The 57,671-nt window shown below is 33.5% G+C and carries 61 protein-coding genes and 1 tRNA gene (2 of these 62 running past the window's edge); 30 read left to right on the top strand and 32 right to left on the bottom strand.

The features are described from left to right. The 3 genes from BUB95_RS08865 to rlmF form a co-directional block, all read left to right on the top strand. A protein-coding gene (locus BUB95_RS08865) for a hypothetical protein (RefSeq protein WP_073085628.1) crosses the window boundary here: on the top strand, window positions 1–68 show its 3' portion. The gene continues 487 nt to the left of window position 1, outside the view; 68 of the gene's 555 nt are visible here — the last part of the coding sequence; its start codon lies beyond the left edge, outside the window; its stop codon occupies window positions 66–68. 64 nt (window positions 69–132) lie between these two features. Then, on the top strand, window positions 133–717 hold the full coding sequence (locus tag BUB95_RS08860; protein WP_073085626.1) for a Crp/Fnr family transcriptional regulator: 585 nt from the start codon (window positions 133–135) through the stop codon (window positions 715–717). 236 nt (window positions 718–953) lie between these two features. Then, window positions 954–1,862, top strand: coding sequence for a 23S rRNA (adenine(1618)-N(6))-methyltransferase RlmF (gene rlmF, locus BUB95_RS08855; RefSeq protein ID WP_073085624.1), 909 nt, complete (start codon window positions 954–956; stop codon window positions 1,860–1,862). Here the strand turns inward: rlmF and BUB95_RS08850 are convergent. From BUB95_RS08850 to BUB95_RS08840, 3 genes are all read right to left on the bottom strand, one after another. Next, window positions 1,854–2,759, bottom strand: coding sequence for a TIGR01777 family oxidoreductase (locus BUB95_RS08850; protein ID WP_073085622.1), 906 nt, complete (start codon window positions 2,757–2,759; stop codon window positions 1,854–1,856). The two genes, rlmF and BUB95_RS08850, sit on opposite strands and share 9 nt — an antisense overlap. Before the next feature lie 63 nt (window positions 2,760–2,822). After that, entirely contained in the window at window positions 2,823–3,545 is a 723-nt protein-coding gene (mnmD, locus tag BUB95_RS08845) for a tRNA (5-methylaminomethyl-2-thiouridine)(34)-methyltransferase MnmC2 (RefSeq protein ID WP_073085620.1), read from the bottom strand. Then, window positions 3,545–4,060, bottom strand: a complete 516-nt coding sequence (locus tag BUB95_RS08840) for a DUF4920 domain-containing protein (protein ID WP_073085618.1) — start codon at window positions 4,058–4,060, stop codon at window positions 3,545–3,547. Before BUB95_RS08840 ends, mnmD begins: the two co-directional genes overlap by 1 nt. A gap of 119 nt (window positions 4,061–4,179) precedes the next feature. Between BUB95_RS08840 and BUB95_RS08835 the strand changes: the two genes are divergently transcribed. Next, window positions 4,180–5,250, top strand: coding sequence for a branched-chain amino acid aminotransferase (locus tag BUB95_RS08835; protein ID WP_073085616.1), 1,071 nt, complete (start codon window positions 4,180–4,182; stop codon window positions 5,248–5,250). A 35-nt stretch (window positions 5,251–5,285) separates the two neighbouring features. Here the strand turns inward: BUB95_RS08835 and BUB95_RS08830 are convergent, their stop codons facing one another. Both BUB95_RS08830 and BUB95_RS08820 read right to left on the bottom strand, forming a co-directional pair. Further along, window positions 5,286–5,672, bottom strand: coding sequence for a pyrophosphohydrolase domain-containing protein (locus BUB95_RS08830; RefSeq protein ID WP_073085614.1), 387 nt, complete (start codon window positions 5,670–5,672; stop codon window positions 5,286–5,288). A 293-nt stretch (window positions 5,673–5,965) separates the two neighbouring features. Further along, a complete protein-coding gene (locus tag BUB95_RS08820; RefSeq protein ID WP_073085610.1) occupies window positions 5,966–7,987 on the bottom strand; it encodes a dipeptidyl-peptidase 3 family protein in 2,022 nt (673 codons plus the stop codon). Between the two features lie 92 nt (window positions 7,988–8,079). Here BUB95_RS08820 and BUB95_RS08815 point away from each other — a divergent pair, with 92 nt between their 5' ends. Both BUB95_RS08815 and crcB read left to right on the top strand, forming a co-directional pair. After that, window positions 8,080–9,099: an SRPBCC family protein gene (locus tag BUB95_RS08815; RefSeq protein WP_073085608.1), complete on the top strand. Its 1,020-nt coding sequence runs from the start codon at window positions 8,080–8,082 to the stop codon at window positions 9,097–9,099. Then, window positions 9,100–9,465 (top strand): fluoride efflux transporter CrcB, encoded by a 366-nt coding sequence (gene crcB / locus BUB95_RS08810; protein WP_073085606.1) that lies wholly within the window; start codon window positions 9,100–9,102, stop codon window positions 9,463–9,465. It abuts the gene before it with no gap. Window positions 9,466–9,541: 76 nt separating this feature from the next. Here crcB and BUB95_RS08805 read toward each other — a convergent pair whose 3' ends face one another. Together BUB95_RS08805 and BUB95_RS08800 are read right to left on the bottom strand one after the other, a co-directional pair. After that, window positions 9,542–9,862 (bottom strand): hypothetical protein, encoded by a 321-nt coding sequence (locus tag BUB95_RS08805; RefSeq protein ID WP_073085604.1) that lies wholly within the window; start codon window positions 9,860–9,862, stop codon window positions 9,542–9,544. A gap of 29 nt (window positions 9,863–9,891) precedes the next feature. Continuing rightward, complete coding sequence (locus BUB95_RS08800) at window positions 9,892–10,491, bottom strand: DUF1684 domain-containing protein (RefSeq protein ID WP_073085602.1); 600 nt, start codon at window positions 10,489–10,491, stop codon at window positions 9,892–9,894. Between the two features lie 238 nt (window positions 10,492–10,729). Here BUB95_RS08800 and BUB95_RS08795 point away from each other — a divergent pair, with 238 nt between their 5' ends. Further along, entirely contained in the window at window positions 10,730–11,941 is a 1,212-nt protein-coding gene (locus BUB95_RS08795; RefSeq protein WP_073085600.1) for an MDR family MFS transporter, read from the top strand. 1 nt (window position 11,942) lies between these two features. Further along, window positions 11,943–12,689 carry a DJ-1/PfpI family protein gene (locus BUB95_RS08790; RefSeq protein ID WP_073085598.1) on the top strand — a complete coding sequence of 249 codons (747 nt, stop codon included), beginning with the start codon at window positions 11,943–11,945 and terminating at the stop codon, window positions 12,687–12,689. Between the two features lies 1 nt (window position 12,690). Here the strand turns inward: BUB95_RS08790 and BUB95_RS08785 are convergent, their stop codons facing one another. Beyond that, window positions 12,691–13,134 (bottom strand): Lrp/AsnC family transcriptional regulator, encoded by a 444-nt coding sequence (locus BUB95_RS08785; protein WP_073085596.1) that lies wholly within the window; start codon window positions 13,132–13,134, stop codon window positions 12,691–12,693. Between the two features lie 115 nt (window positions 13,135–13,249). Here BUB95_RS08785 and BUB95_RS08780 point away from each other — a divergent pair, with 115 nt between their 5' ends. After that, complete coding sequence (locus BUB95_RS08780; protein WP_234969253.1) at window positions 13,250–13,645, top strand: hypothetical protein; 396 nt, start codon at window positions 13,250–13,252, stop codon at window positions 13,643–13,645. Here the strand turns inward: BUB95_RS08780 and BUB95_RS08775 are convergent, their stop codons facing one another. Together BUB95_RS08775 and BUB95_RS08770 are read right to left on the bottom strand one after the other, a co-directional pair. After that, complete coding sequence (locus BUB95_RS08775; RefSeq protein WP_073085592.1) at window positions 13,646–14,263, bottom strand: DEAD/DEAH box helicase; 618 nt, start codon at window positions 14,261–14,263, stop codon at window positions 13,646–13,648. A 145-nt stretch (window positions 14,264–14,408) separates the two neighbouring features. Next, on the bottom strand, window positions 14,409–17,849 hold the full coding sequence (locus tag BUB95_RS08770) for a methylmalonyl-CoA mutase family protein (protein WP_073085590.1): 3,441 nt from the start codon (window positions 17,847–17,849) through the stop codon (window positions 14,409–14,411). Between the two features lie 292 nt (window positions 17,850–18,141). On the opposite strand from BUB95_RS08770, the gene BUB95_RS08765 reads away from it, so the two are divergent. Next, on the top strand, window positions 18,142–19,239 hold the full coding sequence (locus tag BUB95_RS08765) for an OmpA family protein (protein ID WP_073085588.1): 1,098 nt from the start codon (window positions 18,142–18,144) through the stop codon (window positions 19,237–19,239). Between the two features lie 34 nt (window positions 19,240–19,273). Here the strand turns inward: BUB95_RS08765 and BUB95_RS08760 are convergent, their stop codons facing one another. After that, a complete protein-coding gene (locus BUB95_RS08760; RefSeq protein ID WP_159432645.1) occupies window positions 19,274–20,404 on the bottom strand; it encodes a TlpA family protein disulfide reductase in 1,131 nt (376 codons plus the stop codon). A gap of 162 nt (window positions 20,405–20,566) precedes the next feature. Here BUB95_RS08760 and BUB95_RS08755 point away from each other — a divergent pair, with 162 nt between their 5' ends. Together BUB95_RS08755 and BUB95_RS08750 are read left to right on the top strand one after the other, a co-directional pair. Next, window positions 20,567–21,268, top strand: a complete 702-nt coding sequence (locus BUB95_RS08755; RefSeq protein ID WP_073085584.1) for a DUF4197 domain-containing protein — start codon at window positions 20,567–20,569, stop codon at window positions 21,266–21,268. Window positions 21,269–21,351: 83 nt separating this feature from the next. Beyond that, window positions 21,352–21,546, top strand: a complete 195-nt coding sequence (locus BUB95_RS08750) for a Lacal_2735 family protein (protein WP_073085582.1) — start codon at window positions 21,352–21,354, stop codon at window positions 21,544–21,546. Between the two features lie 3 nt (window positions 21,547–21,549). Here BUB95_RS08750 and BUB95_RS08745 read toward each other — a convergent pair whose 3' ends face one another. From BUB95_RS08745 to prfA, 4 genes are all read right to left on the bottom strand, one after another. Next, window positions 21,550–22,065, bottom strand: coding sequence for a hypothetical protein (locus tag BUB95_RS08745; RefSeq protein WP_073085580.1), 516 nt, complete (start codon window positions 22,063–22,065; stop codon window positions 21,550–21,552). Between the two features lie 170 nt (window positions 22,066–22,235). Further along, window positions 22,236–23,012 (bottom strand): ABC transporter substrate-binding protein, encoded by a 777-nt coding sequence (locus BUB95_RS08740; protein ID WP_073085578.1) that lies wholly within the window; start codon window positions 23,010–23,012, stop codon window positions 22,236–22,238. Window positions 23,013–23,020: 8 nt separating this feature from the next. Next, entirely contained in the window at window positions 23,021–23,836 is an 816-nt protein-coding gene (gene pyrF, locus BUB95_RS08735) for an orotidine-5'-phosphate decarboxylase (RefSeq protein WP_073085576.1), read from the bottom strand. A gap of 34 nt (window positions 23,837–23,870) precedes the next feature. Further along, window positions 23,871–24,947 carry a peptide chain release factor 1 gene (prfA, locus tag BUB95_RS08730; RefSeq protein ID WP_073085573.1) on the bottom strand — a complete coding sequence of 359 codons (1,077 nt, stop codon included), beginning with the start codon at window positions 24,945–24,947 and terminating at the stop codon, window positions 23,871–23,873. Window positions 24,948–25,357: 410 nt separating this feature from the next. Here prfA and BUB95_RS08720 point away from each other — a divergent pair, with 410 nt between their 5' ends. After that, window positions 25,358–26,023, top strand: coding sequence for an ATP-binding cassette domain-containing protein (locus BUB95_RS08720; RefSeq protein WP_073085569.1), 666 nt, complete (start codon window positions 25,358–25,360; stop codon window positions 26,021–26,023). A 6-nt stretch (window positions 26,024–26,029) separates the two neighbouring features. On the opposite strand, the gene BUB95_RS08715 is transcribed toward BUB95_RS08720, so the two are convergent. From BUB95_RS08715 to BUB95_RS08685, 7 genes are all read right to left on the bottom strand, one after another. Continuing rightward, window positions 26,030–27,208, bottom strand: coding sequence for an AIR synthase related protein (locus BUB95_RS08715; protein WP_073085567.1), 1,179 nt, complete (start codon window positions 27,206–27,208; stop codon window positions 26,030–26,032). A 106-nt stretch (window positions 27,209–27,314) separates the two neighbouring features. Continuing rightward, complete coding sequence (locus tag BUB95_RS08710; RefSeq protein ID WP_073087352.1) at window positions 27,315–28,814, bottom strand: carboxypeptidase regulatory-like domain-containing protein; 1,500 nt, start codon at window positions 28,812–28,814, stop codon at window positions 27,315–27,317. Window positions 28,815–28,824: 10 nt separating this feature from the next. Then, window positions 28,825–30,402: a CsgG/HfaB family protein gene (locus BUB95_RS08705; protein ID WP_083573357.1), complete on the bottom strand. Its 1,578-nt coding sequence runs from the start codon at window positions 30,400–30,402 to the stop codon at window positions 28,825–28,827. Window positions 30,403–30,425: 23 nt separating this feature from the next. Then, a complete protein-coding gene (locus BUB95_RS08700; protein WP_073085563.1) occupies window positions 30,426–30,848 on the bottom strand; it encodes a curli assembly protein CsgF in 423 nt (140 codons plus the stop codon). An 18-nt stretch (window positions 30,849–30,866) separates the two neighbouring features. Continuing rightward, the gene (locus tag BUB95_RS08695) at window positions 30,867–31,616 is read right to left on the bottom strand and encodes a CsgE family curli-type amyloid fiber assembly protein (protein ID WP_083573356.1); all 750 of its coding nucleotides are present in this window, start codon (window positions 31,614–31,616) and stop codon (window positions 30,867–30,869) included. An 18-nt stretch (window positions 31,617–31,634) separates the two neighbouring features. Next, on the bottom strand, window positions 31,635–32,174 hold the full coding sequence (locus BUB95_RS08690; RefSeq protein ID WP_073085559.1) for a hypothetical protein: 540 nt from the start codon (window positions 32,172–32,174) through the stop codon (window positions 31,635–31,637). 131 nt (window positions 32,175–32,305) lie between these two features. Beyond that, complete coding sequence (locus BUB95_RS08685; RefSeq protein ID WP_073085558.1) at window positions 32,306–33,541, bottom strand: hypothetical protein; 1,236 nt, start codon at window positions 33,539–33,541, stop codon at window positions 32,306–32,308. A 668-nt stretch (window positions 33,542–34,209) separates the two neighbouring features. On the opposite strand from BUB95_RS08685, the gene BUB95_RS08680 reads away from it, so the two are divergent. Further along, the gene (locus BUB95_RS08680) at window positions 34,210–35,223 is read left to right on the top strand and encodes a glutamine synthetase beta-grasp domain-containing protein (RefSeq protein WP_073085556.1); all 1,014 of its coding nucleotides are present in this window, start codon (window positions 34,210–34,212) and stop codon (window positions 35,221–35,223) included. A 69-nt stretch (window positions 35,224–35,292) separates the two neighbouring features. On the opposite strand, the gene BUB95_RS08675 is transcribed toward BUB95_RS08680, so the two are convergent. Next, window positions 35,293–36,240 carry a calcium/sodium antiporter gene (locus tag BUB95_RS08675; protein WP_073085554.1) on the bottom strand — a complete coding sequence of 316 codons (948 nt, stop codon included), beginning with the start codon at window positions 36,238–36,240 and terminating at the stop codon, window positions 35,293–35,295. Between the two features lie 167 nt (window positions 36,241–36,407). On the opposite strand from BUB95_RS08675, the gene BUB95_RS08670 reads away from it, so the two are divergent. From BUB95_RS08670 to BUB95_RS08660, 3 genes are all read left to right on the top strand, one after another. Beyond that, complete coding sequence (locus BUB95_RS08670) at window positions 36,408–37,232, top strand: hypothetical protein (protein ID WP_073085552.1); 825 nt, start codon at window positions 36,408–36,410, stop codon at window positions 37,230–37,232. Between the two features lie 154 nt (window positions 37,233–37,386). Next, window positions 37,387–37,746, top strand: coding sequence for a BlaI/MecI/CopY family transcriptional regulator (locus BUB95_RS08665; protein ID WP_073085550.1), 360 nt, complete (start codon window positions 37,387–37,389; stop codon window positions 37,744–37,746). A 1-nt stretch (window position 37,747) separates the two neighbouring features. After that, complete coding sequence (locus tag BUB95_RS08660; protein WP_073085548.1) at window positions 37,748–40,006, top strand: M56 family metallopeptidase; 2,259 nt, start codon at window positions 37,748–37,750, stop codon at window positions 40,004–40,006. Between the two features lie 52 nt (window positions 40,007–40,058). Here BUB95_RS08660 and BUB95_RS08655 read toward each other — a convergent pair whose 3' ends face one another. Beyond that, window positions 40,059–42,089, bottom strand: a complete 2,031-nt coding sequence (locus tag BUB95_RS08655) for an endonuclease (protein WP_073087350.1) — start codon at window positions 42,087–42,089, stop codon at window positions 40,059–40,061. 569 nt (window positions 42,090–42,658) lie between these two features. Between BUB95_RS08655 and BUB95_RS08645 the strand changes: the two genes are divergently transcribed. Then, window positions 42,659–42,811: an SsrA-binding protein gene (locus BUB95_RS08645; protein WP_073085544.1), complete on the top strand. Its 153-nt coding sequence runs from the start codon at window positions 42,659–42,661 to the stop codon at window positions 42,809–42,811. A gap of 155 nt (window positions 42,812–42,966) precedes the next feature. Here BUB95_RS08645 and BUB95_RS08640 read toward each other — a convergent pair. Next, window positions 42,967–43,040, bottom strand: a tRNA-Arg gene (locus BUB95_RS08640). Between the two features lie 86 nt (window positions 43,041–43,126). On the opposite strand from BUB95_RS08640, the gene BUB95_RS08635 reads away from it, so the two are divergent. The 7 genes from BUB95_RS08635 (at window position 43,127) to BUB95_RS08605 (ending at window position 47,567) form a co-directional block, all read left to right on the top strand. Beyond that, on the top strand, window positions 43,127–43,762 hold the full coding sequence (locus BUB95_RS08635) for a Crp/Fnr family transcriptional regulator (protein ID WP_073085542.1): 636 nt from the start codon (window positions 43,127–43,129) through the stop codon (window positions 43,760–43,762). A gap of 58 nt (window positions 43,763–43,820) precedes the next feature. Next, window positions 43,821–44,378 carry a YeeE/YedE family protein gene (locus tag BUB95_RS08630; protein WP_073085541.1) on the top strand — a complete coding sequence of 186 codons (558 nt, stop codon included), beginning with the start codon at window positions 43,821–43,823 and terminating at the stop codon, window positions 44,376–44,378. 2 nt (window positions 44,379–44,380) lie between these two features. After that, window positions 44,381–44,797, top strand: coding sequence for a DUF6691 family protein (locus BUB95_RS08625; protein WP_073085539.1), 417 nt, complete (start codon window positions 44,381–44,383; stop codon window positions 44,795–44,797). Beyond that, window positions 44,797–45,597 carry a sulfite exporter TauE/SafE family protein gene (locus BUB95_RS08620; protein WP_073085537.1) on the top strand — a complete coding sequence of 267 codons (801 nt, stop codon included), beginning with the start codon at window positions 44,797–44,799 and terminating at the stop codon, window positions 45,595–45,597. Before BUB95_RS08625 ends, BUB95_RS08620 begins: the two co-directional genes overlap by 1 nt. A gap of 69 nt (window positions 45,598–45,666) precedes the next feature. Continuing rightward, on the top strand, window positions 45,667–47,073 hold the full coding sequence (locus BUB95_RS08615; protein ID WP_073085536.1) for an MBL fold metallo-hydrolase: 1,407 nt from the start codon (window positions 45,667–45,669) through the stop codon (window positions 47,071–47,073). 24 nt (window positions 47,074–47,097) lie between these two features. Beyond that, window positions 47,098–47,295, top strand: a complete 198-nt coding sequence (locus BUB95_RS08610) for a YgaP family membrane protein (protein ID WP_317048459.1) — start codon at window positions 47,098–47,100, stop codon at window positions 47,293–47,295. After that, the gene (locus tag BUB95_RS08605) at window positions 47,295–47,567 is read left to right on the top strand and encodes a heavy-metal-associated domain-containing protein (protein WP_073085532.1); all 273 of its coding nucleotides are present in this window, start codon (window positions 47,295–47,297) and stop codon (window positions 47,565–47,567) included. The genes BUB95_RS08610 and BUB95_RS08605 overlap by 1 nt, the downstream gene beginning before the upstream one ends. Window positions 47,568–47,617: 50 nt before the next feature. Here BUB95_RS08605 and BUB95_RS08600 read toward each other — a convergent pair whose 3' ends face one another. The 7 genes from BUB95_RS08600 to BUB95_RS08570 form a co-directional block, all read right to left on the bottom strand. Continuing rightward, window positions 47,618–47,893, bottom strand: a complete 276-nt coding sequence (locus BUB95_RS08600) for an ATP-dependent Clp protease adaptor ClpS (protein ID WP_073085531.1) — start codon at window positions 47,891–47,893, stop codon at window positions 47,618–47,620. A gap of 158 nt (window positions 47,894–48,051) precedes the next feature. Further along, window positions 48,052–49,095 carry a M57 family metalloprotease gene (locus BUB95_RS08595; RefSeq protein ID WP_073085529.1) on the bottom strand — a complete coding sequence of 348 codons (1,044 nt, stop codon included), beginning with the start codon at window positions 49,093–49,095 and terminating at the stop codon, window positions 48,052–48,054. A gap of 247 nt (window positions 49,096–49,342) precedes the next feature. After that, window positions 49,343–50,179: a 50S ribosomal protein L11 methyltransferase gene (prmA, locus tag BUB95_RS08590; protein ID WP_073085527.1), complete on the bottom strand. Its 837-nt coding sequence runs from the start codon at window positions 50,177–50,179 to the stop codon at window positions 49,343–49,345. A gap of 3 nt (window positions 50,180–50,182) precedes the next feature. Next, window positions 50,183–50,932 carry a triose-phosphate isomerase gene (gene tpiA, locus BUB95_RS08585; protein ID WP_073085525.1) on the bottom strand — a complete coding sequence of 250 codons (750 nt, stop codon included), beginning with the start codon at window positions 50,930–50,932 and terminating at the stop codon, window positions 50,183–50,185. Between the two features lie 83 nt (window positions 50,933–51,015). Further along, window positions 51,016–52,092, bottom strand: a complete 1,077-nt coding sequence (locus BUB95_RS08580) for an ABC transporter permease (protein WP_073085523.1) — start codon at window positions 52,090–52,092, stop codon at window positions 51,016–51,018. Window position 52,093: 1 nt separating this feature from the next. Next, window positions 52,094–53,419: a BT_3928 family protein gene (locus tag BUB95_RS08575; protein ID WP_073085521.1), complete on the bottom strand. Its 1,326-nt coding sequence runs from the start codon at window positions 53,417–53,419 to the stop codon at window positions 52,094–52,096. A gap of 5 nt (window positions 53,420–53,424) precedes the next feature. Further along, window positions 53,425–53,967 (bottom strand): DUF1599 domain-containing protein, encoded by a 543-nt coding sequence (locus BUB95_RS08570; RefSeq protein WP_073085519.1) that lies wholly within the window; start codon window positions 53,965–53,967, stop codon window positions 53,425–53,427. A gap of 96 nt (window positions 53,968–54,063) precedes the next feature. Between BUB95_RS08570 and folP the strand changes: the two genes are divergently transcribed. The 5 genes from folP to BUB95_RS08545 form a co-directional block, all read left to right on the top strand. Continuing rightward, a complete protein-coding gene (gene folP, locus BUB95_RS08565) occupies window positions 54,064–54,891 on the top strand; it encodes a dihydropteroate synthase (protein WP_073085517.1) in 828 nt (275 codons plus the stop codon). Then, window positions 54,891–55,568 (top strand): hypothetical protein, encoded by a 678-nt coding sequence (locus tag BUB95_RS08560; protein ID WP_073085515.1) that lies wholly within the window; start codon window positions 54,891–54,893, stop codon window positions 55,566–55,568. The genes folP and BUB95_RS08560 overlap by 1 nt, the downstream gene beginning before the upstream one ends. A 35-nt stretch (window positions 55,569–55,603) precedes the next feature. After that, window positions 55,604–56,386, top strand: coding sequence for a diadenylate cyclase CdaA (cdaA, locus tag BUB95_RS08555; protein WP_073085513.1), 783 nt, complete (start codon window positions 55,604–55,606; stop codon window positions 56,384–56,386). An 89-nt stretch (window positions 56,387–56,475) separates the two neighbouring features. After that, on the top strand, window positions 56,476–57,180 hold the full coding sequence (locus BUB95_RS08550) for a DUF3667 domain-containing protein (RefSeq protein WP_073085511.1): 705 nt from the start codon (window positions 56,476–56,478) through the stop codon (window positions 57,178–57,180). A gap of 11 nt (window positions 57,181–57,191) precedes the next feature. After that, a protein-coding gene (locus BUB95_RS08545; protein WP_073085509.1) for a DUF3667 domain-containing protein crosses the window boundary here: on the top strand, window positions 57,192–57,671 show its 5' portion. Its footprint extends 345 nt past the window's final position; only the first 480 of its 825 coding nucleotides appear in the window; its start codon is at window positions 57,192–57,194; its stop codon lies off the right edge, out of view.

Below are 57,671 nucleotides of genomic sequence, written 5' to 3'. Positions count from 1 at the left end.
AAACATCAAAAATCCGTCGACAGAAATTATGTTTAGATTTAGGACTAAATAGAAATATGTGTAATTAGATTTATAAAAAATATTTTCACTAAACAATAGATTTTTAGTAACTTATGTATCTAAAATTCTATTTTGAAAGCTAACAATTCAATAATACAATTACTTTTAAAAGGTCTATCTCTTTCAAAATCTGAAATAGAAATTACAGAACCATTGTTTCAAAAGGTATTTTACGAGAAAGGAGCTTTGCTACTAAGAACTAATGATATAGTAAACTATCAATATTACACATTAGAGGGCTGTTTAAGATCTTTTTATTTGGATAAATATGGCAAAGAACATACGTTACAATTTGCAATTAGAGATTGGTGGATAAGCGATTACACTGGTTTTTTTTCAGATTCTAAAGCCATACTAAATATTGAAGTTATTGAAGATGCTATACTCTATAGAATTAGTAAAGAAAATAAAGAAAGACTATATTCTAAAATTCCAAAAATAGAATCCTTTTTTAGAAAAAAATTAGAAAATGCTTTTGCTGCATTTCAAAAAAGAATTTTAGCAAATATTTCTCAAACAGCCACAGAGCGTTATTTAAACTTCATTAATACTTATCCAGATATTGAAAAAAGTGTAAAGAATTATCATATAGCGTCATATCTAGGCATAACTACTGAAAGCTTAAGTAGAATTAGAAAAGAAATTTCTATGTCGTAGACTTTATTATCATACATCAATTTTCTAAAGTGCTAATTATCATAATTTTGCATTAATATGGAAAATATCCCCCATTTTCCAATTGATTAATAGCTTAAAAAGCGTAACTTTTAATTAGTTACGCTTTTTTAATACGTATTACCTAGAACCGAATACTATCTTTTGGCTATCATGATATAACATTTGATATAAATGAATTGTATTAAATTTACATTAATACTGATAACTTGTACCACTTGTCTAAAAAACATAAACCTGAACAAACAAGATCGAAACTTCATCCAAGGAGTAAACATAGAGAACGTTACGATTTTGACAAATTAATTGAAGTAGCCCCAAGTCTTAATCCGTTTGTTGCAAAGAATAAATATGGTGATTTATCTGTAGATTTCTTCAATCCAAAAGCTGTAAAATCACTTAATGCAGCCTTATTAAAACTATACTACAATATTGAATATTGGAACATCCCAGAACAATACTTATGCCCGCCTATTCCTGGGCGTGTAGATTACATTCACTACATCGCAGATTTACTTGAAGATTCATCTTACAACTCAAGCATCAAAGGCTTGGATATTGGTACTGGTGCTAATTGTATTTATCCACTTTTAGGAAATAAAATTTATGGTTGGCAGTTTATAGCATCAGATATTGATGAAACAGCAGTTAGTTTTGCGAAAGACATCGTCACAAAAAATAGCTTAGAGAATCATATTGCTATTAAATTTCAATCTAATAGTGCAAAAAAGTTAGAAGGCATTCTAAATCCAAATGAGCAGATTACCTTCACGATGTGTAATCCACCTTTCCATGCGTCGGAAGAAGACGCTAAGAAAGCGGCAAGGCGAAAGCTCAGAAACCTAAAAGGAAAACAACAAGAACTAAAACTTAACTTTGGTGGTCAGCATAACGAATTATGGTGCAAAGGTGGTGAAGCACGTTTTATAAAAGACCTCATTTTTGAAAGCAAGCATTTTGGTGAGCAATGTCTTTGGTTTACAACTCTAGTCTCTAAAGCATCTAACCTAAAAAGTATTTACAAGCATCTAAAAACTGTAAGCGCAAAAGCGATTAAAACAATAGATATGGGTCAGGGACAAAAAACAAGTAGAATCGTGGCTTGGACATTTCAAGATTTAACCTAATAAATCTTCCAAAGCTGGACATAGATTAGCGTATTTAAACTGAAATCCTTCTTGCTCTATTTTTTGAGAACTAACACGTTGACTTTCAAACAAAATAATGTGCATTTCTCCTAAAACTAATTTCATTGCAAACTTTGGAATGTTTGGTAAAATCAACGGACGTTTTAAGACTTTTGCAGACAACTTCGTTAATTCTGCATTAGTTACAGAATTTGGTGCCACAGCATTGTAAACACCTGTAAGACCTTCTTTAACAGCGTATAGAAAAAGACTAGCTAAATCTTCTACATGAATCCAACTCTGCCATTGCTCACCACTACCAAAAGCAGCTCCAGCACCTAACTTAATAGGTTTTATAATTTCCGGTAATGCACCTCCATCATTAGATAATACAAGCCCTATCCTTAGCTTACACACATCTATATTAGAATCTTTAAATGCATCTACAGCAGCTTCCCATTGTTCTACAACTTCACCTAAAAACGTATCAGAAATCTTATTAAAATCTTCTTCGTAATAATTGGTTATTGATGACGGATAAACCCCAATAGCACTCGCAGATACAATTTGTTTTACAGGATAATTATTATCGTCAATTGTTTTTTTGAGCAGTGCTGCAGTTTTTGTTCTACTTTCTAAAACTTCTTTTTTGTAAGAATCCGTCCATCTTTTAGAAATTGAGGCACCAACCAAGTTAATAACTGCATCAACACCTTCAAAGCATTTGGTATCGATTTCGCCCTTTTGTGGATTCCAGTAAAAGCCTTTGTAATTATCCTGAGTTTCTAACTTTGATTTTGAAGTGGTTAAATAATTTACGGCAATGCCATCTTCTTGGCAAAGCTTTACAATTTCTTTACCTACCAAACCTGTAGCTCCTGTAATTAAAACCCTCACAATTATTAATTTTAGGCAAAGATACGAGTGCTAAAACTGCAAGAAATGGGATTTAGTTAAGTTTTAACGTTTAATTGCTCTGAGCATATGGCGTTTGTTTGGAGGTCCTTCAAGTCGCTCTACTTCAAAACCCACAGATTGCATAGCACGCCTAACACTTCCTTTAGCAGAATAGGTCACTAATACACTACTGGGTTTCATGGCGTGATACATTAATCTGAAAATATCTTCGGTCCATAAATCTGGTTGAACACGAGCTCCGAAAGCATCAAAATAAACGATATCAAATTTTGAAATAGCAGAAATGTCTTTAAAAAACTTTTCTTCTTTTTTAAGTTGAAAATATTTTGAAACAGTGATGACTTCATCCCACGGAGACGTATGAAGCAGCTCAAATTTGGTTTGATGTTGAGTTGAAATTAAATCGACATAATTCAAAACTTCAATTTCTTCTTGCTTAACTGGGTAGGCTTCTACGCCGACATAACTTATAGTCTTCTTTAATTTTTCGGCTTCAATTAACGTTAAAAATGCATTAAGACCTGTGCCGAAACCTATTTCGAGGATTGAAATTTCTTGATTATTATTATCAAATAAAGAATTATGATGAGATGCTGAATCAAGTTCAGCATGACCGAATTGATTAAAAAAATGAAGCAAACCATGTTTGATAAACACATGATTTGCTTCATTTATAGCACCGTGAACGGAGTGATACTGTTCATTCCAATCCTCAATTTGAATGGTCTTAGAGCCATCTCCTGTGGTGATAATTTTTCGTTTCACTATTGTTTAAGTAAAACGCCATCTGCTTCAAAAGATAGGGTCACTTCTGGCTCTGTAATTTTTGCAATTTCTTCAGGAGTTTCACCAGCGTCTTCAGCATAATGCTTTAAATCTTCTACAGATGTTTCTTTTACAAATGCTTTTCCGTTAATTACAACTTCTCCTGTAGCATCTAGAGGCATAAAAAATCCGTAGTCTTTAAAAGTTACACGGACAATCTTCCCATTGCCCATATCTAACTTCATCCAACATCCTTTTTTAGAACATACTTCAGTAATATTACCTCTAACTTTAGCATTTAAAGTATCACCCACCTTCATAGCATCGTAATACTGCAGCATGCGCTCCGATGTTAAAGCATCTGCATCAGTAATTTTTTCTCCATAGCTGTTGTAAGCTATTTCTTCAGACATTTCTTTAACCTCTATCTCTTGAATTTCTTCTGCTTTTTTAGTATCGTTCTTACATGAAACCACTAACACAGTGATTAGTAGTAGACTTAAAATATTCTTCATTTTTATAGTGTTTTAGTTGTTAATAATTGGTTTAACAAATTTATTAAATTTTAAGGTAATCTTTGGTTTTACAACGAGAATGATTGCGTACTTTTGCAACATCAAATCAATAACAATATATGGCTATAATTCCAACTTACGAAATCGATTTAGTAAAAGCTAAAACTTCTAAAATCAATGATGTAGATTTTAACAATCTCACATTTGGACGAGTTTTTACAGATCATATGTTTGTTTGCGATTTTAAGGATGGTGAATGGCAGAAACCACAGATAATGCCATATCAAGCTATGACTATCGACCCTTCTGCTCGTGTGTTTCATTACGGACAAGCTGTTTTTGAGGGTATGAAAGCCTATAAAGATGAAGATGGAAAGGTATTTTTGTTTAGACCTGACCAAAATTTTGAGCGTATTAATAAGTCTTCTGCTCGTATGGCAATCCCTGAATTTCCTAAGGATTATTTTTTTAAAGGTCTAGAAACCTTACTAAAATTAGACTCTGAATGGATTAAACCTGGCGTTGGTAACTCTTTATATTTAAGACCATTTGTAATTGCTACTGAGCCAGCTATATCGGCTTCTCCTGCAAATGAATATCGTTTTATGATTATCTGCTCGCCAGCAAAAGCTTACTACAATGAGCCTGTACGCGTATTATTTGCAGAGAAGTTTAGTCGTTCTGCCGATGGTGGTGTTGGCTTCGCTAAGGCTGCTGGAAATTACGGCGCTCAATTTTACCCAACGAGTTTAGCACAGAAAAAAGGATTTCAGCAAATTATTTGGACAGACGCTAGTACTCACGATTACCTTGAGGAAGCTGGCACAATGAATATCTTCTTTAGAATTGGAGACAAATTAATTACTGCTCCAAATAATGATAGAATTTTAGATGGAGTTACACGAAAAAGCGTGATACAACTTGCAGAAGATTTAGGTATTGAATGTGAAGTAAGACGCGTAAGTGTAAAAGAAATAAAAGATGCCGCTAAAAATGGAAGTTTAAAAGAAATTTTTGGTGCTGGTACAGCTGCTGTTATTAGCCCCGTATCTGCTTTTGAACACGCTGGTGATGTATTTGAGATTCCTGAAGAAGAGAACTCTTATGCCACCTTATTTAAATCAACATTGCTTAATATACAACATAATCTAGCCGAGGACAAACACGACTGGCGATATGAGGTTAAATAATACAATCAAAAAAAGCAGCCTTGGGCTGCTTTTTTTTATGATTCTAATATAGTCGCAATGTTAGGCTTAAAATAATTTGGTCCTTTAAGGACTTTACCATCTTCCCGATAGATTGGTTCTCCATCTTCTCCTAGTTTACTCATATTACTGCGTTGTATCTCAGCAAAAACCTCTTCTATTTTATGCTGCATTCCATGCTCAATTATTGTTCCGCATAAAATATAAAGCATATCTCCCAAGGCATCTGCAACCTCAACTAAATCATTGTTATTAGCAGCTTCTAAATATTCTTCATTTTCTTCACGCATCAATTTATAACGGAGTTGATTTTTTTCCATACCCAGATGAGCTTTTGGTGTTTCTCTGTATCCAATTTTGAAAGCGGTGTGAAATGCTTTTACAGCATCTATTTTATCTTGCATCTGTCTTTAGTTTTTTAATCTTGTTATCCTTAAATTTGCATTAAAAATAAGAAGATGTTTACGACTGGTCAATTAGTTTTTGGAATATTATTTTTTATCGCTTTTGCTACGGTAATCGTGTTCCAATACCGTAAAGATTTAAAACTTCATAAAAAATACTATAAAGGCACTATTTGGATACTTCTTGCCTTTATCGGTTTTATAGCTATGATTGCTGCGGTAAAGTTTCTGTTCATGTAATAAAAAAGGAGACTTGATTGAGCCTCCTTCTTTAATTTCTATAAAACTATTGTTTAATTTTTTGTAGGTAAAAAACTGTAGTTTTTACTGTATTCTAACATTTGCTCAGGAAATCCTTCTGGTTGAGTAACTTTAATAGCAGTAATTTCACCATTATCATCCATCTCAGGTACTAAAACTGGATTTACGAAACCACTGTAAGGTGCAGATGTAAATTGCTTGTTACGTTCTAAAACTTCTTTATGAATAGCCTGGTCTACTTTAACACCATAACCCTCAACTAAAGCTTCTACAGCAGCGTAATCTCCTTCAGATTTTATTCGTTGTGTTTCGCGTAATAACTGTCCAAAAAGCTCGTGTAATTTATCGTAATCATTGATATTGAAATACGTTTTTCCGTCACGAGTTACTTTCTCAATGACATTATCTGCTTTCCCTTTTTCATAAGCCCAGGCACTTACCCATTGGCGGTTACGCATGTGTGCTTCTTCAACATCATCACCTAAATTTAATCGGATTAATTGCGTCATCAAACCATTACGGATGTATCCATCGTAAGCTGCTTTTCCAACTTTTTGCCAATCGTCTACTAAACCTAATTCTTGTAACTTAGGATTATACAAATAATAAAGACCTACTAAATCTGCACGACCTTCTTCTAAAGTAGATGCGTAATTCTTCAGCGTTTCTTTTGTTTCACCTACACCCGGATTTAATTGTCCTGAGGCATGTCCAATCACTTCATGTAAAGCGGTGTGTAATTTGTCTGCTAGTTGTCCGTATTCTTCTTCTAACTTTAATTCTTCTTCATCGTGAACAAACTCTTTCAATCTGCCTGTACTTCCTGCATTATTGTAAGCATTAATAATATTTCCTAGAGAAACAGACTTACTTCCTACTTCTTTTCTTATCCAGTTGGCATTTGGTAAATTGACTCCAATTGGAGTGCTAGGTGATGCGTCACCAGCTTCGCCAGCAACGGTTACCACTTTATATGTAACACCAACAACACTGTCTTTTTTATGCTCGTCCATTAAAGGAGAATTATCTTCGAACCACTGTGCATTTTCAGACAATACTGCCATTTTTTGAGACATATCAAAATCGTTGATTTGTACAATGTTCTCATAACTTCCGCGGTAACCTAATGGATCGTTATACACTTCAATAAAGCTATTAATGTAATCGACGTTACCTTCTGTAGCCGCTGTCCAAGCCACATTGTAGTCGTCCCAAGTTTGTAAATCGCCCGTTTTGTAATAGTCGATTAATAAACCAAGAGCATTTCCTTGAGCTTCATTTTCGGCAACGGACTTTGCTTTTTCTAACCATTTTACAATCTCATCGATAGCGCTTCCGTAAAGCCCACCAGATTTGTAAACGCGCTCTTTTAATTCGCCATCTTCTTTTACTAGTTGTGAGTTAAGTCCGAAAGACAACGGTCTATCTGGATTAGGTGATTTCTTAGCGGCGTAAAACTTCTCGACATCTTCGTTTGTTACATTAGGTCCGTAAAAATTTACAGCAGATAACGCCACATTATCTACACCTTTTGCCTGGTTTACCTTTTTTAAATCTTCATCATTAAATATAGCGGCATAAGCCATACCATCTAGTTTGGTACCCGTAGCTTTTAATAACTCATTGAAGTATGCTTCATCAAAACCAGGTTTTAATTTATCGTTGGAATAATGATGATGAATACCATTACTAAACCATACGCGCTTTAAATAGACCTCAAACGCTTTCCAATTATCCGATGTTTTATCTCCTGCGTAATTTGTATAAATATTCTCAAGTGCTTTTCTAATGGCTAGGTTATGTCTGTAGTTTTGGTCCCACATTATATCTCTTCCAGCCAAACCTGCTTGTGTTAAGTAATATACCAGCTTCTGCTCCTTTAAAGTTAGATTTTCCCATCCAGGAATTTTATAACGTAAAATTTTAATGTCTGCAAATTGCTCAACGTTATAGCTAAATTCTTTTGCTTCTGGAGTCGCTTCATTTTTATCATCTCCACAAGAAAAGAAAAGTGAAGCTACTAAAGCAATACCCAATATTGATTTTAATTTCATTTTTGATTTAATTTTAGTTGTACACAAATGTAACACTAAAAAGACATACCTTAAAATTGCTATCTTTGATTAATAACTAAAATCAATCCCCTATGAAAGCTTTAAAATACATCATTTTCCTGCTCCTTATCATTGTTATTGGGCTTGCTATCTATATCGCAGTTCAACCTAACTCTTACGAAGTAGAACGAAGCAAAACAATTAAGGCTCCTATATCTGTTGTTTACAATAATGTTATTGATTTTAAAAATTGGGAAGCATGGAATTCATGGAAAGAAGAACATCCCGAAATCGAAATTTCTTTACCTCAAAAAACTAGCGGTGTTGGAGGCTCATATTCTTGGACACAAGACGGCGATATTGGCACTATGAAAACTATTGCTGCAGCTACTAATGATTCTATTGTACAAGAAATGCAATTTTCAGATTTTCCAAAATCTGATGTTGTATGGCATTTTACTGCCAACGATGATGGAAGTACAACTGTAAACTGGAGAATATCCGGAAAAGATTTACCGTTTGGTTTTAAAGCATTTGCAACCCTAATGGGAGGTATGGAAAAACAAATTGGCCCACATTATGAAAGAGGTCTAGAGTTACTAGATGAACAAATTCAGAAAGATATGAAGCGTTATTCTGTCACTTTAGATGGTGTAACTCAGCATAGTGGTGGATTTTATCTTTACAACACCACATCTTGTAAAATGTCTAATTTTAAAGAAAAAATGCAAGAGATGCTTCCTAAAGTAGGTGGCTATGCTATTAGTAATAACATTAGGTTTGCTGGTGCTCCTTTTGTACTCTATCATAAGTGGGATGAAGCAAACGACGCCGTAATGTTTTCATGTGGTGTGCCAACAAGCTCTAAAATAACCACAAACGAACCAGAAATTCTTACGGGAAAGCTAGAATCGTTTAAAGCTGTAAAAGTGACTTTAAAAGGGGATTACGAAAATTTAAAAGAAGCTTGGGAAAAAGGTATGGCTTATATAGCTGAAAACAATCTAGAACTTATTGAAGAAGGTCCTATGTTAGAATCGTATTTAACTGACCCCACAAGTCAACCAAACCCTGCAGATTGGGTCACAGAAATCTTTTTAGCTGTAAAATAAATGAAGCAATTACTATTGGTTTTTGTAGGTGGCGGATTTGGAAGTGCTTTACGCTTCTTGGTTGGAAAATGGCTTAACAGTTCTGAAAACGGTATACCCTATGGTACATTTGCCGCAAATATTATAGGCAGTTTACTTATTGGAATTATACTAGGTCTTGCTGCAAAAAATGAAGGTTTATCAGAGTCTCAAACCTTACTTTTAGCTACAGGTTTTTGCGGTGGCTTTACTACGTTCTCAACTTTTGCTTACGAGAACCATGTATTTCTAAAATCAGGAGATTTTACATCATTTGCACTCTACACAATTGGCAGTTTTGTTGTTGGTTTCTTAGCTGTATTTGGAGGTATGTTTTTGGTGAAGTAGAAACCCATCTAAATCTTCCAAAAGGGAAGACTTTATTATATTTTTTAGTAAAGCAGACATATTACGTTAGTAAGCTTCACCTTCTGTAAGAGCCAAATTTCACTAAACTCCAAAGTATAAAAAGTCCTATAAGTCCTATTGATGCGTAGCCAAAGAAAACACTTACAAGCAACAAAAGACTAATAACTAAAACTACCGATTTAAAAGTCCGATTCGTTTTAGTTAAATTCCTAGATTCTTTATTAGCTAATAATTGATTTATGTAAACTTCGTCAGATTTTTTTAAGTAGTATTTGATTTCTGAAGCATCAAATCCATTTACATTCATTTCTTTTATCATCTCATCTTTAGATAATCCCTTTGCTCTTAATGATACGCTAAAATCGAGTTTATTCACTTTCTATGGAATATTAAAACAAAATAAATCTACTTCTTAAAAGCCTTAACTCCAGCTTCCACTCTTGTATTTAGGTAATTTGCTCTAGGTACAATTGGACAAGAATACTTTTCGTTGTAAGCGCAATACGGATTGTACGCCTCATTAAAATCAATGGTAATTGAATCACCTTTTGGAATAGATAACCCTATGTATCTTCCGCCTGCGTAAGTGGTTTCGCCATTAGTATTATCTAAAAAAGGGAGAAATAAATAGTCTTTGTACTTTTCAGAATTCATATTTTCTTCACCTTGATAGATATTCAATTTATATTCTTTTCCCTTTAAAATGAAAGTCGCTATACCGTAAACTCGTTCTTTAGATAGACGACTTGTTGTTGTTTTCATATTAAACCATTCTGAATCTGGAGTACGCTTTAATGAAGCTTTGACAACATAACTCGAATCGAAAGGGAAGAAATCTAAACCTTCAAACGTTTTTAAATCCTTAGCTTTTAAAGGCGATTTACTAGCATCTTTAAAGTCTGAGTTCATCTTTACTTGCCATGGTGTATCGCCAATTGTAGCAGGTTTTTTTTGAGCACAGCCTGTAAAAGAAACAAATGCTAAGACCAGAAGAATATATCTCATTTATTAATTATTTTAAATCCCAAAAATACAACTTAAACATTTTTTTTATAGCTTTGAGAGCAAATCAACGCAAAACTAAATGAAATTTTCAATTGTAACATGTAATCAAAAGCAGACTTCTAAATATAGAAGGCGGACTTTTTGTGTGTTATAATGTTGATATATTTAACTAACCAAAACCCATTAAAAGTCCGACAACAAACAGTGTCGGACTTTTTATTTATAGGATTATTATAAAATGAAAAAACTTTACACCAATTATATCAACACCTTCAAAGGTTTATCTACTGAAGTTTGGTGGCTCGCGCTTATAACCTTTATAAACAGGTCTGGTACGATGATAATTCCATTTTTATCCTTATATCTCAGAGAAGATATGGAAATAAGCCAAACCAATGTTGGCTGGGTAATGACTTGCTTTGGACTTGGCTCAGTGGCTGGCGCGTGGCTTGGCGGAAAGCTCACAGACAAAATTGGTTATTATAAAGTTATGGTAAGAAGTCTTCTTTCCACAGGTTTTCTATTTATTGGATTACAATTTTTAGACACGTTTGCTCAAATATGTATTGGTATATTTTTGGTAATGACTGTTGCAGATACCTTTAGACCAGCTATGTACGTCGCCATGAGCGTGTATAGCAAACCCGAAAATAAAACACGTTCTGTTACATTAATCCGACTTGCGATTAATTTAGGGTTTTCGGCTGGACCTGCCATTGGCGGACTCATTATTGCAACTATTGGTTACAGTGGTCTGTTTTGGGTAGATGGCATAACGTGTATTCTGGCAACACTTCTTTTAGTGAGCGTTCTTAATCCAAGAAAAGCAAAAGCGGTTGACACTGACGTTAATGAAAATCCTATTTCTGTAAATAAGGACAAACCGTATTGGATTTTCTTTGCGGCTATGGTGCTTTTTGCATTCATTTTTATGCAGTACTTTTCAACTATGCCTCTTTATTACAAGGACATCCATTTATTATCAGAGCCTGAAATTGGATACCTTTTAGGTCTAAATGGACTTATCATTTTCTTAATCGAAATGCCCATTATTGCGTGGTTAGAAAACTCTAATTATACAAAAATTGGTCTCACATTATTTGGATTAGCACTTACCATTTTAAGTCTTTTTGTGCTTAATATTACACCATGGCTCGGTATACTCGTAATCGGTATTGTGCTAATGACTATTGGCGAAATGATTGGTTTCCCAATGTCTAATGCTTTTGCCATGCATCGTTCTAAACGCGGAAAACAAGGCGAATATCTCGCCATGTATGTTATGGCGTTTTCTATTGCAAGCATATTTTCGCATAATGCGGGTTTACAAATGTCAGCCTATTTAGGTTATGAATTTACTTGGTACTTTATGTGCGCGCTTGGAGTTGTAGGCGTTTTACTTTTGGTATATTTAAAACGAATTTTGAAGAAGAACAACGAACTTTATTAATATGAAAAAACTGCTCATAGTCGCCTTAGCTTTTTTTTTAAGCTTAAGCTGTAATGACAAAAAAGAAACAGAACATTCTGAAACAGATAATACTTTTGTAGAAAAACAATTTCCAAAGTTAGAACCAAACAGATATAACGTGGCGTTTCTTATTATGGATGGTACTTATAATACAGAATTAACGGCGCCTTACGACATTTTTCAGCATACGATTTTCAGAGAAAATATCAAAGCTATGAATGTGTTTACGGTTGCGAATACAGACGACCCAATTACGACTTTTGAAGGCATGCGAATTATTCCTGATTACAATTATATTTCTGACAAATTACCAAAGATTGATATTCTTGTTGTGCCAAGCGCCGAGCATCATTTAGACTCAGATTTAGACGATAAAGCGATGATTAACTTTGTGAAAAAAGTTGATAAAGATGCTGAATTTGTAACCTCGCATTGTGATGGCGCTTTTGTTTTAGCTGAAGCTGGCCTATTGGACGAGAAAGTCTCTACAACATTCCCAAGTGATATAGATAAAATGCGTGAGCGTTATTCAAATTTAGATGTTAGAAAGGATATTCTTTTTGTACATGACGGCAAGTATATTACCTCGGTAGGAGGCGCAAAATCTTTTGAAGCTGCGCTTTACCTCTGCGAATATTTATACGGAAAAGAAATCGCTCAGAGTTTAGCTGGTGGTTTAGTCATCGATTGGAATTTAGATAATGTTCCTCACATTGTGGTGGAATAATTTATTTCAAAGGTTTTACCGCGTTATGATTTACCACATGAGATAATACAATCTGTGTTTTGGTTTCTCCATAAACAATCAGCTGGTCAATAAATTTTTCTAAGTGCGATTGGTTTTTTAAAACCACTTCCATCACAATGTTTTCGTTTCCTGTAATACGGTAACAATTAATAACCTCATCATACGTTTTTACCTTCTCTAAAAACGGTTTTAACATGCCCATAAAAGCACGAAGTGTAATAATGGCTTTAAGTTGATATCCCGCAGCAAAAGGTGAAATCAGCGTTTTATATGACTGAATAATTTCGGCATCTTCCATTTTTTTTATACGTTCAGCTACGGCTGGAGAACTCACGCCTATACGCCTTCCTATTTCGACATTTGTCATCCGAGCGTTCTCTTGTAAACACTTCAAAATCTGCCAATTAAGTGAATCTATTTTCATTTAAACTTTTTTACAAAAATTAACACATAAATTAAAGTAAAAATACATAATTACTTTAAATACTAAAGCATAAACTAAGTTTAAGTAATTAAATTCGTGTAAAATTGCTATTTAGGTGAACTATTCTATACCATCACATCTTTCAAATATTCCGCTTTATCAGAAAGCTATGGATATTTTCATTTTATCTCGAAGTATTTCTACATACTTAAGTGATGATTTGTGTATTTTAAATATTGATGGTACGGAGAATAACGATATCTATTTTACTGGAGATATAATTCAGCAATCTTCAAATTTAGCTCCAGAAATTCTTAATGCTGAGCGCGAACGTTTTTCAGATAAAAAGCACAAGCACATTGAGAGTTTAGACCGTTTAACTTACCGTTTGTATAAAAACTGTAAGCGCTTAGAAAATACTAAAAGTAACGGCCGCGATTATTTACCAATTCTTAGAAAAGAACTTAAAAAATTTAGAAAACTACAGCGTCATTGGATGCTGACCCTCTGATTAATCTTTAAGTTTTAAAACTCTAGCATTACTCATATATCCATTTTGGTAATTGGCAATCTTAGAATTAAACTCGTCTGCTATAATTATAGACTGAAACTTATCCATACTTTCCGTCAACCTTAAAATATGATTATAAGAATTATGGCGTCCTAAATAATCAGCATCATCTAATGCAAAAAGTTGAATTTGCCCTAGATGTATTGCATTCTGAAAATAGAGCTTAGTCATAAAAGATGGTGTACCAATAACGATATCTTGTCCGTAATATATGGCAACTTTTTGTTTTTCGAAATCGTAACGCTCGCTTGTAGCGTAAACACGTAAATCTGTATTGGCAGTATATTTTAAAAACTCCTCTTCTAGTTTAAGAACTTTATCTTGATTTTCAACAATGATTAATGCTCTTGGCGAATCTTCAAAGGCTTTTGCTTTTAATTTATTTATCGTATGAATGATAAGTGCTGTAGTCTTTCCGCTTCCTTTCTTGCCGATTATATAGGCATCAGCGCCACTTTTTATAGTCGGCAACGCTTCTTTTTGAAATGGCAAGGGTGCTTCAAAATTTAATTGCTCAAGCGTTTCCTTTAATAGTGGATTTAGTTTTTTGAATGACATAGTTAGTTATTTCACCCTTCGACAAGCTCAGGGTAAGCGATTCACACGGCTCTAAATTCTCTTTAAATCTCTTCTAAAAAGACCCTTCGACTAGCTCAGGGTAAGCGATTCGCACAAATTTTGCAAACAAAATTTGGCTCTCTGCTTACATATTTCGTCTATATTGACCGCCAACCTCAAATAAAGCTGAAGTAATCTGCCCTAAAGAACAAACTTTACATACTTCCATTAGGGCTTCAAAAATATTTTGATTGTTCACTGCTTTGTGCTGTAAGTCTTTCAATAATTCTGAAGTGTCTTGCGCTTCATGTAAATTCTTTAAGGTCTGAATTTGAAACTCCTTCTCTTCTTCCGTAGCTCTTATAACCTCAGCAGGTTGTACTGTTGGAGAACCTTTGCTACTTAAGAAAGTGTTTACACCGATTATTGGGAATTCGCCATTATGCTTCAAGGTTTCATAGTACAGACTTTCTTCTTGTATTTTACTACGTTGGTACATGGTTTCCATAGCGCCTAGAACACCACCGCGTTCTGTTATTCTATCGAATTCTAACAGCACAGCTTCTTCAACTAAGTCGGTCAACTCTTCAATAATAAAAGCACCTTGTATTGGGTTTTCATTCTTAGCTAAACCTAATTCCTTATTTATAATTAACTGAATAGCCATGGCACGACGCACTGATTCTTCCGTAGGCGTTGTAATTGCTTCATCATACGCATTTGTGTGTAGCGAATTACAGTTGTCGTAAATAGCATACAACGCTTGTAAAGTTGTACGAATGTCATTAAAATCGATTTCTTGAGCATGTAAACTACGTCCTGAAGTCTGAATGTGATATTTCAACATTTGCGCTCTTGGATTAGCGTTGTATTTATGCTTTAGTGCCTTTGCCCAAATACGTCTTGCTACACGTCCAATTACGGCATATTCTGGGTCAATCCCGTTAGAGAAGAAGAATGATAAGTTTGGTCCAAACTTATTAATATCCATGCCGCGACTTAGGTAATATTCAACATAGGTAAATCCGTTAGAAAGCGTCAATGCCAATTGTGTGATTGGATTTGCACCAGCTTCAGCAATATGATAACCAGAAATAGATACTGAATAAAAATTACGAACAGCATTATCTATAAAATACTCTTGCACATCGCCCATTAAACGCAACGCAAATTCTGTAGAAAAAATACAAGTATTCTGTGCTTGGTCTTCTTTAAGGATATCGGCTTGAACCGTACCTCTAACTTGAGCAATAGTTTTAGCTTTTATATCTGCATATACGCCTGCAGGTAAGACTTGGTCACCAGTAACACCCAATAGCATTAAGCCTAAACCATCGTTACCTTCTGGTAAATCGCCATTATAACTTGGGCGAACTTTACCTTTATAAATTGAAGCAATCTTCTCTTCTACTTCTTTCTCTAAGCCGTTTTCTTTGATGTATATTTCACATTGTTGGTCTATGGCTGCATTCATAAAGAAACCTAACAACATTGGTGCAGGACCATTAATGGTCATACTTACAGAAGTCATTGGGTCAGCCAGGTTGAAACCTGAATACAATTTTTTAGCATCGTCTAGACAACAGATAGATACACCAGCATTTCCAATTTTACCATAAATATCTGGTCTGTAATCTGGGTCGTTTCCGTATAAAGTTACACTATCGAAAGCTGTTGATAAACGCTTTGCAGGTAAACCCATACTTACGTAGTGAAAACGTCTGTTAGTTCGCTCAGGTCCGCCTTCTCCAGCAAACATTCGTGTTGGGTCTTCACCCGTGCGTTTAAATGGATATAAACCTGAAGTATATGGAAATTCACCTGGCACATTTTCTTGCAACGTCCATCTTAAAATATCGCCCCAAGCAGAATACTTTGGAAGTGCTACTTTAGGAATCTGAGTATGAGAAAGTGATTCGGTATGGGTTTCAATTTTTATCTCCTTATCTCTAACTTTAAATGAATAGATTGGATTTTTATAGCGATTTACTTTTTCGTCCCAACCCGTAATTACTTCCCAATTGTATGGGTCGAGATTCATTTTTACGCGGTCGAATTCTTTAATAAGAAGATTTGTAAATTCTTTTTCATTGTCATTCTGAACTTGATTCAGAATCTCATCTTCATTTAAACCTAATTTTCCAATAAAGGACCTTTCGACTGCGCTCAAGGTGACATTCGTCACAGAACAAATCGTTTTATAAATACCGTATAATTTCTGAGCCACTTCAACTTGTGTTAAAGCCGTTTGGTCGTATGTACGATTACTTTCAGCAATTTCAGATAAATAACGTGTACGATTTGGTGGAATCACAAAAATCTTCTCACTCATTTCCTTAGAAATTTCGAAAGTAGATTTTAAATCTGCATCTGTTTTCTCTACAATTTTATCCATTATGGATTTGTAAAGCGTATTCATTCCTGGGTCATTAAATTGTGAAGCAATAGTCCCAAAAACAGGTAAATCATCTTGATGCACATCCCAAAGATTATTGTTACGCATGTATTGCTTCTTTACATCGCGCAACGCGTCTAAGGCACCTCTTTTATCGAATTTATTTATGGCTACTAAATCTGCAAAATCGAGCATATCGATTTTTTCGAGTTGTGTTGCAGCACCAAATTCTGGTGTCATTACATATAAAGCCACATCACTGTGCTCCATAATTTCGGTATCAGACTGACCGATACCAGAAGTTTCGAGAATGATTAAATCATATTCCGCAGCTTTTAAAACTTCAATGGCTTCATTTACGTATTTTGATAATGCCAAGTTAGATTGACGTGTCGCCAAACTTCGCATATAAACTCGTGGCGAGTTAATGGCGTTCATACGAATTCTATCTCCTAAAAGCGCGCCACCTGTTTTTCGTTTTGAAGGGTCAACTGAAACCAAACCAATCGTTTTTTCAGGAAAATCAATGAGGAAACGTCTTACCAATTCATCTACCAAGGAAGATTTACCGGCACCACCAGTTCCTGTTATACCCAATACAGGAGTTTTTGATGTTTTATTTTTTTCTTCAATATATTTCAAAGCATCTTTTGCGACTTCTGGAAAATTTTCAGCTGATGAAATTACACGTGCAATATCTTTAGGATTTTTATTTTGAAGTGTTTTTACTTCACCATTTAAACTATCTCCGATAGCAAAATCAGATTTTTCAACCAAATCATTAATCATGCCTTGAAGACCGAGCTCGCGACCATCGTCTGGTGAATAAATTCGTGTTATCCCATAATCCATTAAGTCTTTGATTTCTTCTGGAAGAATAACTCCGCCGCCACCGCCGAAAATTTTAATATGGCCTGCTCCTTTTTCTTTCAAAAGGTCGTACATGTATTTAAAATACTCATTATGTCCGCCTTGATAAGAAGTCATTGCAATGGCATTAGCATCTTCTTGAATAGCCGTATTAACCACTTCCTCTACGCTTCTATCATGGCCTAAGTGAATAACCTCAACGCCTGTGGATTGTATGATACGGCGCATAATATTTATAGCAGCATCATGTCCATCAAAAAGAGATGCAGCTGTAACTATACGTACTTTGTTTTTTGGCTTATATGGTGCGACTTGTTTCATTCGTAATTGGGTTACTTTTTAGTGGTGCAAATTTACTGAATTTATAAAATTCATCACCTTTTATTAAGAATTGTTTAATGCACAAAAAAGCATAACTATTCAACTTTACAATAAATCAACCTAGGGAGAACAGAAATTTAATTCTAAAAAATTTGTTAAAATTTATCTATTTTCTTACTTTTAAAATTCCATCTTTCAAAAAATCAACTATTTACAAGTTTAAAAGTACCGAAGTTTATCATTCTTACTTTTTAATTAATTAACAAAAACCATTAACCAAAACAATTTATTCATGAAACAAAAACTATTATTAGTCTGCTTTTTGGCAAGTGTAGTATTTAGCTATGCGCAAGACTTACCATCTAACCCTACCCCTGGCAAATGCTATGTGAAATGTATTACAAAGGATACTTTTAAAGAAGTTACAGAAACTTACCAAGCGTCTCCAGAATATACAACTCTAAAGGTTCAGCCAGCAACTTACAAAACAGTTGAAGAGCGTGTATTAGTAAAAGAAGCAAGTAAGAGATACGAATATGTGCCTGCAGTATATGAAACTGTTGAAGTATCTTATGTTAAGAAAGAAGCTGGGTCTAATTTAAGTGTGATTCCTGCAACTTTTGGAACAGATTCTAAGACTTACGAAACGTATCCTAAGACTTCTGGATGGGAATACAAAATTTTAGAAGATTGCCCATCTGTAAATAAAGATGACTGTGTTGCAGCGTGTTTTGTGGAATATCCTGCACAGTTTAGAGAAGTATCTTTTACTACCCTAGCTTCTGACGCAAAGACAACAAGCGACCCAGTAGCTGGTCGTGACGCTACTTACAAAAAGCGTGTTGTAAAAACTCCAGCAAGAGTAAATGAAATTGAAATTCCTGCAGAGTATAAAACCATTACAAGACAAGTTGTAGATACACCAGCAAGAGCTATACCTACTACAGTACCTTCTAGGTCTGAAACTATTACTAGAACTGTACTAGACCAAAAAGGTGGAATCTCTACTTGGGAAGAAGTAGATTGCGAACTTTTAGACCCAAATGTATTACCTGTATTCTATGAGTTAGGTAGTGCCCGTTTAACTGCAGCTTCTAAAAAGACTATAGATAATACATTATTACCATTGATGAAAGACTCTAACGTAAGTGTTGAGATTATGTCTCATACAGACTCTAGAGGTAATGATGACTTTAACCAATCGTTATCACAACAACGTGCAAATTCTGTGGTTAACTATTTAGTATCTAAAGGAATCTCAAGAAGCAGACTTAGTGCAAGAGGTTTTGGAGAAAGCAGATTAACAAACAGATGTTCTAATGGCGTTGATTGTTCTGAAGCACAACACCAGAGAAACAGACGTACAGAGTTTAGAGTATTATCTAACTAAGTAAGCGTTTTTATTGTAATAAAAAAGCACCTTTCTAAGGTGCTTTTTTTGTAATTATATATTGTGGATAATTGACTTTCTCCTTTTTAATCTTAATACCATACTCTTCAAGATTACTTTGCATAAACTCGTAATACTTATAATGTATCTGCCAGTCGTGAATACTATAAATATATTTATCGTTAGATGAAGATATAACAACAGGTATGTCTAAAGCTTTTGATAATTGATACGCCATATCTTTAAGGCTTACATTATCAGCTGAAATATCACTGTCACTAACTAGATACTTAGACGCCATATCTCCCCAATTAATCTGATTAGTATCCCAAAAATTAGGATTTTTAACTTGTAAAGTCATGGCCTCCCCTGATGTTGAACTTTCTGTAACAGACAACCCAAGTTTATTGATAAGCTCAATGTCTATGTTATTATTTGCAACTTTAGATGTCCTTATATAAATAGTATAAACTTTATTTATTGATGGATTAAGTAGAATCTGTTGCTCGTTAATCTTTGAGAGGTAACTCAAAATATGAATTAAACTTCCCTCAAACTTAACATGCGTAGTCCCATATGAAATGGCTAATTCTTCAGATGCATTTTTATTAGCTTTAATTTCTATATCTGATTTTGGTAAGTATTCTTTCTCTTTAGAAACATTTGTTTCAATAACTTTTACGAATTTTGAAAACGATGTTCGTGATTTATTTTCTCTCAAAAAACGAGATATCATATTCCCTTTTAAATCTGCTGGATGTCCTTGCCATAGTTTTTCGCCTTTGGCATTAAATAGTATTCCATTAGGTCTTGAATATATGCCGAATTTTTTAAAGGTATTTTCTTCAAAATCAACAGCAATGGCTAGCTCTGATGGCTTCTTTTTTAGATAAGCTTTCACTTTATCTGCATTCTCATCAGATAATGAAACCACATAAAAATCACTTGGATGTTGCTTCTGAAGAACAGTTAACATCTCCTTGGCAAAAACACAAGGACCGCACCATGTTGCCCAAAAATCAACAAAGTAAAGCTTATTAGAATCTGGATTTGCAATCAAAGATTCTTGGACTACTTCCGAAACTTTAATTTGCGCATTGCTAGTGTTAATGACTATGCAATACAACAATGTGAGTATTGCAATTTTAAAACGTAATCCTTTCATAATCATAATATCTGCTCAGGTATGACAAATACCGTGCTAAAGTTACTATTTATATCAATATATGACCATTACCGAAAAAATAATAGCCTCATAACACAAAGTAAACGTAAGTTTTATGCATATATTTGGTTAGGAAATAATGCCTCAACATAAAAATCTATTATGAAAAAATCTATCGCAATACTATTATGCATATTTATGCTAACATCTTGTGCAGAATTACAACAAGTCGTTAATCAATTACCACAAGGAACCATTAGTAATGCTGACATGGCTTCAGGTCTTAGACAAGCTCTAGACTTTGGTATAGATAAGCAAGTGACTAAGCTCACTCAAAAAGATGGATTTTTTAAAAATGAATTGGTAAAAATATTATTACCAGAAGAATTACAAAAAGTAGATAAAACCTTAAGAGATATTGGACTTGGAAGCTTAGCAGATGAAGGTCTTAAAGTTTTAAATAGAGCAGCCGAAGATGCTGTTAAAGAAGCAACACCAATATTTGTAAACGCTGTAAAAGGAATTACATTTAATGATGCTAAGACTATTTTATTGGGCAATGACGATGCCGCAACACAATACCTAACTGGCAGAACACAAACAGACTTGTACAATAAATTTAAGCCTGTAATAAATAACTCTCTAAGTAAAGTTGGAGCTAACGAAATTTGGGTAAATCTTATTAACAAATACAACAAGTTACCTCTAACTAATGATGTGAATCCTGACTTAACAGATTATGTTACGCAAGAAGCTTTAAAGGGTGTTTATAAAATGATTGCAGTAGAGGAAAAGGAAATAAGAACAAAAGTCTCTTCAAGAACAACAGATTTACTTAAGAAAGTATTTGCACTGCAAGATTAATTTAAATTTTAACTTTCTGTCTTGTAATAAATTAACTATATTTAAAGTAAAATTAGTTAATCTTTATACTCCTAGTTGTCGTGTTGGCATCATCAAAAATCTCAAAAAAGAAACAAAAACTGAAAGAACTCTACTTGCAGTTGGTTGAAGATGCATATAACTTTAGACAAACTGACCATGAGCTAAGTGATATTGCTGAATATCGTGCCATGCAATTGCTCCATCGCATAAACAAATTAAAATTTCTAGAGCGCGATTATTCTTCTTTATCATCTTAATTTTTAATCCTTTCTTTTATACAATCCATCAAAGGCAGTCACAACTTTTTCGCCTTGCTTAGTCTGTGTAATAACTTCCCATAATTGTCTGACTGTACCATCTTCATTATTTGTCCATATGACACGATTTATAAATGAATCACCATCATTATTTACAGCTTCATCAGTCTTTAAAATCATTTGATTCCCTTCTTTATTACCCTTAAGATGCAAGCTTACACCTTGATTGTCTATCCAAACCTGTTCCCATTGTTTCTTCGTTCCGTTATAAAAACTATGGCTCGTTCCTGTATAACCTGGGGAAGCACTCGTCCAATTCTCTTGGAGTACACATTTGTTTTGAATTAATTTTAACTGATTTGTCCCAGCTTTATTCCCGTTAGGTAAAGTGACTTCCCACTCACCTTCCCAAAAGGAAAACTCAGCATGCTTCTCTGTACAACAAGCGCAATTAGTGCTTTGAGCGTTTAATTGAATTGTAAAAGCAACGAAAAGTAGAAGTGTAATATATGATTTCATGTTGATTTAGTTTTCTTAAAGTTATTAAAGGACATTTAATTATCTCCTAATATTAACATAACATTCGAATAATCGAAACTATATAAATTATAACGTAGAAGATTAGTTAGATTTCACATTATGTCAGTTAGTTGAATAAGTCGGTATGCCAGTATCGGCTTTTTTCTTTTCTATAACTGACTAAAATATTGAAATGACCATCTAAGTCGACTTCCATACCAAGAAAAGAGTTCTCCATCAACTAATTGAATATGCTTCTCTGGAAATATAGTTTTTAACTCTTCAATATGCTTATTTTTGAAAGGATAAGGCTCACTAGAGAGCATGATAACATCTGCCTCATTTAACTCAGGATGGTTTAGGCCTATTTCTGCATATCGGGATTCAGAACTAAATACATTACTAAAATTAGCTTCTTTGAGCATAGCATCAATAAAAGTATTTGATGCTGAAATCATCCATGGATTACGCCAAATAAAATATGCAGCTTTTCGCTTTGGTTGATTTACAATTTTATTTTGAAAACGCTCTCGCTCTTCTTTTATATTCGAAATGAGTAAAGTCGCTTTTTCTTCAACCTGAAAGATATGACCATACATTTTAAACAACTCAAAAGCGTTATCCAAGTTATAAATATCACTAATATGTAAGGGAGCAATTCCTTCGAGACTTTCAACTATTTCGAGGCTATTTTCTTCTTTATTACAAAGAATTATATCTGGTTGAAGCGCTTTAATCTTTTCAAGATTAATATTTTTTGTACCACCTACAATCGTCTTTTCTTTTCGTAAATCTGGAGGATGAATACAGAATTTCGTAACACCAACAATAGCATCTCTTAAACCTAAATCAACTAATAATTCGGTTTGAGAAGGCACTAGAGAAACGATACGCTTTGGCGTTTCTTTTAAACTAATTTGTCTATTGAGTTGATCCGTAAATATCATCAGAATATTTACTTAGCAAGTATCGCTTTCATTTCAGATTGTAGAGCCGATGCTTTCTTTGCAGCTGCTTCAGCAAAATCCTCGTTTTTAGAAGCGTAAATAATTCCTCTAGAAGAGTTAATTAGTAATCCTATATCGTCAGTCATTCCATATTTACAGACATCTTGTAAGTTTCCGCCTTGAGCTCCAACGCCAGGAACTAACAAAAAACTATTAGGAATAATCTGTCGTATCTCAGCTAAATATTCAGCCTTCGTAGCACCAACAACATACATCAAATTTTGAGAGTTTTCCCAAGTTTTTGATGTCTCTAAAACTTGTTTGTATAGTTCTTTCCCATCAACGGTCTTAGTCTGAAAATCGAAAGCGCCTTTGTTAGACGTCAAAGCTAAAAGAATTGTATGCTTATCCTTAAAATCTAAAAAAGGCTCTACAGAATCCTTACCCATGTAAGGCGCAACAGTTACACTATCAAACCCTAAATCATCGAAAAATGCTTTGGCATACATACTACTTGTATTACCAATATCACCACGTTTGGCATCTGCAATGGTGTATATTTCAGGGTGATTCTGGTTAAGATATTTAATTGTCTTTTCTAATGCTTGCCAACCTTTGATACCGTAAGCTTCATAAAACGCCGTATTAGGTTTGTAGGCTACACATAAGTGATGGGTGGCATCTATAACGGCTTTATTAAATGCAAAAATTGGGTCTTCAGTTTCTAATAAATGCTTAGGTATTTTATCTAAATCGACATCCAATCCTATACAGAGAAAAGATTGCTTTTTTTTGATTTGAGTTACGAGTTGTTGTGTTGTCATTTTATAAAAAAAGCCTCACAAAGAGGCTTAGTATTTAAATTACATCGTCGTTAGCTTTTAATAACTCGGTATTTTCAGCCAACATTAATTCGTCTATTATTTTTTGGATATCACCATTGATGATATTCTGTAAATCGTAAAGTGTTAATCCTATTCTGTGATCTGTAACACGACCTTGTGGATAATTGTAGGTTCTAATCTTTGCACTACGATCTCCAGAGCTTACCATACTTTTACGTTTCTCAGAATCGGCAGCTTGTTTCTTGGCTAACTCCAGTTCGTATAAACGTGAGCGTAACACTTTTAAAGCTTTTTCAAGGTTTTTGTGCGACGATTTTTGGTCTTGGCAACTTACAATCATACCTGTTGGTTCGTGATGTAATTTAATTGCCGAATAGGTTGTGTTTACCGACTGACCTCCAGGACCTGTTGATGTTGTTCGCTCGATACGTACCTCCGTCATGTCTAACTCTACATCAAATTCTTCGGCTTCTGGCAATACCATAACGGTAGCAGCACTAGTATGCACACGCCCTTGAGTTTCGGTCTGAGGTACACGCTGCACACGGTGTACGCCTGCTTCGAACTTTAAAGTACCGTAAACATCTTCACCTGAGACTTCAAAAATTATTTCTTTAAAACCACCCGAAGTTCCTTCACTTGTACTTACGACATCGACCTTCCAACCTTTATCGCTACAATACTTAGAGTACATCCTGTATAAATCACCAGCAAATATACTTGCTTCATCTCCACCGGTTCCTGCTCTTACTTCGACTACAACATTTTTAGCATCATCTGGGTCTTTAGGTATTAGAAGGAAACGAATTTCTTCTTCTAAAGCTGGTAGACCTTCTTTGGCTTCGTCTAATTGCATCTTGGCCATTTCTACCATTTCGGCATCGGACCCATCTGCGATAATCTCTTTAGCTTCTGCAATATTATCAAGCAATTCTTTGTAAACTTCGCCTTTGTCTACAATCTTTTTAAGGTCTTTGTATTCTTTATTAAGTTGCACATAACGTTTCTGGTCCGATATAATATCGGGTTGTATTATAAGGTCATTTACCTCATCGAAACGTTGCTTAACTATTTGAATTTTTTCTAACATCTATCATCAAAAATTGAGGGTAAAAATACGATAATTATTCAATTTTGCTTAGAGTTTCATGAGGACATATTAACAAGCAAAAATATTTAATCGTAAACTGCGTTAACAAGAGTATATGCATCGTCTCCTAGCTATACTTGCATTTTACAAACCGTTTGTAGTTTGGTCATTTGTGATTAACGCCATAATAGGTTTTTTTAACCCTCATTTAGCGCCAGCACTCATTACCAAATTATTTTTAACGGTTTTTGCGTGGTATTATGTACATGAAACTTCGCAGCGACGAAAATTAACATTCTATAAAAATTTGGGAATATCTCCTGTGAAGCTATTCTCGATACTTTTTTTAATAGACAGTGTGTTAACCATCATATTCCTTACTATTTTTAAGGAATTCACATAAAAACAAAATGATATTTGAATTAGACAATGTAGAACTTTACTTTAAAAACAAACGTATTTTAAACGGTATTTACCTAAAAGCTGAAACTGGAAGAGTCACTGGCATTTTGGGCAGCAACGGCTGTGGAAAATCGAGTTTGCTAGATATTGCTTTCGGAAATCTGAAACCAAAATACAAGTTTATTAGAATTGACAATATCCCTATTCTAAAACCTTTGTACCTCACAAAATTGGTAAAATATTTACCGCAATACAACTTTATACCAAACCATTTTAAACTCCACAAACTATTTGATTTATTTGAAGTTAATTGGGATATATTCATCAAAGATTTTGAAGAATTTGCACCATATAAGATGCAAAAATTCAGCCAGCTATCTGGTGGTGAAAGACGTTGTGTAGAAATTTATATTATTCTGAAGAGTAAAAGTGAAATTGTTTTCCTCGACGAACCTTTTAATGGCATTGCACCGATAATTATAGAACGTATAAAGGCATTGATAACTGAAACTAAGAAAAACAAAATAGTTATTCTTACTGACCATAGATATGAAGACGTCATCGATATGGCAGATGACATTTACCTATTAAAAAATGGTACAACTAAGCTTATTAAAAAACTTAGTGAGTTGGAAGATTATGGGTATTTGAATGAAAGGCAATTTCCTAATTAGGGAATATTAATACTCAAAAATACCGTAATCGCTCTTAATTGTTAATCTCTTTTTGTCCGAAGCCGCTACTCTTCCTACGATTTGCGCATCTACATTAAATGATTTTGAAATCGAAATAATATCTTCAGCAATTTCTGGATTAACATATAATTCCATACGGTGACCACAGTTAAACACTTGATACATTTCTTTCCAATCAGTTTTGGATTGCTCTTGAATCAGCTTAAATAATGGCGGAATAGAGAACATATTGTCTTTAACGATATGTAAATTATTTATAAAATGAAGAATCTTTGTTTGGGCTCCTCCACTGCAATGTACCATACCATGCACATCTTTGCTGTTGTATTTATCTAAAACAGCTTTAATAATTGGCGCATATGTTCTTGTTGGTGATAATACTAATTTACCAGCATCTATAGGTGAATTTTCGACTGTATCTGTTAATCTCGTTTGACCAGAATAGACGAGTTCTTCAGGTACTGCAGCATCAAAACTTTCAGGGAATTTTTTAGTTAAATACTTATGAAAAACATCGTGCCTAGCAGAAGTCAATCCGTTGCTTCCCATGCCACCGTTGTACTCAGTTTCGTAAGTTGCTTGACCAAACGAAGCTAATCCCACAATAACGTCTCCAGCCTTTATGTTAGCATTGTCTATAACTTCACTTCGTTTTATGCGCGCAGTAACAGTAGAATCTACAATTATTGTACGCACTAAATCACCGACATCGGCAGTTTCGCCTCCAGTAGAATGGATTGTCACGCCGTGTGATTTTAAATCCTCTATAAGCTCTTCTGTTCCGTTTATAATTGCTGAAATTACTTCGCCTGGAATCAAATTCTTGTTTCTCCCAATGGTAGAAGACAACATAATATTATCTGTAGCTCCTACGCATAACAAATCGTCAATGTTCATAATAAGCGCATCTTGTGCAATGCCTTTCCACACTGAAACATCTCCGGTTTCTTTCCAATACATGTAAGCCAAAGACGACTTAGTTCCCGCCCCGTCAGCATGCATAATCAAACAATAGTCATCATCGTTAGTCAAATAATCAGGAACTATTTTGCAGAATGCTTTGGGAAATAAACCCTTATCAATATTTTTAATTGCGTTATGCACATCTTCTTTTGATGCTGAAACACCACGCTGCGCATATCTTTTACTTATATCTTGACTCATTGCATATAGAATATGTCACAAAAATAATTTAATAAATGGCTATTTCTAAAATAGAAACAAAAAAAGCATTCAAAATTTGAATGCTTTTTTATGTAGTATATATTATTTATTCAAAGTCTGGCATTTGAGCATTTTCTAAAAATAATTCTCTATCAACACCAACATCCAGAGGATTCGTATCTGTGATTAAAATATTATGCTGAGAAACTCCGTCATTAGACGTGTTGGTAAATATGATTTCTGCTTCATTAGGTGTAAAGCGGCAGTCAAAATCATTTGTTCCAGCTATTTTAGAATCAGATAAATCATCAGTAATCATAGTTATCCTGTTGTAAAGAAAAATTCTAGAATCTAATTGTCTGTAGTTAGCACTTTCAAAACCAGACACATCGTACCAATATAATACTGACTGGTTATCTACTGATATATCTAATCCTCCTGCTGCCCCATTGACACCAGATAAAATATCATCTATTACAACACCTGAATTATCAATAGTGAAAATTGATACATTGTAACCGCTAACATCGTTGGTTTTAATAGCCGTTAAACTTTCGTCAGCACTAATAGAAACTTCTGTGATTAGGCTTCCATCTGTGGTTTGATACACCTCTTGAAGACCTGTACCATCGACATTAATAGAGTACAAACTGTCAAAATTAGGGTATAGTATTCTACCACCATTCTGTGTCCATACGATATCTATCTCCTCTAAATCAAACCCATTAACTGCTACTAAAGATGTTATTTGCTGCTTATTAGAACCGTCAAAGTCCATAGTAAATATGTGTGTTTCTGAACCGTTATTAGACAAGTATGCTATCTTATCTGCAACGGGATTCTGTCTTGGTCTATAACTGTTTATAGTTGAAGATGTTAATTGGAGAACATTACCCTCAGTATCAGTGGAAAAAATAACATTATTACCACCATCCTTTCTTACAAAAACATGTCTATTTTCTGGAGCAATAATCGTCTCAAAAACACTAACCTCACTTTGAATCACGTCTTCGTTTACAGTGTCTTTTGCACCAACCTGCCAGAAATATTTTAGTCCAAATCTCAATCCCGTAATATCTACCATAGTATCATTAACTGTGGAAAAACTTAAAACCTCATCATCAAAATTATTTCTCAATTCGATACTGTAAGTAATATCATCTTCGTCTGGGTCACTACCTGTCCAAACTAATTGTGTATCTAATGGAATATCAATTGCATTATCGGTAGGCGTCACAAGCACGGGAGTTGTTGGAGGTCTATTATTTGCCGTTTCAACATCCATTTCAAAAACCACGTTCACAGTCGCTCCAGTAGTTACCTCTACGCCTTCAAAAGCAGTAAGATAGCCTTCTAATTCTGCTTGCACAGAGTATTGTTCTACAGGAATTTCTTCAATAATAAATTCTCCATTTTCATCCGTAAATACAGTACTAAAGCCAGGATTAGTAGATATTTTAACATTCTCTAAAGGTAGGTTGCTGCCAGATATTACAGCAATACCCGTTAGAGTACCTTTATCAAAATTTTCTATTGGATCTTCACTACAACCTAAAAGAATTGTAGTCAAGCCCATTACAATTATATATTTTATGTATTGATTCATTCTCTCAGTATTAGTTGGTATCACCATTATTAGGATTGTCTTTTTTGGCTTTCTTATTAGCCCTTCTTAACTCTCTTAATTTTCTTCTAGCTTGTTTTTTTGATATACTAGTGTTTTCAAATTCCAACTTATTAGTATTCTTTAGGTTTCTTCTATTAGAATCTCTTAATAATTTTAACTCCTTCTCCTCTAGTTTTCTTAAACGTCTTTTTTGAGTTCTTTCATAAGTTGGAGGAGACAAATAAAAATTAAGACCTAAACCAAATCTAAAATAGTAGTCATCTCTTTTTCCACTGACAAAACCATCTAATTCATCGCTAAAAGTTACGTTGTGTTCTGCAAATAAATTAATGCCAATTTGATCTGATACTAAATACTCGAGACCAGCACCATATTGAAACTTTAAATCAATATCATCCAAGTCATTTCTTCCATTAGCACCCATACCTGAATAAATAAAAGGAGTAAGATTATCATAAGGTAATATTGTAAACTCCGCATTAAAATCTAGAGATGTGAAAGCTTCATTCAAATTTCCTTCATTTCGCAATTTAAACTGGTTAATTGTTGCATTAATATTTAAGTAATCATTAAGGTATCTTTTGTATCCAATGCGTCCGAATATCTCAGGTTTAGAATCTGGCAAATCTCCATCTATTAAAGACGTTCCTGCAGAAAGATTAATAGCAGACTTACCTCTTCGATCCCTATACTGTCTATCGTAAAGCTTTGTTGATTTAGATAAACTTTTCTCCTCATAATATTCCTGAAGCAACTGATTTACAGACTCATCTTCACCTTCCTCAGCAAACCATAATTCATCAGATATTCCCTCTACAATTAAAGAATGTACCGCTTTTTCAACAGCTTCAGTAATTGCCAATTGTACAGGTTCATTTCTGGTAAAACCAGTTTCAGCTTCTAATAATCTCTGAAAGCTTACAAACCTAAAATAACTTGCATCTAAAGACTGAGACAAAATTGTTTTTGACACATAAACAGTTTTTAAAATCTCACCCGTAGATGTAGATACAGCTCTCAAATAAATAGTAACTCTATCTTGCCTATATTCTGTGGAACCGCCAATACCAAAATATCTAGCTCCTAATCCTCCAGTAACAATATTAGTATCGTAGGAGACAATTCCTCCCTCTAATAAAATTCCTGCAAATAACAAAGGTCTTAATCTTTGAGGAGCAGTACCATTTAACTTAGAATATTCTTCTCTAGTAGACTTTATAATTTGTCTTTCATTAAGAAGGTTGTTTAAGTTTTCTCTCTCTGTAGCTATAAACCAATTTGAATCCTCAAGTGCTTTTAATAAAATGGCTGTGGATCCTTGAGTAACTGCAGTACTAAAAGTACTACCATTTTCTGTAGGCTTAAACTGTCCTGTTTGATCTCTAAAATTGTAGACTCCAACAACAACTGGTTGTTGGGGAGTTGGTAATGAGGATAGTAATTTACTTACTCTAGTATCTTCACCTAATCTAGCACGCTCTTGAGTAACAGGCTGATTAAAATAAGTTCCACAACTAAACATAAATATCATTAAATATAATGATATTAGTAGTTTATAATTTTTCATAGAAATATATCTAAAACAAGAAATTATTGGTTACCAGGGATGATAACTTGTGTTTGATCTCCATTAGTAGTATCTAATATGTCTATAACTAATCCTTCTGAGGATTCGAATATTTCTACAACTAAAGAGCCAAAAGAAAAGGTACCTGGCGAAAGAGTACCGCTTGTACCAAATTGTTGAGAAAATAAAGATCTTGATATCTGATTTAACAGCTGATTATTCAAATTCTCTGTAAAAGCTTCAATATCACTTTGTTCATTTCTTGGGTCTGTATTTTCTTCTTGAGTAAAGGAGTTTTGTGCCTGTGCACTACTTAATAAAAACTGATAATTAAATGTATCTCCCCCGAAATTGGGATTAGTAGCTTTATATACCAATTGTTGAGAAAAAGATTCTGATACTCCGAAGACGCTTAATATGGCAATAAAAAAAAGTAGTTTTTTCATGATGTTTGGGTAATTTATTTAATACTGTTTGATATAGTTTTTATTTTTCTCTAAAATAACAAAATATCTTGAAACGTTAATTATAGCAATTTTTGATTGTTGTTCAATAAAATCTCTGGTAGGTTTTACAAAAAATCGATGTACTACCTTATCTCCAACAATTACTTCCATTATTGTATTTCTACCGAAACTAAATCTTTCAACAATTTTCACAATTTCTATACCATTGATTTGTTTAAGTCTGTAGGCTGATGAAAACTCTACATAGAAATCCCTTCCAGGTTTTGTTTTTGTATCTTCAGTTATTATTCCACGAAAACCAGCATAATAATCCTCTCTGGGAGGAGCTTTAAGAACAGTACGTTTTACTTTTTCTTCGTCATTATTAATAACTACAAATCTATCTTTAGCAACTAATTTATCATCAGAATCATAGATTAATAATACTGCAGTAACTTTATCTTTTATTTTGCTGTTAATATTTGTAGTACAAAGAGTTTTCTGTTCGCTTCCTTGCAAAACAAATCGTCCAGATTGTTCGTTACGAGACACGTTTTTGGATTGTGGATTCTCCTTAAAAACATAAGCCACATAACGTAAACTTTTAATTAAATCAGTATTATTAGTTACTGTCGAAGTGATTTTAATTAATTCGGAAATTTCTTCTGTCTTTATTTTAGCAACCACGTCTTTGTTTGTGACTTGAGCAAAAGCGTTATGCCCCAATAACAAACAAAAAAATAGTATAAAGTACTTATTAATTGACAAAGGTGAATTTTTAAAATACTAAAAACTTCGAACTATAACACTTTGATTATTGCCCACTAATTTTAAGGAAATATTATTTGTTTGAGAGTTAACTCCAAATTTTTCAACTGTAAGATTATTACCATTTTGAATAATGTTTAGACCAACATTATCTAGATTTCCAAATGCAAAATTATTAACCCTATTATTATTACCAGACTGAAATATACGTTCAGTAACATTATTGAAACTATTTGTACTAGTAATAACATTTTCATTTCCTGTTTGAATATATTGCATACTCGAAGTTCCATCAGCTAAAGTTTTTGATGTTACACTATTTCGGATACCAATTTGTTGTACAACAACTAAGCTATTGTTATTTCTTGAAGAATTGTTGTTAAATAAAAAATCTCTATTTACTTGATTTTGAACTAAAAAATCGGACACTTGTGCTTCGTAACTAAAGATTTTAGAAACCTTTTTTGTTTTGCTATTATCAATTTCTGCCACTTCTTGAGAAAACCCTAAGGCAGATGTAATAATTGTAAACAGAAATAATAAAATTAATTTATTCATAAAAAGAATCTATGTTTTATATAAAAATAACTAAAAGAAAGGAGATATTCCACTCCTCTCTTTTAGTTTAATTATCTATAGTTTTTCAAAAACATCTTTACGAAGTTTTTGAAGAACTTAATTTGATTTTTCTATAAATCAAATTGAGCAGTAGTAGCTACGTTAGTATCTCCTGTTTGCATGATGTTACTCATGTGACCAGTACCAACTTGTAAAGTATAAGCTTCATTACCAAAACCAAACTGATTAGTAAATGAGTAGTTTGAATCTCCGTACTGCTCAGTAATAGCTAAGTTAAAATTACCGTCTTGGAATGCCCAAGATTCGTTACCATTACCTACTTGGTACTGACCAGAACCATTACCTAAAAATGCACCACCAACTTGTGCAGCAACTGCGAAGTTATCATCACCTATTTGGTATTGCTCAGCATAGTTATTGAAAGAACCAAAAGACTGGTCTATGTAAGCATCATTACCAACACCATCTTGGTATTGAAAAGCTGTGTTATTTCCAGAAATAAATTCTTGCCATACTTGTCCAAAGTTATCAGAACCATATTGCTCCTGAGTAGAAGTATTATCTACACCAGCTTGATCACTTTGAGCTTCATTATTCATACCATCTTGATACTGTGTTGCAGAGTTACCCCAACCGTCTTGGTCAACGTCTGCATAGTTACTAGAACCATATTGATCTTGATCAGAATCGTTCATATTACCTACTTGATTAGCTACAGCTCCATTAGAATCTCCTTCTTGATACTGGTTAGCTGTGTTACCAGGCCCACCTCCAAAGAAATTATCTTGGTATACATCTGCATAGTTACCAGAACCTCTTTGCTTTTGAGTAGAAACGTGATTGTCACCAATTTGGAAAGCATAAGCGTCACTACCATTTACTTGGTTAGCTCCACTACTTTGGTCTTGTGTTGCTGTGTTATCTAAACCTAATTGTACTACATCTGCAAAGTTGTAGTCGTAACGTTGCTTTTGTCTAGATTTATTTCTTTCTCCTTGCTGATAAACATAAGCATCGTTAACTTCAGCATAACCCACACCTTGGTCTACTTTTGCATTGTTTTTAAAACCTCTTTGAGTTACAAATGCCCAGTTATCATCACCGTCTTGCTTAACGTTAGACTTGTTTTTAACACCTTCTTGGTCAACAACAGCAAGGTTAGCAACACCACCAATACCAAAGTTCTTACCATCTTGTTTAACTTTAGATTTGTTTTTGTAACCTACCTGAAGAACATCAGAAGTGTTTATAGCTCCGTTTTGATCAACATCACTGTCGTTTTGTTGAGCGAAGGCTACTCCTCCGCAAAATAATAGTGCCGCTGCACCTAAAATCACTTTTTTCATAATTTAGAAATTTAATTTAATGGATTAATTGTTAAAATTTTATCGCAACAAATTGCTGCATTATATAATGATTCAACCTAATAAAAGGTTAAAATTATATTTTACTCTAAACATTAAAACAAGCAGTAGTGGAGCGACCAAAAAATAAATCAATTCAACTACGGAATTCAATGTTTTAACATTAATGTATTTTTTGGGGGAAGGGATTTTTGGATGAGATTTCGTCTAAAAAATCTAGCCAACGGATTAATTTGTATTTAATTGATTAATAGCTATGTTTAAATTGTTTCATATAAGAAACATACAACATTACAAATCTAATCTATAAAAATTAAATAACGAAAGTCGATTAACGAGTATTTATCGTTTTTCATCGAAAATCATTAAATGAATATAAAATTCATAAATATTAAAGCTTAAAACTTAGAATTATTAATAAATTTTCAACCTTTTTTAATTAATTAAAAATAAAGTAATTACAAATAAATAGTTAGTTAGTCTTCATTTAATCTAAATACATAAAGCTTTACGAAAACCTTATAGTTAATAACTAAAGCTTTGTTGTTGATAATAATTGGCAAAAAATAAAGAAACGAAGTTAATTTTTTAATGTCTGAAAATGAAAAAAAATTATCTTTGGTCTTTCGTTAATTTAACACAACACAACAATGAGCAAATCCAAGTTAGAGTACATTTGGTTAGACGGTTACAAACCGACACAGAACATGAGAAGTAAAACTAAAGTTGAAGAAAACTTTAGTGGAAAACTAGAAGACTGCCCTATATGGTCTTTTGATGGTTCTTCTACAAGACAAGCTGAAGGTGGCTCTTCTGACTGCCTCCTTAAGCCAGTTGCCATATATCCAGACCCAGCTCGTAATAACGGTTATTTAGTAATGACTGAAGTATTAAATGCTGACGGTACTCCTCACGAATCAAACGGTAGAGCTACTATAGACGATGATGATAACGACTTCTGGTTTGGTTTTGAGCAAGAATACTTTATAATGGATAAAGACACACAGCTACCTTTAGGTTTCCCTATCGGTGGATATCCTGGGCCACAAGGTATGTACTACTGCTCTGTAGGAGGAAAAAATACACATGGTAGAGATTTTGTAGAGGAACATGCAGATTTATGTATAGCTGCTGGTTTAAATTTTGAAGGTATAAACCAAGAAGTTGCTTCAGGTCAATGGGAGTTTCAACTATTTGCTAAGGGCGCAAAGAAAGCCGGTGATGAAATTTGGATAGCCCGCTATCTACTTGATAGATTAACAGAACAATATGGCTATTATATTGAGTATCACCCAAAACCTGTTAAAGGAGACTGGAATGGTTCTGGTATGCACGCCAACTTCTCTAACACTACTTTAAGAACATGTGGTTCTCAAGAAACATATGAAAAAATATGTGAAGCGTTTAGACCTGTTGTAAAAGAGCACATGGCCGTTTATGGCGAATTCAACGATGAGCGCTTAACGGGTTTACACGAAACTGCTCATGTAGATGATTTTTCTTATGGTATATCTGACAGAGGTGCATCTATTAGAATCCCGATCATAACAGTAGAAAAAGGCTGGAAAGGCTGGTTAGAAGATAGAAGACCTGCATCTAACGGTGATCCTTATAAAATTGCTGGAAGAATTATTAAAACAGTTAAATCTGCAAATATTTCTTAATAATAAATATTTATACCAAAAAAAGCGTTTCAATTGAAACGCTTTTTTTTTATTCATAACCTATATTATCTAATTGAATGCCAGTATTACAAATACTATGTAAGCAATAAACAATAAAAATCCTTTATACCTATCAATTTTAAAACGTCTACCAAAGAAGACCAACGGAATTAAAATCGCAGCAAAACCAATCATCCAAAAAATATTTGTAGATAAAATCTTTGAAGATTCTACTGTAATTGGCTTTATAATTGCTGTTAAACCAAGCACAGAAGCAATATTAAAAATATTAGAACCAATAAGGTTTCCTAAAGAAATCGCTTTTTCTCTTTTTAAAGCAGCAATTACTGAAGCCGCTAATTCTGGAACACTAGTTCCAATAGCAATAACTGTGACTGAAATAGCGTAATCACTAACGCCGATAGATTTTGCAAGACCCTTAGCTCCGTCTACTAACCATTCTGAACCAAAATACAATCCTAAAGCACCTATAATTAACCAAATTATAATCTTAAAATTAGAAACTACAGCTAGTGAGTCGTCTATCCCTTCTAAAATAAGTGCTTTGGTTTTTTTTCTAGAATCATAAATAAGAAATATTAAAAACAGTATTAACACCACAAATAATATAAGTCCCTCAATAGCAGAAAGTATATTGTCATTCTTTAGAAAAAAATACAATCCAAATGACATTAACATAAGCATAGGCCAATTAAGCTTATAGAACTCTCGGTCTACAATCAATGGAGAAATTATTGCCGTAATACCTAAAACCAAGCCAATGTTTGCTATATTAGAGCCAATAACGTTTCCGAGAGCTATATCACTTACACCATCTAATGCTGCTTGAAGACTTACCAATAACTCAGGCGCTGATGTTGCAAAAGACACTACAGTCATTCCTATAACAAGTTTTGATAATTTTAGCTTAAAAGACAACCCTACAGAAGCCCTAACCAAAAAATCTCCGCCAATTACCAAAAGCAATAAGCCAATTAGAATGAGTAGTATATTCATGTAATTTTAGTTTTTTGCGAAGATACCATTTACTACACAAAACAATTTATAAAAATCTATTTAGCTTTAACAATTAGTTAAAATTTGACACTAAATTTTAGTTAAAAATTCGCAATTTTTCTTTGGGTCAAATAAATTTGAAACACAATCAAAAAAATCAATTAAAAATGAAATCGCTAAGAACACTAAAGAAAACAACTCGAAGTCTTCTATTTTATGTAGTAATGCTACTCTCTGTCAGTACTGCAGCTCAAAGTAAATCTAGTTACGAAACCAATGTTGAAGTTACTATCGATAAAAACACAACAGATGAAGACTTTGACGGCATAAAAGCTATGCTTAAAGACCACGATATCGAAGCTCAATTCGATAATATTCAACGAAATGAGAATGAAGAAATCACAGGTATATCTATTAAATTATCTACCTCAACAGGACAACAAACCAGTACATCATTTTCTAGTAATGTACCTATTAGTCCTATGGAATTTGGAAGTAAAAACGGGAATCTATTTGTAGGAAAAAATAGAGAAGGTCTAAATATGTTTGCTTTGTTTAACAACAATAGCTTTTCAATGCCATTTGACACGGATTCAATTTTTAAAAACCGAATGAAAGCATTTAATATGGATGACTTTTTTAATGGTAATTCAAGTTCTTTTTTCTTTAACGGAGATTCTTTAGATATGCAAGAACTTAGAAAAAGACTAGAGAAAAGTTTCAGTTTTGGTTCCAATCCATCTACTAAACGTTTCAGCTTCTTTGACGATGAAAGTAATCAAACAGCAAATTCAAAATACAAATTTGTTGACGACCCAAATAAGGAAACCATAATAGTTATAGACGGTGTAGTTTCTGACTTTAAAACATTAGACCAACTAGCAAAAGAAGATAAATTGAGTGATGTAGATGTTTTAAAACCTAAAACAGCAGTAAGTCTTTATGGCAAAAAAGCGAAAGACGGTGCTATTATTGCCACTACAAAAAACTAAGCTTCAACAAAGAATAAAATACCAAGGCGAGTGTAAGACTCGCCTTTTTTTAGTTTAAAACTAAATTTTTCGTTAAATAACTATAAAAATAGTTTGAAAACTATAAAAATAGTTATAGATTTGAAATGTATTCATCAATTTCATTTATAGAAACATGCAGAAATTAACAAACAAAGAAGAAGAAATAATGCACATCTTGTGGCGTCTTGAAAAAGCATTTGTAAAAGATGTATTAGCAGAAATAAAAGACGATAAGCCACATTACAATACGCTTTCTACCATTATAAGACATCTTGAAGAAAAAGGATATGTCTCTTATAATGCCTACGGTAAAACACACCAATACTATCCTATTATTAAAAAAGAAGATTACAAAGCTAAGTACATGAATACAGCTATAGCTAACTACTTTAACAATTCCTACAAAAATATGGTATCCTTTTTTGCAAAAGAGGAAAAAATTAGCGTAGAAGAACTTAAAGAAATTATTGATATAATCGAAAAGAAAAAGTAAAATGGATTACTTATTAAAATCTAGTGCCCTACTCCTATTAATGCATCTAGGCTATACACTTTTCCTAAAGAAGGAAACTTTTTTTAGTCACAATAGATGGTTCTTATTTTTTGGTATTGTAATAGCTTCTTTGCTACCTCTAGTAGAAATCCCTGTTTATATACCTGTAGAAACAACGGTAAACACTAATATCCCATTTGAGTTAGTATACACACCAACAGAGATAATACAAAACGAAACTTTTGATTGGTTGCAATTGCTCAGCTACATTTACATAATCGGTGTCGTTATTTTCTTAGCACAGTTTATATTTCAATTTGGTTCTTTGTTAGTATTGCTTGTCAAAAATTCTAAAAACAAAGATGGTATTTACACTTATGTTGTTGTAAAAAGTAAGATTTCTCCATTTTCATTTTTCAAATGGATAGTTTACAATCCTAATCTATTTTCAGAAGACGAACTACAACTTATATTAAATCATGAAAAAGTACATGTTCGCCAATGGCATTCATTAGATATCATAATTTCTCGATTAGCATGTGTTGCATTTTGGTTTAATCCTTTAGCTTGGTTATATCATAAGAGTATTCAGCAAAACCTCGAATATATCGCTGATGCGGAAACACAGAGAATATCAGAATCATCAGCAGAATATCAGCAACTTTTACTGAAAACAAGTATAGGAAACGCTAACATCAATCTTACATCAAATTTTTATAATTCATTAATCAAAAAACGAATCGTTATGTTACAAAAACATCAATCAAAATCAATTAATCGCTGGAAGTCATTTCTAGTTCTTCCGTTTTTCTTCATCTTTCTTATGAGTTTTAATACCAAAGAAGTATTTGTAGAAGCCCCAACAAAAACCAATGAAAGTGAAGTTATAGACACTAAAGTTGAAGTGGTTTTTACTAATAAGATGAGTGATGAGAGCCTCGATAAGATGAAAGAGAATCTTAAGAAAGAAAGTGTAGAGATGACTTTAAAGTCTTTAAAGAGAAATTCTGAAGGACTTATAAATAAAATCGATATTAGCTTCGAGTACGATGGCTCTTCTACAAGCTACAAGGCAGACACTAAAGAAGGAATAAAACCATTCCGTTTTGTAAAATTTGAAAACGGTATGGTAATGGTGGGACCTGCAAACATGGAAGTGATAGAGGTTATCGAAGAACCTGAAGTCGAAGAAATTATTGAAATTATAGAAGAACCTGTTATAGAAATTATTGAAGATAAGGAAGAAGAAATTGAAATAGAAGCAGACTCAGTCTATTTCATTAAAACAAAGCCAAAAGCCAAAGCGAGGTATGTCTTTAGAACAAAAGATAGTATTGTTGCTGGAAAACCAAAAACTGCGTACACCTTTAAGTCTAATGGTAATGTTAAGTTTAGTTCAAATAGTTTTACCATCAAAGCGGATTCTATTAATTATAAAAATACTTTCAGAATTCGCAATTCTAAAGGTAAAGACCCGATTTATATTATAAACGGAAAAGTGGCATCTAAAAAGGATTTAAAAAAGATGAATCCAAATAAGATTTCCGAAGTGAATGTAATCAAGGGTGACAAAGCAACTGCATTATATGGCAAAAAAGGGAAAGATGGTGTTGTAGAGATAAAAACTAAAGGGAAAGCTAGTAAGAAGAAGAATGCATGGCAAATCTCTAAAGTTGAAGCAACTGATGTTTTTAAAACTTCTACAAAAGCGGAACTTAATAAATTTTTAAGCACTAATAAAAAACCTTTAATCGTTATTAATGGCGATATATTAGGCAAAATTGATGTGAAAGATTTAGATTATTCGATTATTGAATCTATTTCTATAGTTGACGACAAAACTGCAACAGAAATATACGGTGCTAAAGGAGAAAATGGTATAGTAGTTATAACTACCAACGAAGCCAAAAACAGGTTTGAAAGACTACGTAATAGTAATGAAGACTATAAAGTTCAAATAAATTCTGTGAGGTTTGAAGATGATAACAAGGACAGTAAAATGGTATTACATTATATCACTAAAGACACACAAGATAAACTCATGGATACGCACAAAAAGGAATTAGCAAAAAAAGGTATCACGGTCAAGTATTCAAAATTGAAGCGGAATAAAAACGGAGAAATTGTTAGAATCAAAATTTCTGTAAAAGATAAAGATGGTAATAGTAGTGTTGGTACTTTTAATAATACCAATGGCATTCCAACGGTTAACTTTGGTAAATATGGTGATGATTTAGTAGTAAGCTCAAATCCACTTTAAACTTTATAAAATTCTATACAAAAGCCGGAACATATGTTCAGGCTTTTGTTTTTTACTTTATTACTAAACGTTTGGTTTCAGTTTTAGTATCGTCGTAAAATTTAATCAGATAAATACCCTTCGAGAGATTTAAATCCACAGTATTAGAACTATCTATATTCAAGTCTTGTATTTTTCGACCTTCAATAGAGAGTACTTCAATCTTAGTATTGGCCTCTATACCTTGAAATATAATCTTTCCTTCTGAAGGATTTGGATAAAAAGAAAAGCGATTTGTTTCAGTTTCCTCCACACTTAAAGCGCCGTTATAGACTTGCCCTACCTTATCTCCCCAGATATAATCTACTAAATCTGGCAAATCAATTAAGGGGTTTCTGTTCCGTTGCCACTCGTAAACAACATTATTCCTGTTCATTTCATAGTCATCTGGAGTATCATCTTCGTGCCATTGCAACAACACATCCAAATTTCCCAAAGTACCATCATCGTTGCTATCATTAGAGTTTGGGAAACCACTAACAACATCAAGTCCGTTATATCTTAAGTCTAAAAATAAAACACTACGAGCCACATCACCTCTAAAGCTAATGCCTATTCCATTTGCTGGGTCGACATTTGCAGGACCATTATATTCTCTTAATCCTGAAGTTGTAGAGAAATTGTTACTATAATTTGCATTACTTCTTCGACTATTTTCTGATGCATCCGCAGCTCTCAGAGCATGGGCATCAGAATTTGCATGACGTAACGAGTCTGCATTTGTGGTTATAAAGACATTTATTCCTGTAGCTTCATCATCAAAATCGTCCCAATCATTAAAACCTCCTCTGGATCTAGGAAAGGTATGCTCTCGATTCCACTTCCCGGTACTTATTCCAGAATTTTGCTGATCTAATTTTGAACGTCCCTCTTCAGTATACACCAACCAAACCTGGTTACTATTTTCAGGATTTTGGTCTGCTATTTTTAAAATATTAAAAACATCTGCATAGCTATGTGTTCTTACCTCATTTGGGTCTGCTATAATTACTTGTACAGCATCTCTTAAATCTTGTCCTGACTTTCCATTTAAACTACTGTAATAACTCACAGGTTGTGTACTAGTCACTTGGTCGTAGGTTGGATTTAATGGCGTACCCCAAGCAGCTGTTGTAAAATCGTTATCTACAACACGAACGGTAATAAAGTTATTTGAAGCAACAATTGGCTCAACTAAATCTAGAAACTCAATAACAAGTTCTTCATCGCCTTCATCATTTGGGTCATCTAAAAGAGAGATAAAGGTACTAGCTGTATTCTGACCATTAGGAATTGTAATACTTGTAGAGCCAGAAAAATCTCCTGTTGTAAAAGTTCCATTAGATAAGGAGATATTAAAGGTAACATCAGAAGTTACATTCTGGTCTGCTGTAAATGTTATTTGAAAGCTTTCGCCTTCAATGTATTGCGTTTCTGTTGTAGAAATAGCAATAGCATTAAATATAATTCCAGAACCATCATTTAAAGCTCTTGGCGTAGGTGTGTCAGGTTCAAATGTGTTGTCAGCTCTGCGCTGAAGCGAATTGGTTGTATCAGAACCCTCGAAATACTGAGTGGTTTGACCTAAAGCCATAAGCAAATCATTATCCACAGCACTAACTGAGCCAGTATCGTAGACTAAGGCATCTACAAGATTGAAACTTGTATTAGAAGTTGCTGGCGTACCATCGGGAAAGTTATCAATCGATGTCTGATAAATTGCAACGGCATCAGTCCCGTTTTGAAACAACCCATTTGTTAATAATACTTGCGGAAACGGAGATACATTAAGATTGCCTAAAACCAATAATCCGTTACTATCTGTTGTATATCCGTTTAAATCGAATGCTAAATAGCTTAAGTCATTTCCTGCAGAAGTGTTATTTCCATTAAAAAATACTAGGATGTAACCATCTGTAGAAAAATTTGGAGTAAGTGATTTTAACTCTATAAACTCTTCATCGTCAGTGCTTGGGTCATTTGCATCTAACTCATTTATCACTAAAGTTTGAGACCAACCGTAAAAAGAGGTTAATACAAACAACAAAAACGTAAAATTGCGCATATCTAATTTTTGGCAAAGATACATTTTATAAAGTCGTTTTTATGTTAAAAAATAATGATGAAATAAACTATGATAACTGTCATATTTATTTATTGATTTTAAAATTAAAAAAGATCAAACCTTCAAAAACAGCAGTTTTGAGAGTGAAATTTCCCTTGAGTTTTAAAAACAGTTCTCAAAATCCCCTTCAAATGTTTCAATTAAAAACAATATATACCATATATGATAATAAAATAAAACATAAAATAAGGAATAAAAGTTTTTATTTGAAACTAGATTCATTTTTTTACTTATAATTTCATATTCAAATTCATAGATTTTTAGAAAAGTGTTTGGCAGAAGCTTAATCACCGATATATATTGAAAACTCAATCAAGAAATTGTAGTAAAATATTAACCTTTAAAACATTAAAACCATGCTAACTATTGTCAAAGTAATTGTAGAAATTATATTCTCAATTTAGATTTAAACCAACCAATCAAAAACTTAAATCAATCAAAAAAGCAGAAAAACTTAGCACGTCGCTAAGTTTTCTTTTTTTAGATATCTTTGAATATTAACTTATATCATGAAGAAAGGTCTCTTTAAAGTTTTAGCCAGAGCAAATAAGCTTTTGCTACCATCTTTTACTAAGCAACAACTAGATTTAACTAAAGCTAAGAAATGGCAATTAGCAATTATCGGTTGGAGGGCTTATGTAACTAAGAATTCTTTAGATTAGATTAGAAAATAAAAAAAGCTCATCTGTTTAGATGAGCTTTTTGTGACCTCGACAGATTGACTTCGTCTTGACTGACAAAGCTCCGCTTTGAAAATCAAAATCTTACTAAAACAAAAAAGCAAGCTATTAGTTTTAGCTTGCTTTTGATTTATTCGTGACCTCGACAGGATTCAAACCTGTAACCTTCTGAGCCGTAATCAGATGCGCTATTCAGTTGCGCCACGAGGCCGTTTTTAAGTGGGTGCAAATATAATACATTATTTAAAAAACAACCAAACTATTTATATCAAAAGTTGAATTCACTATTTTTGATATATGGTACATACAGATACTCTTCAATCTTTCGAATATTTATTCGATTCAGTCTTAATAGGTAGTATTGCTAAAGTCGCGACCTTAAAAACGTTTAAAAAAGACGATATCATTATCGATATAGGTCAAAAGCTAAAATTTATTCCCCTATTGATTAAGGGAAATATCAAAATATTACGTGAAGATAAAAATGGTGAAGAACTCTTAATTTATGTATTAGAATCTGGAGATACCTGCGCGATGTCTTTAACTTGCTGCATGTCTAAATCTTCAAGTAAAATTAGAGCTGTAGCCGATGAAGACACTGAAGTAATTATGATACCTATAGAAAACATGCAACTATGGTTTCATACTAATGAAAGTTGGCGAAATTTTATTCTTGAGAGTTACCAAATACGCTTTGACGAGATGTTAGAGACCATTGACACGCTTGCCTTTATGAGAATGGATGAGCGATTATTTAAATATTTAACCGATAAAGTAAAATTAACTGCCTCTACTCAACTAGATATTACCCATCAAGACATCGCTGAAGATTTACACACATCTAGAGTTGTTATTTCTAGATTACTTAAGCAATTAGAAAAAGAAGGGAAGATAGAACTTGGCAGAAACAAAATAGATGTTTTAGAGTTTTAGTAACCTTTGTAACATTGACCTAGATATAGAACTTTATTTTTGTCACAAAAAATAACCTATGGATTACATTTTAGAACCCTGGCCATGGTATGTTTCTGGCCCTTTAATTGCTATTGTCATGTTCTTGCTCTTATATTTTGGAAGAACATTTGGTATGTCTTCTAACCTCCGCACACTTTGCTCTATGGGTGGCGCTGGCAAGCGCGTTGCTTTTTTCGATTTTGATTGGAAAGCCCATAGATGGAATCTCACAGTAGTACTGGGCGCTATTGTTGGTGGTTTTATTGCTCACCATTTGCTTTCTAATCCTACAGATATCGCTTTAAGTCAACAATCCATAACTGCTTTAAACGAATTAGGCTTTAAAAATGCTGGTAAATCTCTGTTACCAGATGAGCTTTTTAGTTGGGAAAATATTTTCTCCATTAAAGGCATGCTAATTTTGATAATTGGCGGGTTTTTAGTTGGTTTTGGTACGCGATATGCTGGCGGCTGTACCTCTGGACATGCAATTACAGGACTTAGTAGTTTACAATTACCATCTTTAGTTGCCGTTATCGGCTTCTTTATCGGTGGTTTAATAATGATTCATTTAATATTTCCAATCTTATTTTAATTATGAGTAAATACATTAAATTTTTTCTGGTTGGTATATTCTTTGGAATTGTATTAGTAAAATCCGAGGCTGTTTCATGGTACCGCATTTTTGAAATGTTTAAGTTTCAATCCTTTCATATGTATGGTATTATTGGCACAGCGATTACCACAGGAATCCTATTGCTATTGATTTCAAAAAAGATGAGCATAAAAACTACTGAAGGTCGTTTGATAAGAGTCCCAAAAAAAGATAGAGGTTTTAAACGATATATTATAGGTGGAAGTATATTTGGACTTGGTTGGGCACTCAGTGGCGCATGCCCTGGACCAATGTATATCCTATTAGGTACTGGCGCATTTTCTATTATTATAGTCATTGCCGCAGCAATTTTTGGAACATACATGTACGGCGTTTTAAAAGATAAACTCCCTCATTAATGGAACATACAGAGATATTAGGATATATAAGTTCTGTAATCGCAGGAATCATCATGGGTTTAATTGGTGGTGGTGGTTCTATCCTAACTGTACCTATTTTAGTATATCTACTTGGCTTTAACCCTATTGTTGGCACCGCATATTCTTTATTTGTAGTTGGCGCCACTTCAACAGTTGGGGCGTTTCAAAGTTTAAAACGTGGTCTTGTTGATTTCAAAGCTGCTTTAATCTTTGCCATTCCATCTATTATTGGCGTTTACTTAACTAGGCGCTACTTGGTTCCTGTTCTACCAGAAGTAATGTTTAATGTTGGAGATTTTGAAGTTACAAGTGGAATTTTCATAATGCTTGTATTTGCTATAGTCATGCTATTTGCAAGTCTATCAATGATATCAAATAAAACAGGTGTTGCTGAAGTCACTGATGAAGTTTTTAAATACAACCCTTACATGGTATTCTTTCTAGGATTAATGACTGGTATAATTAGTGGATTTGTAGGTGCTGGTGGTGGATTCCTTAATATCCCTGTTTTAGTGCTTTTTGTACGATTACCCATGAAAAAAGCCATAGGCACATCTCTTTTTATCATTTCAATAAAATCATTAATTGGCTTTTTAGGCGATTTAAAAACAGTTGAAATCGATTGGAATTTTCTATTAATATTCACAGCACTTTCAATAATTGGAATCATTTTTGGGCTTTACCTCTCGAAATTCATCGACGGAAAAAAACTAAAGAAAGGCTTCGGTTATTTCACCTTAATCATGGGATTTTACATTATTTGGAAAGAGCTTCTATAGCGCTATGTGACAAATGTCACATATTCAATTATATCGTTTTGTAAATTTGTATCACTAAAAAAGAAAAAAATGAAAATAGAACAATTATACACAGGATGCCTTGCACAAGGCGCATATTACATAGAGTCTGAAGGCGAAGTCGCAATTATAGACCCACTTAGAGAAACGCAACAATACATAGATAAGGCTAAAGCCAATAATGCAAAAATCAAATATATTTTTGAAACACATTTTCATGCAGATTTTGTTTCCGGGCATGTAGATTTAGCAAAGAAAACAGGCGCAACAATAGTTTATGGACCTGGCGCAACCACTGATTATGATATACATTCAGCAAAAGATAATGAGGAATTTAAGTTAGGAAAACTAACAATAAAGGTCTTACACACACCAGGACACACCTTAGAATCTTCGACTTATTTATTAATTGACGAAAACGGAAAAGACCATGCTATTTTCTCTGGAGATACTTTATTTCTTGGAGATGTTGGTCGTCCAGATTTAGCGATAAAATCTGATTTAACAAAGGAAGATTTAGCAGGAATGCTCTATGATTCTTTAAGAAACAAAATTATGCCTTTAGCTGATGACGTTATTGTTTATCCTGCGCATGGCGCCGGTTCTGCCTGCGGAAAAAACCTTAGTAAAGAAACAGTGGGTATCTTAGGTGAACAAAAGAAAACGAATTATGCCTTACGAGCAGATATGACGAAGGATGAGTTTGTAAAAGAAGTTCTCGATGGGATTGCACCACCACCGCAGTATTTTGCTAAAAATGCGATGCTAAATAAAACCGGCTATTCTACGTTTGAAGAGGTTCTTCAAAAGGGAGATACACCACTAAATCCTGAAGATTTTGAAGCTTTAGCTAATCATGAGTCTGCTTTGGTTTTAGATGTTCGTCCACAATCTGAATACGTAAAAGGTCACATCCCAAATTCAATTTTTATAGGGCTTAATGGGCAATTTGCACCATGGGTTGGCGCTCTAATAACAGATCTTAAACAGCCTATAATTTTGGTAGTACCTGAAGGAAAAGAGGCCGAAGCAGTTACCAGATTATCTCGCGTTGGCTACGATAATACCTTAGGATATTTAGAAGGCGGTATTGAAGCTTGGCAAAAATCAGGAAAAGATATCGAAACTTTAGAGTCTATATCTGCAGAAGAATTTGCTGAACGCGTAAAAAAAGGAAATATAAATATTCTTGATGTAAGAAAGGATGGCGAATATAATTCGACTCACTTAGAGGACGCTCAGCATTTTGCTCTAGATTATATTAACGACAACATGAATAAAGTAAGCAAAGATAAAACGTATCACATCCATTGTGCTGGTGGTTATCGTTCTGTCATTGCCGCATCGATTCTAAAAGCAAGAGGATTTAATAATCTTGTAGATATTGCTGGCGGTTTTGCAGCCATAAAGAAAACGGATTTACCAACTACAGATTTTGTTTGTCCGTCAACACTCTAATACCATTGAATTATGAAAAAAAACATGAACAACATCGACAAAACAATAAGAATTCTTATTGCTGTAGCAGTAGCACTACTCTACTATTTTAATGTTATAGAAGGAACATTGGCTTATGTTTTAATGGGCGTAGCTATCGTTTTTCTAATTACAAGCTTAATAAGCTTTTGCCCATTGTATAAAATTTTGGGCATTAGTACTTGTAAACTTAAGGCTAAGTAATGGGCTCAACGACGCTGAAAATACAGAATTTAAAATGTGGTGGGTGCGCTAATACTATAGTTACCCAACTTTTAAAAATTGAAGGTATTTCGGGTGTGATTGTGAATAACGAAACCGATGAAGTTTCTCTGAATTTTGAATTGGACACTCAATTAGAAAGTGTCACAAAAAAACTCTCAGACTTAGGCTATCCATTGAAAGGCGAAGCAAATACGCTTCCTAAAAAAGCCAAATCTTTTGTGAGCTGTGCTGTTGGCAGAATGAAGAAGTAAATACTTAATTTCTATGTAATAAAAAATCCCGCAATTGCGGGATTTTTTATTTATACTATCTCTGCACTGAGTCCAGCTTGCAGTAGTTTAGAACATCGAGGTTTTAAATCGTCATAAGCACCAGTCTTAACAGTACACTTTCCTTTGTAATGCACAATTATAGAACACTGCTCTGCTTGTTCTGGTGTATGGTCACAAGCGTAAATCAATGTATCGATTACGTGGTCAAAGGTATTAACATCATCATTAAACAAAACAATTTCATTCTGTTTTACAACTTCTTCTTCAACTAATAACTGTTCTTTTATTTTCTCTTGAAAATCCATGTCTATAACTATTGAGCTAATTTAAAAAATATTCAGTATTAAAACGAGCAAAAAAAACTTATTGACATTTTAAGTATGTTAAAAATTCATTTAAAAAGTAAATGGGTTATTCTCCATTAAGAGAACAACCCATTTATATTGAAAAAAAGTTTTACTTACTAGTTACATGGACCTAGTAGAGTCCAACCACCAGACACACGTTCGTATAAATTACCAAAATAAGTTACTAAAGAACCTATAGGATAATTTACGCCACTTTGCCATTCTGAAACACCATCACATGGACCAGCTGTACTCTCTGGATACATGAATTCTAGAGCAATAATATCATTTCCATTAAACTCTCCATCTTCACTTGTAGAAAAACAGGCTTGCATAACAGATGTTAAATCTCTTCCTGTTGGTGTACCAGGAATATGTACTGCTCCATCAGAACCGCTTCCTTCATTACCTTGAGAAGAAGCTGGACAGCTTAATCTATCAAACCAATCTGAGTGTCTAAACCCTACAGAGTGGCCAATTTCGTGTGTAATAACATGCTCATTTACATTTGTGGAAAACTGCTCAATGTTGTAAATCTGTACAAACTTGTTAGGCTCTCCTGCTGAATTTGGAAAACCAGCCACACCACCTTGAGACTGACTAGCAGGTACATTTATACTATTATCATAGACTACCATATCAGCAGCTTGGAAATTTGTACCAAAAGTCAAATTAAATTGAAGTGTAGTATTCAAATTATTATAGTTATCTACAGCCCATCCTAAAGCTGTTTGAGCTTTTGAGGATAATGCCTGACTGCCGCCAGTATAACCTAAGATATTAATAGTTCGGTTAGCGCCAGTAACTAAGTTAAAAGTGCGATACTGTCTTCCTGTTTCATCAGGATTTAATAAATTATCTAACTCTTCTGGTGTGAATGTAATGTCACTACCAATATAATAGCGTTCTTCGGTCGTACCATCTGGTAAATGAAAATCTCCTACAGAGACTACACCTACATCTATATCTAAAGACTGTATTGAGTTAAGTAGTTCAGCGTCTGTTACAACAGTTCTGTTTTGTAAATCGGTTGTATTGAGAAAAATATCTTCATTTAGGTTTAACAAATCGTCTTCAGCTGTTTTATCTTTCTCACAAGCAGTAAAAACTAAAGCGATTACGGATAATAAAGCTATCCAATTTTTGGCTAAATTTTTCATTTTAAATTTTGGGTTTCGTTAATAAATTGGTTTAAATCGTTTACGTAAAACAAGGCATTGAAATTCTAGAGTGCCAAAATGATTCGGCTCTCAAAAATGTCTATAATCAAATAATATTATTTACTCTAAGTTACGCTGAGAAAACGAAAAAAGTTTACGGAAAAACCACATTTCTTTAACAAAATCTTAACTTTTTAGTTAAAATTTTATGCAGTTCATCGATATGAAACAAAATGATTGAAAAAAGTTAATTATTAAACATCAAAGCAACCCAATTATTCCTCTGAAGTTTGTCTGTAAGCGTTAATGAATGTTGATTACACTCAGCTTCAATTGTAGGTATATCATCTTCATAAAAGCCACTTAAAAATAGTGAACCATTTTTGGTTAAGCATTTGGCATAAGTAGAAATATCTGAGAGTAAAATATTGCGATTAATATTAGCAATGATTATATCGTATGTTTTTCCTTCTAATAGTTTTGCATCACCTTCATAAACTGAAATATGATGACAGTTGTTACGTTCAACATTTTCTAAACTATTGAGATAGCACCAATTATCTATATCTATAGCATCTAGTTTGCTTGCTCCACATTTCTCAGCCAAAATAGCAAGAACTCCTGTACCGCAACCCATATCTAAAACAGACTTACCATTAAAGTCGTTCTTTAGAATATGCTGAATCATCATATGAGTCGTTTCATGATGACCTGTTCCAAAACTCATTTTCGGCTCTATAACTAAATCGTATTTGGTATCTGGAACATCATGAAAAGGCGCACGAACAGTGACCAAATCATCAACAATAATAGGATTGAATTTTTTTTCCCACTCAGCATTCCAGTTGGTTTGTTCTATTTCATTGAATTGGTAGGTGATTTCAAATTCATCGGAGTCTAAAATCTGAATATGCTCAAGAATGTCTTTATGCCATTCTTCTTTTTGTATGTATGCTGTTACGCCAGACTCATTTTCGACAAAACTTTCAAATCCTGCATAGCCTAATTCAGCAATCAAGATTTCTGTTCCTGGCTGAAGCGGTGATACTTTAAAATCGTATCCTATATAGATGATATTAGACATTACTTAAAATGCATTTACAATAGCAAAAAAGTCTTCCGCTTTAAGTGAAGCGCCTCCAATAAGTCCACCATCTACATCTGGCTTCGAGAAAATCTCCTTAGCATTAGCTGGCTTAACACTACCTCCATATAGAATTGAAACTTCATCGGCAACTTCATTACCATATTTTTCGGAAAGTGTTTTACGTATAAAGGCATGCATATCTTGCGCTTGCTCCGGACTTGCAGTTTCCCCAGTGCCAATAGCCCAAACAGGCTCATAAGCTAAAACTATATTTTGAAATGCATCTGCTCCTAAATGAAATAAGGCATTCTTGATTTGGTCACCAACTATATTCTCTTCGTTTCCTGCTTTACGGTCTGCTAATTCTTCACCAAAGCAAAAAATAACTCGCATTCCATTTGATAAAGCTGAATCTACCTTTTTAGCTAAAGACGCATCTGTTTCATTAAAATAAGCACGACGCTCACTATGGCCTAAAATAACGGTTTTAATACCTACACTTTTTAACATCGCTGCACTAACCTCACCTGTATAAGCTCCATTTTCTGCAAAATGCATATTCTGAGCCACAACCTCAATAGTATCTTGCCTTAAAGCCTCAAAAGCATGCCATAAATTTGTAAATGGTGGTGCAATCATAACCTCAGCATTTGAAGTTTGATTCTGCTTTTTTAAATCTGAAATTAGAGCTTGTGTTTGAGACAAGTTGTTATTCATTTTCCAATTGCCTGCAACTATATTTTTTCTCATGATGTGTGATGTATTATTTTCTATTTAGAACTACAAAAATAGGCGTTTAAACGCAAAGTATTAGTGACAAATCTCATAGATTACTAGGATAGCTTTACACGAGGGTCTAGCATAACATAAATAACATCTACAAGGATATTTATTACTATGAAAAGTACAGCTATAACTAAAACAGCTCCCATAATAACTGGCAAATCCAAAGTATTTAAAGCATTTACTATTTCTTTACCCAAACCATTCCAACCAAAAATATATTCTACAAAAACAGCACCTGCTAGCATTGATGCAAACCAACCCGATATAGCCGTAACAACAGGGTTTAAAGCATTTTTTATAGAATGATTTTTTATAATCTGAAATTCGCTCAAGCCTTTGGCTCTTGCAGTACGGATGTAATCTTGACTCATCACTTCTAGTAGAGAATTTCGCATTAGCTGAATAATAACTGCTAATGGACGTATACCTAAAACAATGGCTGGAAGAATCAAATTCTTCCATTTAATATTTACAGTTTCTCCAAAATCATCAAGCTCATAAAGACTGCCCGTCATTTCTAAGTTGGTGTATTTGTGCAATACAAATCCAAACAACCAAGCAAATAAAATAGCGCTAAAAAATGAAGGTATACTCATGCCAAATGTGCTAAACACTTGTATAGCCCTATCTATCCAAGTATCTTTTTTTAGTGCCGAAATGACTCCGAAAATCAACCCTAAAATCATGGCAATTACTATAGCAGAAACTGCTAACACAAATGTATTAGGAAGCGTATCTCCAATGACCTCACTTACTTTTTTACCTTGTTTTGCAAATGAAGCTCTTAAATAAGGTAATTTTATAACCGTGGAAGTATTACCAATAGTGAATAGTTTGGCAGCTGAATATTTATTGGCTTCTAAAAATGTATAATCTTCTGGATTTGTTGAATGAAAAGATAACGGCGATAAATCATTTAAATAATAGAAATACTGTGTACTTAGTGGTTTATCGAAACCATACTTCTTTTTTACGGCTTCAACTTGTTCTGCAGTTTGGTTTTGACCCAACATCATCTTTGCAGGGTCTCCTGGCAAAACTGTAAATAATAAAAATATTACGGTAACCACTCCTATTAAAGTGAGTATGGCATAAAAGACTTTATTTAATAGGTAGTTGAGCAGATTACTGTTTCTTTAATTTCACTTCGATTAAAGAAGTAAAGTTTGTGTTATTTACTTTATTGATAGAATCTAAAACATCACCTTCAAATCTTTCTTTTAAGACTCTAACCTCTTTAATTTTATCTTCATTAAGTGCCTCAACCTCTTCTTTTGTAGAAATTTGATTATCGATTAGATGTAATGTTCCATCATCTTTCTTTTCTTCAATCAGTGGTTCTGATTCTACTTCAACTAACTCTATATCCTCAATATCATTCCAATGTGCTTTATTAAGTACAGTTCCTTTATTTAGGATAATGACTCCTGGATTGGCACGCACAATAGTTTTTACTACTTTTTCGTCACATAAATAGGTCTTAAAATTGAAGTTGTATTTAGTCTTTAGCTGCTGTTTCGCTTCATCTCCAGACGCAGAAAGCCCTATAACTGTGTAGCCTTTCTTAATGGCTTCATCTGTAAAATTTTTCAACTTTAAAAGGCCTTCTTCTTCGGCATTGTAAACATTATACATGGCCACTATGACCAGGTTCTCTTTTTCAAGAAAGTAAGTCGTTAAATCTTCCTCGTTAGACTCTATCGTAAAATCCTGAATAGCTGGAATAAACCCTGGGTCTATTTCTTTAGTTTCAACACCTACGTATTCGCCATTTGGCACATCAGGATAACTTCCGTTGGTCACAAATTCTTTATTCTCTCCATTAACTTTAAATGTCCATGTATATTCGATAATAGGCTTTGGAGCATTTTCTGGTACAGCCATTTCATCAGATAAATTATTTCCAATCTTATACGCTCTAAAATCAATTGCCGGTAAATGCATAAGCACGTGATAGGCAAACCAGAGTGATACAATAAAACTCTGAAGTGCAATAATTGTATTAGGCAACGTTTTAAACAGTGGTTTTATATATTTCTGTCCAAAAAATAAAATGAGTATCAATACCAATAGAACGACATCTTTAGTAAAACTTTCCCAAGGTGTTAGTTTTAGAGCATCCCCAAAGCAACCACAGTCTTTTACCTTATCGAAATAGGCGGAGTAGAATGTTAAAAATGTAAAGAACACTATCATCCCAAGAAGCATCCAAATGGTAAACTTCTTCTTATAGCCAATAAGTAAAAAGACACCCAGCACGACTTCTAAAACCACTACAAACACTGAAATTCCTAGTGAATAGGGCTCTAAAAAAGGAATATTAAGAACATCTGAACTAAAGTATTCTTGTAATTTATATGAAAACCCTAGCGGGTCATTTAGCTTTATAAATCCAGAAATGATGAATAAAACGCCTACACAAATTCTACTTATTTGAACTATATATTTCATAATTATTATTTTCCTTCACCTAAATGAATCATCGCAAATACTGCGTAATTAATCATATCTTGGTAATTGGCATCAATACCTTCACTCACAATAGTTTTACCTGCATTGTCTTCAATTTGCTTAACGCGTAGCAACTTCTGCAAAATTAAATCTGTAAGACTGCTTACGCGCATATCTCTCCAAGCTTCACCATAATCGTGATTCTTATCTAACATTAACTGCTTAGTAATTGCTAAATGCTTATCGTAGAGTTCTGTGGCTTCATCAGTATCCATATCTGGTTGCTCTACAACACCTTTTTCTAGTTGTACCAAAGCCATGATACAATAATTAATAATGCCGATAAACTCACTAACTTCTCCCTCATCAACTTTTCGTACGTCGTTTTGCTGCAAACTTCTAATGCGTTGCGCTTTTATAAAAATTTGGTCGGTTAAAGATGGTAGCCTTAAAATGCGCCATGCACTACCATAATCACTCATTTTGTTGACAAATAAGCTGCGACATTTGGCAACTACAGCGTCATATTGTTTAGAAGTATCTTGCATTAAATTGAATAAAAATTATGCGTAAATTTCGCATAAATAAATCAGAAGTTCAAAGTTTTTGGGATTTGGTTTTTATTAATTGATATTTAGTTAGTTATGACTATAAACTGTAAAGGACAACTCATAGATTTATCGCAACCCAAAGTTATGGGTGTTTTAAATGTAACTCCAGACTCTTTTTACGACGGCGGAAGTTATAAAGATAAAACCCAAATTTTGAATCAGGTTGAAACGATGCTGAGTAACGGTGCTACTTTTATTGATATTGGTGGTTATAGCTCTCGTCCGGGAGCCGATTTTGTAAGTGAAACTGAAGAAATAAATCGTGTTGTACCTGTTGTAGAATTAATACTGAAAGAATTTCCCGAAACCTTAATATCCATTGATACCTTTAGAAGTGAAGTAGCACGACAAACTATTGAAGCAGGTGCTGCCCTGATTAACGACATATCTGCTGGGAAATTAGATGACGACATGATTGAAACTGTTGGCAAACTTCGCGTCCCCTACATTATGATGCACATGCGTGGTAATCCAAAAACCATGCAGCAACAAACAGATTATGAGGATTTGCTAAAAAAGATGATTAGTTATTTTGGAGAGCAAATTGCTTTGGCGCATAAAGCTAAAATAAATGATATTATTATAGACCCAGGTTTTGGTTTTGCAAAAACATTAGAGCAGAATTACCAACTTTTGAATCATTTAAAACTCCTAAAAATTATCGACAAACCTATATTGGCAGGACTTTCTCGTAAATCGATGATTTACAAAACACTAAATACATCTGCAAAAGAAGCACTTAATGGCACTACAGCACTCAACATGATAGCTTTGGAGAATGGTGCTTCACTATTACGTGTTCATGATGTAAAGGAAGCTATGGAATGCGTAACCCTTTTTAATCAGCTAAAATCTAACTAATGCGTTATATTCTCTTACTCCTGTGTCTGTTTTCTTTGAGTTGTTCTAATGAAAAAGTATTACAACTTCCAGAAATTCAGAATGCTAAAATTACCGAAGTCCTAGATGTCTCTCCTGCTTATATATTTTATGACGAAACTCAACCAGACTCTACTGAGTTTAATAGAAAAAACTTGATTAGCACTACAAATTGGTTGGTTAACGTTGATAAGCGTTTAACGCTAAAGCAAGTACTTCCGCATCTCCAATACTTGCAAAACAAACGCCGTAAAGCATCTATGCATAAAAATGAAAATGCCAAAAATTACTTCACTTGTAATGATACCAGCATTAAAAACTTAGGGTTTTTGGAGTTTACGGATGTTGATTATAAGCTAAAAGATGTAGATTTTGATTTATACATTTCAACCAAAAAAGATTCTATTCACTATCAAATAAATGTTGTTTCTAAATCCGAAATAGTTTTGAAGTTAATAAGCACAGAAGTATTAACAATAGTGACAACAATTGAATCCTTTGAAGAAAAACTTAAAAGTGAACTGAAAAAATATCCAATATCTACTAATGCTATCTTTTCAAAAAATCTAACTTTTCAAGATTACATAACTCTTAAATCTAAACTGGCAAAACTAAAATCACTAAGCTTAACAATTGACGATAACGAATTCTTTTATTAAAGTGAATTTGTTAAATTAGCCAAAAACCTACCAATTTGAGCGATATACAACTTTGGGATTTTAGATTTATCGATTTTGTCGATGTTTTCCTAGTTGCTATTCTACTATTTTACATCTACAAACTCGTAAAAGGTACTGTTGCCATCAATATCTTTATTGGTATACTTATTATTTATTTGGTTTGGGTGGTTACAGATTACCTTAACATGCATCTTCTCTATCAAATTGTAGATGGCTTTATGAAGGTTGGTATTATTGCGCTCATTGTAGTCTTTCAACCCGAAATACGCAAGTTTCTACTTATGGTTGGTTCTACTAATCTATCAGGAAAGCGACGCATTTTCAAAAATTTTAAGTTTTTAAATAGCGACACCGAAACCACTAATGATGTTGAGGCCATTGTCAATGCTTGTGTAAAAATGGGCACTACAAATACCGGTGCTTTAATTGTTATAGAGCGAAATAATAATCTCGATTTCTTGACTAACACAGGAGATGAAATGAATATTACGGTATCGCAACCAATTATAGAAAGCATATTTTTCAAAAATAGTCCACTCCATGATGGCGCTATTATTATTGATAACAATGTCGTAAAAGCTACACGTGTTATTTTGCCTGTAAATAATGAAGTTACGATACCAAAACGTTTTGGTTTACGGCACCGTGCTGCACTTGGAATTACCGAAAAAACAGATGCATTGGCACTTGTTGTAAGTGAAGAAACCGGAACAGTATCTTATGTAAAAAATGCTGAATTTGTTATGTACAAAACCAAAGAAGAATTGGTAGACAAAATAAAGAAAGACTTGATTTAATGGAGTGTAAAAATTGCGAAATACCCTTATCTAAAAATCAACGTTACTGTTTTGAATGTGGCGCTAGAGTTATAAAAAACAGACTGACCATGAAAGTCCTTTTTCAGCAGATTAATGCTGAATTTATGTCTGTTGACAACAAACTGCTTAAAACCTTCATTCATTTATTTACCAAGCCAGAAGTAGTCATTAATGGCTATATAGATGGAACACGAAAGAAATACATTAACGTTATTCAGTATTTTGCTATAGCATTAACACTCCTAGGTATTCAGGTGTTTTTTATGAATAACGTTTTTAACGACCCGGAACTTTACACATCAAGTTTCATGGAGTCTTTTTCTAAAATGCCTGGACAAGAAAACAACCCAATGCTAAATATGAAGTCTGATGAGTTTAACAGCTATCAAAGTTTATTTTACACTATTAGTATTCCGTTTTCTGCGTTGGCTACATGGCTTACTTATTGGGTTGTAGGACTAAGACGTTTTAACTTTACTGAACATGTTGTTTTAAATCTATACTATGGTGCACAAGTTGTAATCATATCGGCATTTTTTTATGTAATTCTTTTAGCCTTTGGGATTAATTTTTTCACCTTATCAATATCAATAACGCTTCTAACATTTATTTATCTATTCTATGTTTTAAAACGAGTATTTAATACTTCGTTTTGGAATACTCTAGGGTATTTTGTTTTGATGTTTTTAATGTTTTTTTTGATATTTATTGCATTGATGATGATTATTGGATTAGTTGTCGCAATTATAGTTCTCATCAAAAAAATTAGCTAATACCAATAAGAATGAATTGTAAAAACTGTAAAATAGAATTGATTCCAGACAGTGATTACTGTAATAAATGTGGTGCCCGCGTTATAAGAAATAGATTAACCTTTGGGAATTTGTTTTCTCATTTTTCTGAAGAATTTCTGAATTATGACAATAAGCTTTTACAAACATTCATTTCTTTATTAACTAAGCCTGAAGCTGTAATTAGGTCTTATATTTCTGGTACAAGAAAGAAATATGTCAATGTTATAAGCTATTATGCATTAGCCATAACAATTGCAGGGTTACAATTTTATATTCTTCAAAAATTTTTCCCTGATGCTTTGAATATGGAAGCAATTTCTACAGAGGCAACAGCAGCATCAAATACTGAAGTTCTGAATTTTGTAACTGAATACCAATCCATAGCAATGATTCTCAATGTACCTATATATGCATTGATGTCAATTATCGTTTTTATTGGAGAAAAGAAGTTTAGATACAACTACACAGAA

It is taken from the genome of Winogradskyella jejuensis (genome assembly GCF_900129745.1).
Lineage (GTDB): Bacteria > Bacteroidota > Bacteroidia > Flavobacteriales > Flavobacteriaceae > Winogradskyella > Winogradskyella jejuensis.
This window is presented reverse-complemented; position numbering and strand designations above follow the sequence as displayed.

Excerpts from the sequence above, each read along its gene's own strand:
- BUB95_RS08560 (WP_073085515.1), top strand. The coding sequence starts at position 54,891 with ATGCGTTATATTCTCTTACTCCTGTGTCTGTTTTCTTTGAGTTGTTCT.
- BUB95_RS08570 (WP_073085519.1), bottom strand. The coding sequence starts at position 53,967 with ATGCAAGATACTTCTAAACAATATGACGCTGTAGTTGCCAAATGTCGC.
- BUB95_RS08760 (WP_159432645.1), bottom strand. The coding sequence starts at position 20,404 with ATGAAAGGATTACGTTTTAAAATTGCAATACTCACATTGTTGTATTGC.
- BUB95_RS08830 (WP_073085614.1), bottom strand. The coding sequence starts at position 5,672 with ATGCAAGATAAAATAGATGCTGTAAAAGCATTTCACACCGCTTTCAAA.
- BUB95_RS08690 (WP_073085559.1), bottom strand. The coding sequence starts at position 32,174 with ATGAATAAATTAATTTTATTATTTCTGTTTACAATTATTACATCTGCC.
- prmA (WP_073085527.1), bottom strand. The coding sequence starts at position 50,179 with ATGTCTAATATCATCTATATAGGATACGATTTTAAAGTATCACCGCTT.
- BUB95_RS08680 (WP_073085556.1), top strand. The coding sequence starts at position 34,210 with ATGAGCAAATCCAAGTTAGAGTACATTTGGTTAGACGGTTACAAACCG.
- BUB95_RS08595 (WP_073085529.1), bottom strand. The coding sequence starts at position 49,095 with ATGAAAAATTTAGCCAAAAATTGGATAGCTTTATTATCCGTAATCGCT.
- BUB95_RS08675 (WP_073085554.1), bottom strand. The coding sequence starts at position 36,240 with ATGAATATACTACTCATTCTAATTGGCTTATTGCTTTTGGTAATTGGC.
- BUB95_RS08575 (WP_073085521.1), bottom strand. The coding sequence starts at position 53,419 with ATGAAATATATAGTTCAAATAAGTAGAATTTGTGTAGGCGTTTTATTC.
- BUB95_RS08835 (WP_073085616.1), top strand. The coding sequence starts at position 4,180 with ATGGCTATAATTCCAACTTACGAAATCGATTTAGTAAAAGCTAAAACT.
- BUB95_RS08785 (WP_073085596.1), bottom strand. The coding sequence starts at position 13,134 with ATGAAAATAGATTCACTTAATTGGCAGATTTTGAAGTGTTTACAAGAG.
- BUB95_RS08765 (WP_073085588.1), top strand. The coding sequence starts at position 18,142 with ATGAAACAAAAACTATTATTAGTCTGCTTTTTGGCAAGTGTAGTATTT.
- BUB95_RS08685 (WP_073085558.1), bottom strand. The coding sequence starts at position 33,541 with ATGAAAAAAGTGATTTTAGGTGCAGCGGCACTATTATTTTGCGGAGGA.
- BUB95_RS08755 (WP_073085584.1), top strand. The coding sequence starts at position 20,567 with ATGAAAAAATCTATCGCAATACTATTATGCATATTTATGCTAACATCT.
- BUB95_RS08605 (WP_073085532.1), top strand. The coding sequence starts at position 47,295 with ATGGGCTCAACGACGCTGAAAATACAGAATTTAAAATGTGGTGGGTGC.
- BUB95_RS08710 (WP_073087352.1), bottom strand. The coding sequence starts at position 28,814 with ATGAATCAATACATAAAATATATAATTGTAATGGGCTTGACTACAATT.
- BUB95_RS08630 (WP_073085541.1), top strand. The coding sequence starts at position 43,821 with ATGGATTACATTTTAGAACCCTGGCCATGGTATGTTTCTGGCCCTTTA.
- BUB95_RS08715 (WP_073085567.1), bottom strand. The coding sequence starts at position 27,208 with ATGAGTCAAGATATAAGTAAAAGATATGCGCAGCGTGGTGTTTCAGCA.
- BUB95_RS08815 (WP_073085608.1), top strand. The coding sequence starts at position 8,080 with ATGAAAGCTTTAAAATACATCATTTTCCTGCTCCTTATCATTGTTATT.
- tpiA (WP_073085525.1), bottom strand. The coding sequence starts at position 50,932 with ATGAGAAAAAATATAGTTGCAGGCAATTGGAAAATGAATAACAACTTG.
- pyrF (WP_073085576.1), bottom strand. The coding sequence starts at position 23,836 with ATGACAACACAACAACTCGTAACTCAAATCAAAAAAAAGCAATCTTTT.
- BUB95_RS08745 (WP_073085580.1), bottom strand. The coding sequence starts at position 22,065 with ATGAAATCATATATTACACTTCTACTTTTCGTTGCTTTTACAATTCAA.
- folP (WP_073085517.1), top strand. The coding sequence starts at position 54,064 with ATGACTATAAACTGTAAAGGACAACTCATAGATTTATCGCAACCCAAA.
- BUB95_RS08625 (WP_073085539.1), top strand. The coding sequence starts at position 44,381 with ATGAGTAAATACATTAAATTTTTTCTGGTTGGTATATTCTTTGGAATT.
- prfA (WP_073085573.1), bottom strand. The coding sequence starts at position 24,947 with ATGTTAGAAAAAATTCAAATAGTTAAGCAACGTTTCGATGAGGTAAAT.
- BUB95_RS08795 (WP_073085600.1), top strand. The coding sequence starts at position 10,730 with ATGAAAAAACTTTACACCAATTATATCAACACCTTCAAAGGTTTATCT.
- BUB95_RS08655 (WP_073087350.1), bottom strand. The coding sequence starts at position 42,089 with ATGCGCAATTTTACGTTTTTGTTGTTTGTATTAACCTCTTTTTACGGT.
- BUB95_RS08720 (WP_073085569.1), top strand. The coding sequence starts at position 25,358 with ATGATATTTGAATTAGACAATGTAGAACTTTACTTTAAAAACAAACGT.
- BUB95_RS08550 (WP_073085511.1), top strand. The coding sequence starts at position 56,476 with ATGAAAGTCCTTTTTCAGCAGATTAATGCTGAATTTATGTCTGTTGAC.
- BUB95_RS08840 (WP_073085618.1), bottom strand. The coding sequence starts at position 4,060 with ATGAAGAATATTTTAAGTCTACTACTAATCACTGTGTTAGTGGTTTCA.
- BUB95_RS08740 (WP_073085578.1), bottom strand. The coding sequence starts at position 23,012 with ATGATATTTACGGATCAACTCAATAGACAAATTAGTTTAAAAGAAACG.
- BUB95_RS08770 (WP_073085590.1), bottom strand. The coding sequence starts at position 17,849 with ATGAAACAAGTCGCACCATATAAGCCAAAAAACAAAGTACGTATAGTT.
- BUB95_RS08660 (WP_073085548.1), top strand. The coding sequence starts at position 37,748 with ATGGATTACTTATTAAAATCTAGTGCCCTACTCCTATTAATGCATCTA.
- BUB95_RS08615 (WP_073085536.1), top strand. The coding sequence starts at position 45,667 with ATGAAAATAGAACAATTATACACAGGATGCCTTGCACAAGGCGCATAT.
- BUB95_RS08705 (WP_083573357.1), bottom strand. The coding sequence starts at position 30,402 with ATGAAAAATTATAAACTACTAATATCATTATATTTAATGATATTTATG.
- BUB95_RS08700 (WP_073085563.1), bottom strand. The coding sequence starts at position 30,848 with ATGAAAAAACTACTTTTTTTTATTGCCATATTAAGCGTCTTCGGAGTA.
- BUB95_RS08620 (WP_073085537.1), top strand. The coding sequence starts at position 44,797 with ATGGAACATACAGAGATATTAGGATATATAAGTTCTGTAATCGCAGGA.
- BUB95_RS08610 (WP_317048459.1), top strand. The coding sequence starts at position 47,098 with ATGAACAACATCGACAAAACAATAAGAATTCTTATTGCTGTAGCAGTA.
- BUB95_RS08820 (WP_073085610.1), bottom strand. The coding sequence starts at position 7,987 with ATGAAATTAAAATCAATATTGGGTATTGCTTTAGTAGCTTCACTTTTC.
- BUB95_RS08645 (WP_073085544.1), top strand. The coding sequence starts at position 42,659 with ATGAAGAAAGGTCTCTTTAAAGTTTTAGCCAGAGCAAATAAGCTTTTG.
- BUB95_RS08800 (WP_073085602.1), bottom strand. The coding sequence starts at position 10,491 with ATGAGATATATTCTTCTGGTCTTAGCATTTGTTTCTTTTACAGGCTGT.
- BUB95_RS08600 (WP_073085531.1), bottom strand. The coding sequence starts at position 47,893 with ATGGATTTTCAAGAGAAAATAAAAGAACAGTTATTAGTTGAAGAAGAA.
- BUB95_RS08635 (WP_073085542.1), top strand. The coding sequence starts at position 43,127 with ATGGTACATACAGATACTCTTCAATCTTTCGAATATTTATTCGATTCA.
- crcB (WP_073085606.1), top strand. The coding sequence starts at position 9,100 with ATGAAGCAATTACTATTGGTTTTTGTAGGTGGCGGATTTGGAAGTGCT.
- BUB95_RS08665 (WP_073085550.1), top strand. The coding sequence starts at position 37,387 with ATGCAGAAATTAACAAACAAAGAAGAAGAAATAATGCACATCTTGTGG.
- BUB95_RS08670 (WP_073085552.1), top strand. The coding sequence starts at position 36,408 with ATGAAATCGCTAAGAACACTAAAGAAAACAACTCGAAGTCTTCTATTT.
- BUB95_RS08775 (WP_073085592.1), bottom strand. The coding sequence starts at position 14,263 with ATGTCATTCAAAAAACTAAATCCACTATTAAAGGAAACGCTTGAGCAA.
- BUB95_RS08790 (WP_073085598.1), top strand. The coding sequence starts at position 11,943 with ATGAAAAAACTGCTCATAGTCGCCTTAGCTTTTTTTTTAAGCTTAAGC.